This is a genomic window from Agromyces sp. NPDC057865, assembly GCF_042796995.1.
In the GTDB taxonomy this organism is placed as follows: Bacteria; Actinomycetota; Actinomycetes; order Actinomycetales; family Microbacteriaceae; genus Agromyces.
Window position 1 is genome coordinate 726,285 of sequence record NZ_JBHVMJ010000001.1, and the last position, 53,865, is coordinate 780,149.

The 53,865-nt window shown below is 71.9% G+C and carries 62 protein-coding genes and 2 pseudogenes (2 of these 64 running past the window's edge); 27 read left to right on the plus strand and 37 right to left on the minus strand.

Translation table 11 applies throughout. From position 1 onward, the window contains the following. Positions 1–483, plus strand: partial view of a GNAT family N-acetyltransferase gene (locus tag ACFVN5_RS03350; protein ID WP_376953214.1) — the 3' portion only. Its footprint begins 156 nt before the window's first position; the window shows 483 of its 639 coding nt (coding positions 157–639); its start codon lies beyond the left edge, outside the window; it ends in the stop codon at positions 481–483. Positions 484–557: 74 nt separating this feature from the next. On the opposite strand, the gene ACFVN5_RS03355 is transcribed toward ACFVN5_RS03350, so the two are convergent. From ACFVN5_RS03355 to ACFVN5_RS03370, 4 genes are all read right to left on the minus strand, one after another. Beyond that, entirely contained in the window at positions 558–2,039 is a 1,482-nt protein-coding gene (locus ACFVN5_RS03355) for a cation acetate symporter (protein WP_376953216.1), read from the minus strand. Beyond that, the gene (locus ACFVN5_RS03360) at positions 2,036–2,386 is read right to left on the minus strand and encodes a hypothetical protein (protein WP_376953217.1); all 351 of its coding nucleotides are present in this window, start codon (positions 2,384–2,386) and stop codon (positions 2,036–2,038) included. The genes ACFVN5_RS03355 and ACFVN5_RS03360 overlap by 4 nt, the downstream gene beginning before the upstream one ends. 248 nt (positions 2,387–2,634) lie before the next feature. Then, entirely contained in the window at positions 2,635–3,378 is a 744-nt protein-coding gene (locus ACFVN5_RS03365; protein WP_376953218.1) for a LytR/AlgR family response regulator transcription factor, read from the minus strand. Continuing rightward, the gene (locus ACFVN5_RS03370; protein ID WP_376953220.1) at positions 3,375–4,613 is read right to left on the minus strand and encodes a sensor histidine kinase; all 1,239 of its coding nucleotides are present in this window, start codon (positions 4,611–4,613) and stop codon (positions 3,375–3,377) included. The genes ACFVN5_RS03365 and ACFVN5_RS03370 overlap by 4 nt, the downstream gene beginning before the upstream one ends. Before the next feature lie 202 nt (positions 4,614–4,815). Here ACFVN5_RS03370 and ACFVN5_RS03375 point away from each other — a divergent pair, with 202 nt between their 5' ends. Both ACFVN5_RS03375 and ACFVN5_RS03380 read left to right on the plus strand, forming a co-directional pair. Further along, entirely contained in the window at positions 4,816–5,184 is a 369-nt protein-coding gene (locus tag ACFVN5_RS03375) for a DUF485 domain-containing protein (RefSeq protein ID WP_376953221.1), read from the plus strand. Next, on the plus strand, positions 5,184–6,797 hold the full coding sequence (locus tag ACFVN5_RS03380) for a cation acetate symporter (RefSeq protein WP_376953222.1): 1,614 nt from the start codon (positions 5,184–5,186) through the stop codon (positions 6,795–6,797). The genes ACFVN5_RS03375 and ACFVN5_RS03380 overlap by 1 nt, the downstream gene beginning before the upstream one ends. 153 nt (positions 6,798–6,950) lie before the next feature. Here the strand turns inward: ACFVN5_RS03380 and ACFVN5_RS03385 are convergent, their stop codons facing one another. The 3 genes and pseudogenes from ACFVN5_RS03385 to helR form a co-directional block, all read right to left on the minus strand. Continuing rightward, the gene (locus ACFVN5_RS03385) at positions 6,951–7,151 is read right to left on the minus strand and encodes a hypothetical protein (RefSeq protein WP_376953223.1); all 201 of its coding nucleotides are present in this window, start codon (positions 7,149–7,151) and stop codon (positions 6,951–6,953) included. Between the two features lie 78 nt (positions 7,152–7,229). Then, positions 7,230–8,630 (minus strand): dihydrolipoyl dehydrogenase, encoded by a 1,401-nt coding sequence (gene lpdA / locus ACFVN5_RS03390; RefSeq protein WP_376953224.1) that lies wholly within the window; start codon positions 8,628–8,630, stop codon positions 7,230–7,232. Between the two features lie 54 nt (positions 8,631–8,684). Further along, positions 8,685–10,843 (minus strand): annotated as a pseudogene (helR, locus tag ACFVN5_RS03395) (RNA polymerase recycling motor ATPase HelR). Between the two features lie 210 nt (positions 10,844–11,053). On the opposite strand from helR, the gene ACFVN5_RS03400 reads away from it, so the two are divergent. The 13 genes from ACFVN5_RS03400 (at position 11,054) to ACFVN5_RS03460 (ending at position 21,243) form a co-directional block, all read left to right on the plus strand. Beyond that, positions 11,054–12,061: a DMT family transporter gene (locus ACFVN5_RS03400; protein WP_376953226.1), complete on the plus strand. Its 1,008-nt coding sequence runs from the start codon at positions 11,054–11,056 to the stop codon at positions 12,059–12,061. Positions 12,062–12,353: 292 nt separating this feature from the next. After that, positions 12,354–12,713 (plus strand): GntR family transcriptional regulator, encoded by a 360-nt coding sequence (locus ACFVN5_RS03405; RefSeq protein WP_376953228.1) that lies wholly within the window; start codon positions 12,354–12,356, stop codon positions 12,711–12,713. Next, the gene (locus ACFVN5_RS03410; RefSeq protein WP_376953229.1) at positions 12,710–13,618 is read left to right on the plus strand and encodes an ABC transporter ATP-binding protein; all 909 of its coding nucleotides are present in this window, start codon (positions 12,710–12,712) and stop codon (positions 13,616–13,618) included. The genes ACFVN5_RS03405 and ACFVN5_RS03410 overlap by 4 nt, the downstream gene beginning before the upstream one ends. After that, positions 13,615–14,382: a hypothetical protein gene (locus tag ACFVN5_RS03415; protein WP_376953230.1), complete on the plus strand. Its 768-nt coding sequence runs from the start codon at positions 13,615–13,617 to the stop codon at positions 14,380–14,382. The genes ACFVN5_RS03410 and ACFVN5_RS03415 overlap by 4 nt, the downstream gene beginning before the upstream one ends. 145 nt (positions 14,383–14,527) lie before the next feature. Next, positions 14,528–15,220 (plus strand): ABC transporter ATP-binding protein, encoded by a 693-nt coding sequence (locus ACFVN5_RS03420; protein WP_376953231.1) that lies wholly within the window; start codon positions 14,528–14,530, stop codon positions 15,218–15,220. After that, positions 15,217–16,542 carry an FtsX-like permease family protein gene (locus ACFVN5_RS03425; RefSeq protein ID WP_376953232.1) on the plus strand — a complete coding sequence of 442 codons (1,326 nt, stop codon included), beginning with the start codon at positions 15,217–15,219 and terminating at the stop codon, positions 16,540–16,542. Before ACFVN5_RS03420 ends, ACFVN5_RS03425 begins: the two co-directional genes overlap by 4 nt. Positions 16,543–16,605: 63 nt before the next feature. Next, positions 16,606–16,938 carry a chorismate mutase gene (locus ACFVN5_RS03430; RefSeq protein WP_376953234.1) on the plus strand — a complete coding sequence of 111 codons (333 nt, stop codon included), beginning with the start codon at positions 16,606–16,608 and terminating at the stop codon, positions 16,936–16,938. After that, positions 16,935–17,867 carry an SDR family NAD(P)-dependent oxidoreductase gene (locus ACFVN5_RS03435; protein WP_376953235.1) on the plus strand — a complete coding sequence of 311 codons (933 nt, stop codon included), beginning with the start codon at positions 16,935–16,937 and terminating at the stop codon, positions 17,865–17,867. Before ACFVN5_RS03430 ends, ACFVN5_RS03435 begins: the two co-directional genes overlap by 4 nt. Next, positions 17,864–18,055, plus strand: a complete 192-nt coding sequence (locus ACFVN5_RS03440) for a hypothetical protein (protein WP_376953236.1) — start codon at positions 17,864–17,866, stop codon at positions 18,053–18,055. Before ACFVN5_RS03435 ends, ACFVN5_RS03440 begins: the two co-directional genes overlap by 4 nt. 305 nt (positions 18,056–18,360) lie before the next feature. Continuing rightward, positions 18,361–19,518, plus strand: coding sequence for an alcohol dehydrogenase catalytic domain-containing protein (locus ACFVN5_RS03445; protein ID WP_376953237.1), 1,158 nt, complete (start codon positions 18,361–18,363; stop codon positions 19,516–19,518). A gap of 87 nt (positions 19,519–19,605) precedes the next feature. After that, complete coding sequence (locus ACFVN5_RS03450; RefSeq protein ID WP_376953238.1) at positions 19,606–20,025, plus strand: pilus assembly protein CpaE; 420 nt, start codon at positions 19,606–19,608, stop codon at positions 20,023–20,025. Then, entirely contained in the window at positions 20,022–20,576 is a 555-nt protein-coding gene (locus ACFVN5_RS03455; RefSeq protein WP_376953239.1) for a hypothetical protein, read from the plus strand. Before ACFVN5_RS03450 ends, ACFVN5_RS03455 begins: the two co-directional genes overlap by 4 nt. A 1-nt stretch (position 20,577) precedes the next feature. Further along, on the plus strand, positions 20,578–21,243 hold the full coding sequence (locus ACFVN5_RS03460; RefSeq protein ID WP_376953241.1) for a VIT1/CCC1 transporter family protein: 666 nt from the start codon (positions 20,578–20,580) through the stop codon (positions 21,241–21,243). Here the strand turns inward: ACFVN5_RS03460 and ACFVN5_RS03465 are convergent. From ACFVN5_RS03465 to ACFVN5_RS03490, 6 genes are all read right to left on the minus strand, one after another. After that, positions 21,216–21,689: a DUF2809 domain-containing protein gene (locus tag ACFVN5_RS03465; protein WP_376953243.1), complete on the minus strand. Its 474-nt coding sequence runs from the start codon at positions 21,687–21,689 to the stop codon at positions 21,216–21,218. The genes ACFVN5_RS03460 and ACFVN5_RS03465 overlap by 28 nt on opposite strands. Beyond that, positions 21,686–21,928: a hypothetical protein gene (locus ACFVN5_RS03470; protein WP_376953244.1), complete on the minus strand. Its 243-nt coding sequence runs from the start codon at positions 21,926–21,928 to the stop codon at positions 21,686–21,688. Before ACFVN5_RS03470 ends, ACFVN5_RS03465 begins: the two co-directional genes overlap by 4 nt. A gap of 10 nt (positions 21,929–21,938) precedes the next feature. Then, positions 21,939–22,430, minus strand: coding sequence for an NUDIX domain-containing protein (locus ACFVN5_RS03475; protein WP_376953246.1), 492 nt, complete (start codon positions 22,428–22,430; stop codon positions 21,939–21,941). A gap of 33 nt (positions 22,431–22,463) precedes the next feature. After that, a complete protein-coding gene (purL, locus tag ACFVN5_RS03480; protein ID WP_376953248.1) occupies positions 22,464–24,797 on the minus strand; it encodes a phosphoribosylformylglycinamidine synthase subunit PurL in 2,334 nt (777 codons plus the stop codon). Positions 24,798–25,086: 289 nt separating this feature from the next. Continuing rightward, positions 25,087–25,902: a shikimate 5-dehydrogenase gene (locus ACFVN5_RS03485; protein ID WP_376953249.1), complete on the minus strand. Its 816-nt coding sequence runs from the start codon at positions 25,900–25,902 to the stop codon at positions 25,087–25,089. A gap of 64 nt (positions 25,903–25,966) precedes the next feature. Beyond that, positions 25,967–26,428 (minus strand): DUF3817 domain-containing protein, encoded by a 462-nt coding sequence (locus ACFVN5_RS03490; RefSeq protein WP_376953250.1) that lies wholly within the window; start codon positions 26,426–26,428, stop codon positions 25,967–25,969. 144 nt (positions 26,429–26,572) lie between these two features. Here ACFVN5_RS03490 and ACFVN5_RS03495 point away from each other — a divergent pair, with 144 nt between their 5' ends. Then, positions 26,573–27,157 (plus strand): hypothetical protein, encoded by a 585-nt coding sequence (locus ACFVN5_RS03495; RefSeq protein WP_376953251.1) that lies wholly within the window; start codon positions 26,573–26,575, stop codon positions 27,155–27,157. 47 nt (positions 27,158–27,204) lie between these two features. Next, complete coding sequence (locus tag ACFVN5_RS03500; RefSeq protein ID WP_376953252.1) at positions 27,205–27,570, plus strand: DUF1801 domain-containing protein; 366 nt, start codon at positions 27,205–27,207, stop codon at positions 27,568–27,570. A 10-nt stretch (positions 27,571–27,580) separates the two neighbouring features. On the opposite strand, the gene ACFVN5_RS03505 is transcribed toward ACFVN5_RS03500, so the two are convergent. The 5 genes and pseudogenes from ACFVN5_RS03505 to ACFVN5_RS03525 all read right to left on the minus strand — a co-directional run bounded on the left by ACFVN5_RS03505 (position 27,581) and on the right by ACFVN5_RS03525 (position 30,448). Further along, positions 27,581–28,120: a tetratricopeptide repeat protein gene (locus ACFVN5_RS03505; RefSeq protein ID WP_376953254.1), complete on the minus strand. Its 540-nt coding sequence runs from the start codon at positions 28,118–28,120 to the stop codon at positions 27,581–27,583. Between the two features lie 74 nt (positions 28,121–28,194). Beyond that, entirely contained in the window at positions 28,195–28,554 is a 360-nt protein-coding gene (locus tag ACFVN5_RS03510) for a hypothetical protein (protein ID WP_376953255.1), read from the minus strand. A 164-nt stretch (positions 28,555–28,718) separates the two neighbouring features. Next, positions 28,719–29,417, minus strand: a complete 699-nt coding sequence (purQ, locus tag ACFVN5_RS03515) for a phosphoribosylformylglycinamidine synthase subunit PurQ (RefSeq protein WP_376953257.1) — start codon at positions 29,415–29,417, stop codon at positions 28,719–28,721. 113 nt (positions 29,418–29,530) lie between these two features. Further along, positions 29,531–29,764 (minus strand): annotated as a pseudogene (gene purS / locus ACFVN5_RS03520) (phosphoribosylformylglycinamidine synthase subunit PurS); the annotation flags it as partial. 42 nt (positions 29,765–29,806) lie between these two features. Further along, complete coding sequence (locus tag ACFVN5_RS03525) at positions 29,807–30,448, minus strand: TetR/AcrR family transcriptional regulator (protein WP_376953259.1); 642 nt, start codon at positions 30,446–30,448, stop codon at positions 29,807–29,809. Between the two features lie 49 nt (positions 30,449–30,497). On the opposite strand from ACFVN5_RS03525, the gene ACFVN5_RS03530 reads away from it, so the two are divergent. Further along, a complete protein-coding gene (locus tag ACFVN5_RS03530; protein WP_376953260.1) occupies positions 30,498–30,962 on the plus strand; it encodes a DUF2867 domain-containing protein in 465 nt (154 codons plus the stop codon). A 48-nt stretch (positions 30,963–31,010) separates the two neighbouring features. On the opposite strand, the gene ACFVN5_RS03535 is transcribed toward ACFVN5_RS03530, so the two are convergent. Beyond that, a complete protein-coding gene (locus ACFVN5_RS03535) occupies positions 31,011–31,439 on the minus strand; it encodes a hypothetical protein (protein WP_376953261.1) in 429 nt (142 codons plus the stop codon). A 183-nt stretch (positions 31,440–31,622) separates the two neighbouring features. Here ACFVN5_RS03535 and ACFVN5_RS03540 point away from each other — a divergent pair, with 183 nt between their 5' ends. Then, on the plus strand, positions 31,623–32,048 hold the full coding sequence (locus ACFVN5_RS03540; RefSeq protein WP_376953262.1) for a DUF1304 family protein: 426 nt from the start codon (positions 31,623–31,625) through the stop codon (positions 32,046–32,048). A 50-nt stretch (positions 32,049–32,098) separates the two neighbouring features. On the opposite strand, the gene ACFVN5_RS03545 is transcribed toward ACFVN5_RS03540, so the two are convergent. From ACFVN5_RS03545 to kynA, 3 genes are read right to left on the minus strand one after another with little or no spacing between them, the layout of a single operon-like run. Further along, a complete protein-coding gene (locus tag ACFVN5_RS03545) occupies positions 32,099–33,322 on the minus strand; it encodes a kynureninase (RefSeq protein ID WP_376954303.1) in 1,224 nt (407 codons plus the stop codon). Positions 33,323–33,354: 32 nt separating this feature from the next. Further along, positions 33,355–34,374 carry a hypothetical protein gene (locus ACFVN5_RS03550; protein ID WP_376953263.1) on the minus strand — a complete coding sequence of 340 codons (1,020 nt, stop codon included), beginning with the start codon at positions 34,372–34,374 and terminating at the stop codon, positions 33,355–33,357. Between the two features lie 4 nt (positions 34,375–34,378). After that, a complete protein-coding gene (kynA, locus tag ACFVN5_RS03555; RefSeq protein WP_376953265.1) occupies positions 34,379–35,257 on the minus strand; it encodes a tryptophan 2,3-dioxygenase in 879 nt (292 codons plus the stop codon). 184 nt (positions 35,258–35,441) lie between these two features. Here kynA and ACFVN5_RS03560 point away from each other — a divergent pair, with 184 nt between their 5' ends. Continuing rightward, complete coding sequence (locus ACFVN5_RS03560) at positions 35,442–36,101, plus strand: TetR/AcrR family transcriptional regulator (protein ID WP_376953266.1); 660 nt, start codon at positions 35,442–35,444, stop codon at positions 36,099–36,101. A gap of 146 nt (positions 36,102–36,247) precedes the next feature. Here ACFVN5_RS03560 and ACFVN5_RS03565 read toward each other — a convergent pair whose 3' ends face one another. From ACFVN5_RS03565 to purD, 3 genes are all read right to left on the minus strand, one after another. Further along, complete coding sequence (locus ACFVN5_RS03565) at positions 36,248–37,105, minus strand: VOC family protein (protein ID WP_376954304.1); 858 nt, start codon at positions 37,103–37,105, stop codon at positions 36,248–36,250. 125 nt (positions 37,106–37,230) lie between these two features. Next, positions 37,231–38,172: a phosphoribosylaminoimidazolesuccinocarboxamide synthase gene (locus ACFVN5_RS03570; RefSeq protein ID WP_376953268.1), complete on the minus strand. Its 942-nt coding sequence runs from the start codon at positions 38,170–38,172 to the stop codon at positions 37,231–37,233. 37 nt (positions 38,173–38,209) lie between these two features. Next, positions 38,210–39,523 (minus strand): phosphoribosylamine--glycine ligase, encoded by a 1,314-nt coding sequence (gene purD / locus ACFVN5_RS03575; protein ID WP_376953269.1) that lies wholly within the window; start codon positions 39,521–39,523, stop codon positions 38,210–38,212. A 102-nt stretch (positions 39,524–39,625) separates the two neighbouring features. On the opposite strand from purD, the gene ACFVN5_RS03580 reads away from it, so the two are divergent. Next, the gene (locus tag ACFVN5_RS03580; RefSeq protein ID WP_376953271.1) at positions 39,626–40,030 is read left to right on the plus strand and encodes a sterol carrier family protein; all 405 of its coding nucleotides are present in this window, start codon (positions 39,626–39,628) and stop codon (positions 40,028–40,030) included. Positions 40,031–40,110: 80 nt separating this feature from the next. After that, the gene (locus ACFVN5_RS03585) at positions 40,111–40,476 is read left to right on the plus strand and encodes a potassium transporter Trk (protein ID WP_376953273.1); all 366 of its coding nucleotides are present in this window, start codon (positions 40,111–40,113) and stop codon (positions 40,474–40,476) included. An 11-nt stretch (positions 40,477–40,487) separates the two neighbouring features. On the opposite strand, the gene purF is transcribed toward ACFVN5_RS03585, so the two are convergent. The 3 genes from purF to ACFVN5_RS03600 all read right to left on the minus strand — a co-directional run bounded on the left by purF (position 40,488) and on the right by ACFVN5_RS03600 (position 43,319). Continuing rightward, positions 40,488–41,945, minus strand: a complete 1,458-nt coding sequence (purF, locus tag ACFVN5_RS03590) for an amidophosphoribosyltransferase (protein ID WP_376953274.1) — start codon at positions 41,943–41,945, stop codon at positions 40,488–40,490. Between the two features lie 147 nt (positions 41,946–42,092). Continuing rightward, complete coding sequence (locus ACFVN5_RS03595; RefSeq protein WP_376953275.1) at positions 42,093–42,824, minus strand: glutamine amidotransferase; 732 nt, start codon at positions 42,822–42,824, stop codon at positions 42,093–42,095. Between the two features lie 60 nt (positions 42,825–42,884). Further along, positions 42,885–43,319 (minus strand): hotdog fold thioesterase, encoded by a 435-nt coding sequence (locus ACFVN5_RS03600; RefSeq protein WP_376953276.1) that lies wholly within the window; start codon positions 43,317–43,319, stop codon positions 42,885–42,887. Between the two features lie 109 nt (positions 43,320–43,428). Between ACFVN5_RS03600 and ACFVN5_RS03605 the strand changes: the two genes are divergently transcribed. Next, positions 43,429–44,079, plus strand: a complete 651-nt coding sequence (locus tag ACFVN5_RS03605) for a DUF4190 domain-containing protein (protein ID WP_376953278.1) — start codon at positions 43,429–43,431, stop codon at positions 44,077–44,079. A 63-nt stretch (positions 44,080–44,142) separates the two neighbouring features. On the opposite strand, the gene ACFVN5_RS03610 is transcribed toward ACFVN5_RS03605, so the two are convergent. Next, complete coding sequence (locus ACFVN5_RS03610; protein WP_376953279.1) at positions 44,143–44,754, minus strand: zinc-binding alcohol dehydrogenase; 612 nt, start codon at positions 44,752–44,754, stop codon at positions 44,143–44,145. A 48-nt stretch (positions 44,755–44,802) separates the two neighbouring features. Here ACFVN5_RS03610 and purM point away from each other — a divergent pair, with 48 nt between their 5' ends. Further along, positions 44,803–45,912, plus strand: coding sequence for a phosphoribosylformylglycinamidine cyclo-ligase (gene purM, locus ACFVN5_RS03615; protein WP_376953280.1), 1,110 nt, complete (start codon positions 44,803–44,805; stop codon positions 45,910–45,912). 4 nt (positions 45,913–45,916) lie between these two features. After that, positions 45,917–46,675, plus strand: a complete 759-nt coding sequence (locus ACFVN5_RS03620) for an LLM class flavin-dependent oxidoreductase (protein ID WP_376953281.1) — start codon at positions 45,917–45,919, stop codon at positions 46,673–46,675. 123 nt (positions 46,676–46,798) lie between these two features. Here ACFVN5_RS03620 and ACFVN5_RS03625 read toward each other — a convergent pair whose 3' ends face one another. Further along, a complete protein-coding gene (locus ACFVN5_RS03625; protein WP_376953282.1) occupies positions 46,799–46,999 on the minus strand; it encodes a DUF3073 domain-containing protein in 201 nt (66 codons plus the stop codon). 196 nt (positions 47,000–47,195) lie between these two features. Between ACFVN5_RS03625 and ACFVN5_RS03630 the strand changes: the two genes are divergently transcribed. After that, on the plus strand, positions 47,196–48,362 hold the full coding sequence (locus tag ACFVN5_RS03630) for an NAD(P)-binding domain-containing protein (protein ID WP_376954305.1): 1,167 nt from the start codon (positions 47,196–47,198) through the stop codon (positions 48,360–48,362). 126 nt (positions 48,363–48,488) lie between these two features. Here ACFVN5_RS03630 and ACFVN5_RS03635 read toward each other — a convergent pair whose 3' ends face one another. The 7 genes from ACFVN5_RS03635 to ACFVN5_RS03665 all read right to left on the minus strand — a co-directional run. Next, complete coding sequence (locus ACFVN5_RS03635; protein ID WP_376953283.1) at positions 48,489–48,893, minus strand: DUF1801 domain-containing protein; 405 nt, start codon at positions 48,891–48,893, stop codon at positions 48,489–48,491. A gap of 10 nt (positions 48,894–48,903) precedes the next feature. Further along, complete coding sequence (locus ACFVN5_RS03640) at positions 48,904–50,955, minus strand: APC family permease (protein WP_376954306.1); 2,052 nt, start codon at positions 50,953–50,955, stop codon at positions 48,904–48,906. 157 nt (positions 50,956–51,112) lie between these two features. After that, positions 51,113–51,493, minus strand: coding sequence for a fluoride efflux transporter CrcB (gene crcB / locus ACFVN5_RS03645; RefSeq protein WP_376953284.1), 381 nt, complete (start codon positions 51,491–51,493; stop codon positions 51,113–51,115). Continuing rightward, entirely contained in the window at positions 51,490–51,909 is a 420-nt protein-coding gene (locus ACFVN5_RS03650; protein ID WP_376953285.1) for a fluoride efflux transporter FluC, read from the minus strand. Before ACFVN5_RS03650 ends, crcB begins: the two co-directional genes overlap by 4 nt. A 9-nt stretch (positions 51,910–51,918) precedes the next feature. Next, positions 51,919–52,431: a GNAT family N-acetyltransferase gene (locus ACFVN5_RS03655; protein WP_376953286.1), complete on the minus strand. Its 513-nt coding sequence runs from the start codon at positions 52,429–52,431 to the stop codon at positions 51,919–51,921. Between the two features lie 54 nt (positions 52,432–52,485). After that, positions 52,486–53,112 (minus strand): PadR family transcriptional regulator, encoded by a 627-nt coding sequence (locus ACFVN5_RS03660; protein WP_376953287.1) that lies wholly within the window; start codon positions 53,110–53,112, stop codon positions 52,486–52,488. Next, on the minus strand, positions 53,109–53,865 hold the 3' portion of the coding sequence (locus tag ACFVN5_RS03665; RefSeq protein WP_376953289.1) for a DUF4097 family beta strand repeat-containing protein. Its footprint extends 116 nt past the window's final position; 757 of the gene's 873 nt are visible here — the last part of the coding sequence; the start codon falls outside the window, past its right edge; its stop codon occupies positions 53,109–53,111. Before ACFVN5_RS03665 ends, ACFVN5_RS03660 begins: the two co-directional genes overlap by 4 nt.

The window sequence follows — 53,865 nt, forward strand, 5'->3', positions numbered from 1 at the left end:
GACGCCGAGGCGTTCGCCTCGTTCGCGAGCGGATACTACGCGAGTGGCCCGGCGGCGATGCCGTTCACCGTGCGCCTCGAGGGCGGCCCCGATCACGGCGCGATCGTGGGCGCGACGAAACTCGGCGACCTCGACCTCGGCAGCGAGTCGGCGCACATCGGCTGGACCGCCCACGATCCACGCGTCTGGGGTACGGCCGTGAACCCCGAAGCGAAGCTGTTGCTGCTCGGGCTCGCGTTCGACCATGGGTTCGGTCGCGTGAAACTGCAGGCCGACGCGCTGAACGACCGGTCGCGGGCGGCGATCCTCAAGCTCGGCGCGCAGTTCGAGGGCATCGCGCGACGGCACAAGCCGCGCGCCGACGGGTCGTGGCGCGACTCCGCCGTGTACTCCGTGACCATCGATGACTGGCCCGCGGTACGGGCGGGACTCGAGGCACGGCTCGCGGCGTGGGGTGACGAGCCGGTGCGACTCGGCGCCTGAGTCGGCGGCGACGGCGTGGCGCGAGCGCGCGGCATCCGTCGGCGCGCGGCATCCGTCGACTGCGGGCTCGGCGCTCAGCCCTCGCGGCGGTGGTGCCCCGCCGGCTCGGGCACGTGCAGGCGGGTGAGGAACCGGTCGGTGCCGCGCGGGATGCCGCGGCGGTCGCCGCGCGAGACGAGCACCGTCACGAGCACCGCGATCGGCACCGTCCAGGCGGCGGGCTGCTCGAGGAACGGGCGCAGCGCGGGCAGCCACGACGAGACGGCCGCGCCGCCGAGGATCGCGACGCCCGAGAGCACGGCGCCGGTGAGCATGCCGGCGATCGCGCCGCGCGCCGTGAGCCCGCGCCACCAGATGCCGAGCAGGAGCACGGGGCAGAGCGTCGAGGCGGTGAACGCGAAGACGAGGCCCACGCTGCCGGCGAGCCCCGCCGGCTCGGTCGCGAGCGCGACGACGAGCGGTACGAACGTCGACAGCACCGCGGCGATGCGGAAGCCGCGCACGCTGCCGCCGAGCAGGTCCTGGCTGATCACGCCCGCGAGCGACACGACCAGGCCCGACGACGTCGAGAGGAACGCCGCGAACGCGCCCGCGATGACGAGGGCGGTGAGCACGTCGCCGAGCGGCCCCGGGACGAGACGGTCGGGAAGCAGCAGGATGAGCGCGTCCGCGTCGCCCGAGGCGGCGAGGTCGGGGGCGAACGCCCGGCCGAGGAACCCGAACGCGGTGGGGAACAGGTAGAACACCGAGAGCAGCACGAGCACGATGACCGTCGTGCGCCGGGCGGCGACGCCGTCGGGGTTCGTGTAGAAGCGGACGAGCACGTGGGGGAGCCCGAGGGTGCCGAGCAGCAGGGCGACCATGAGCGACACCGTGCGGTACACCTCGAGGTCGCCCGGTCCGGCACTCGGCGGGAAGGCCTCGATCGGCGGCAGCGCGGGCTGCACGTCGCCGACCAGCAGGAGCAGCGCGACGACCGGGACCGCGAGCGCCGTGAGCTTCAGCCAGAACTGGAACGCCTGCACGAACGTGATCGACCGCATGCCGCCCGCCGCGACGACGACGGCGACGATGACCGCGACCGCGAGCGACCCCGCCCACGCGGGCAGGCCCGTCGTGATCCGAACGGTGAGGGCCGCGCCCTGCAGCTGCGGCACGATGTAGAACCAGCCGATGACGATGACGAGCGTGCTCGTGACCCGCCGTGCCCAGACCGACTCCAGTCGCGCCTCGGTGAAGTCGGGGATCGTGTACGCGCCCGAGCGCCGCAGCGGGGCCGCGACGAAGAGCAGCAGCATGAGGTACCCCGCCGTGTAGCCGATCGGGAACCAGAGCGCCGCCGATCCCGTGAGCAGGATGAGCCCGGCGATGCCGAGGAACGACGCCGCCGACAGGTACTCCCCGCCGATCGCCGACGCGTTCCACCACGGGCGCACCGTGCGGCTGGCCACGTAGAAGTCGCTCGTCGTGCGCGACACCCGCAGCCCGTAGAACCCGATGAGTGCCGAGGCGATCGCCACGGCGGCGATCGCGATGTAGCCGATCGCGGCGTTCACTCGTCCTCCGTCAGCGATCGGTAGCGCGCCTCGTTGCGCGAGGCCGCGCGCACGTAGAGGGCGCCGACCGTGATCGCGAGCGGGTAGACGCCCGCGCCGAGCAGCAGCCATGACAGCGGCACGCCGACCACGAACGTCTCGTCGAGCTGCGGCACCAGGGCGATGGCGAGCACGAAGAGCGCGGTGGCGACCGCGAAGCCCACGGCGAACACGATCCCGAGGCGCAGCTGCGACCGGATCAGCGAGCGCACGTACACCCCCGCGATGTCGCTCGTCGGCGCCTCGGCGCCGTGGTGCGGCACGGGTCGAGCGGATGCCGCGTGCGACCCGGCGTGGGGTGCGGTCACGCGGACCCGACCCGGTGCTGCCGCCGGTGATCGAGTAGGGCGCGGCGCAGCCGCACCCGTATCGAGATCCGTGTTCGCGTCTCGATACGCGTCGCCTCCGGCGGCGCTACTCGACGACCGGGAGTACGCGTCTCGATACGCGTCGCCTCCGGCGGCGCTACTCGACGACCGGGGGGTGTCGCCTCCGGCGGCGCTACTCGACGACCGGGGGGTGTCGCCTTCGGCGGCGCTACTCGACGACCGGTCGCTCATGACCGCGGCCGGATCGTCGCCGACTCGAGCCGCTCGCGCAGCGCGGGCAGCAGGCGCCGGCTCACGGGCAGCTCCGCCGCGCCGACCGTGACGCTCGGATGGTCGCCGCCGAGGCGGATGCGCGCGAGGTGCGGGATCGCGACGAGGTACGAACGGTGGATCCGCACGAAAGCGTCCGACCACTGCCGCTCGAGGTCCGACATCGGCACGCGCACGAGGTAGCTCGCCTCCTCGGTGTGCAGGCGCGCGTAATCGCCCTGGGCCTGCACGTAGCGCACCTCGTCGCGGCGGATCATGCGGGTGGTGCCGCCGAGCGTGACGGCGATCATCTCGGGCTGCGCGGATGCCGCGGCATCCGTCGCCGGCGTCGCCTGCGCCTTCATCGCCTCGACGATGCGGGTCACCGAGCGCTGCAGGCGCTCGGTGCGCACGGGCTTCAGCAGGTAGTCGACCGCGGCGAGGTCGAACGCCTCGAGCGCGCCCTCCTCGTCGGCCGTCACGAACACGAGCGCGGGCCGGCGCTCGAAGCGCTGCATGGCCCGGGCGAGGTCGAAGCCGTTGAGCCCGGGCATGTGGATGTCGAGGAACGCGGCGTCGACCGGCTCGCGCGTCAGCAGTCGGATCGCCTCGGCGCCTGACGCCGCCTGGTGGATGATCCCGATGCGCGGGTCCTGCCCGAGCAGGAACGCCAGCTCGTCGATCGCGGGCTGCTCGTCGTCGGCGATGAGCACGGAGATCACGGTTCCAGTCTCCCATCGGGCTCAGAGAGCGGGGGCGCGATGCGGTCGGGGCCGGCGGATGCCGCGACCCGACCGGGCTGCGACTTCGGCACGCGCATCCGCACGAGCGTGCCCGCGCCGACGTTCGTCTCGACGACGAGCCCGTGCTCGTCGCCGTACACCTGCCGGAGGCGGGCGTCGACGTTGCGCAGGCCCACGTGCTGGCCCGGGGCGCCGCCCGCGAGCGCGCGCTCGAGCACTTCGGGGTCGATGCCGACGCCGTCGTCCTCGACGCTGATCTCGGCGAACGCGCCCTGGTCGGACGCCTCGATCGTGATGCGGCCGCCGCCCTCCTTGCCCTCGAGCCCGTGCCGCACCGCGTTCTCGACGAGCGGCTGGATCGACAGGAACGGCACCACGGTCGAGAGCACCTCGGGCGCGATCTGCAGCGTCACCTTCAGGCGGTCGCCGAACCGGGCGCGCTCGAGCTTCAGGTAGCTGTCGATCGAGCGCAGTTCCTCGGCGACCGTGGTGAAGTCGCCGTGCCGTCGGAACGAGTACCGCGTGAAGTCCGCGAACTCGAGCACGAGCTCGCGCGCCTTCGCGGGGTCGGTGTTGATGAAGGACGCGATCGCGTTGAGCGAGTTGTAGATGAAGTGCGGGCTGATCTGCGCCCGCAGCGCGCGCACCTCGGCCTCGGCGAGGGCTGCGCGCGACGCGTCGAGCTCGCCCAGCTCGACCTGGGCCGCGACCCAGTCCGCCACCTCGCCCGTGGCCCGCACGAGCCCGGCGCGGACGCGAGGCGCGAATGCGACGAGCGCCCCGGCGGGCACGCCGCCCGCGAGGATCGGAGCCGCGACGGCATCCGTCTCGCGCTCGCCGAGCCGGATGCGGCGCTGCACCTGCGGACGGCCGGATGCCCGCGCCTCGGCGGCGAGCCTGCCGGCGACGGCGCGCACGGCGTCGTCGCCCTCGATCGTCACGTCGCCCGCCGGACCCACGAGCGCGAGCGTCTCGCAGCCGAGCAGGGCGCGGAGGTGCCGTCCGGCACGCACGGCGTCGCCCTCGGCGATGCCGCCGCGGAGGTGCTTCGCCGCCCGGCTCGCGAGGTGCAGCGTCTGGTACGTCGCCTGCTCGACGTCGGTCCCGAGATCCTTCGACGCGACCACGATGCGCCGGAGCAGGATGACCACGCCGACCGCGAGTGCCCCGGCGACGACGCCGGCGGCAGCGGCGAGCAGCATCGACTCGGGCATGCAGGCCAGCGTAGCCGTCGTTCGTCGTCGCCGATCCGCCGTTCGTCGCACCGTGGACGCCGCTCGGCGACGACGAGCGGCGACCGCCCCAAGCGCTCCGAGGCGAGCGGAAGCATGGTCGCACTGCCGGGTCCTCAGGGACGAACTCGACGCAGCGGCGCGGCCGTCGGCCCCGCCGATCCCCCCTCGAAGGAGAGACGCCATGGGCAACGACGCCCCGAGCGCCACGAGCTCGACCCTCGCAGAGGTCGACTACGGCGCGGTCCAAGCATCACCCGAGTTCCAACGGCTCCGGCGCACGCATCGGAGCTTCGTCTTCCCGGTCCTGGGCGCGTGCCTCGCCTGGTACTTCGCCTACGTGCTGCTCGCGAGCTACGCGCACGACTTCATGTCGACGCGGGTGTTCGGCAGCGTGAACATCGCGATGGTCCTCGGCCTCGCCCAGGTCGTCACGACCTTCGCAGTGACCATGTGGTACGTGCACTACGCCAACAAGCGCCTCGACCCGCTCGCGGAGGAGATCCGCGACGAGATCGAGACCGGCGTCTTCGAGAACGAGGAGGCCCGCTGATGCTGCACCTCGAAGCGGCGAGCACCTCGCCCGGCGAGCCCTGGCTCAACATCGCCATCTTCGGCGCGTTCGTCGCCGTCACGATGGTCATCGTGTTCCGCGCCAGCCGGAACAACAAGACCGCGGCCGACTACTACGCGGCCGGACGCTCGTTCACGGGCGGCCAGAACGGCTCGGCCATCGCGGGCGACTACCTGTCGGCGGCCTCGTTCCTCGGCATCGTCGGCGCCATCGCGATGACGGGCTACGACGGGTTCCTCTACTCGATCGGCTTCCTCGTCGCGTGGCTCGTGGCCCTGCTCCTCGTCGCGGAGCTCCTGCGCAACACCGGCAAGTTCACGATGGCCGACGTGCTCTCGTTCCGCCTCAAGCAGCGTCCGGTGCGCATCGCCGCGGCGACCACGACGCTCGTCGTCTGCTTCTTCTACCTCCTCGCCCAGATGGCGGGCGCCGGCGGCCTCGTGTCGCTGCTGCTCGGCATCGGGGACCAGGTCGGGCAGGCCGTCGTCATCACGGTGGTCGGCGCGCTCATGATCCTCTACGTGCTCATCGGCGGCATGAAGGGCACCACCTGGGTGCAGATCATCAAGGCGGTGCTGCTCATCGTGGGCGCCGGCGTGATGACCGTGTGGGTGCTCGCGCTCAACGGGTTCGACTTCTCGGCGCTGCTCGACAAGGCGGTCGCCGTGGCCGAGAACCCCGCGATCCTCGACCCCGGCCTGAAGTACGGCGTGTCGGATGTCACGAAGGTCGACTTCCTCTCGCTGGGCCTCGCCCTCGTGCTCGGCACGGCGGCCCTCCCGCACGTGCTCATGCGGTTCTACACGGTGCCCACGGCGAAGGAGGCGCGCAAGTCGGTCGTCTGGGCGATCTGGCTCATCGGCATCTTCTACGTGTTCACGCTCGTGCTCGGCTACGGCGCCGCGGCCCTCGTCGGTCCGGCGGTCATCGCGGCGGCGCCCGGCGGACCGAACTCGGCGGCCCCGCTGCTCGCGTTCTCGCTCGGCGGACCGCTGCTGCTCGGGCTCATCTCGGCGATCGCGTTCGCGACGATCCTCGCGGTCGTCGCCGGCCTCACGATCACCGCGGCCGCTTCGTTCGCCCACGACATCTACGCGTCGGTCGTGAAGAAGGGCAAGCCCGAGCCGGGCGCCGAGGTCAAGGTCGCGCGCCGCACCGTGGTCATCATCGGCATCGTCGCGATCATCGGCGGGATCGGGGCGAACGGCCAGAACGTCGCGTTCCTCGTGGCGCTCGCGTTCGCCGTCGCGGCATCCGCCAACCTGCCGACCATCGTGTACTCGCTGTTCTGGAAGCGCTTCACCACGAAGGGCGCCCTGTGGAGCATGTACGGCGGGCTCATCTCGGCGATCGTGCTCATCGTCTTCTCGCCGGTCGTCTCGGGCTCCGAGACGTCGATGCTGAAGACCGAGGCCATCGACTTCGCCTGGTTCCCGCTGTCGAACCCGGGCATCGTCTCGATCCCGCTGGCCTTCCTCCTGGGCTGGATCGTGAGCGTGCTCGACAAGACGGTCGAGGACCCGAAGAAGCAGTCCGAGATGGAGGTGCGCTCGCTCACCGGCATCGGCGCCGAGAAGGCGGTGAGCCACTAGGGGTTCCGGCGGTGGTCGGGGGACCGGCCGCCGGACAGCCATCGACGCGGCGGGAATGCCTGCCCATGCCGTGTGGATAGCAGTGAGGGGGGCGGATGCCGCGAGCATCCGCCCCCCTCACCATGCGCCGAGGCGTGGGGCTCCGGCCGGGCGCTACTCGGTCGTGCGACGGCGGCGCCGCGCGATGCCCCACGCGAGCAGGGCGACGCCGACGAGCGCGATGATCGGCCCGAGGATCGCCCAGAGAGCCACTCCGCTCATGACGGAGCCCGGCAGCACGCCGAACCCCTGCAGCGCCCAGACGCCGCCGACCACGATCATCAGGGCGCCGAGGCCGATCAGGAACCCGTTCATCCGTACCTGCTTCCTTCACTCGATGGTGCGTCTCGATACGCGTCGCCTGCGGCGGCGCTACTCGACGACCGAGGGTCGCTACATGTTGATCATGTGGCCGGTGAGCCCGTGGAACGCCTCCTGCACCGCCTCCGACAGCGTCGGGTGCGTGTGCACGTTGCGCGCGAGCTCGAGCGCGCCCAGATCCCACTTCTGGGCCAGTGTGAGCTCGGGCAGCAGCTCCGAGACATCCGGGCCGATGAGGTGGCCGCCGAGGAGCTCGAGGTACTGCTTGTCTGCGACCAGCTTCACGAAGCCCACCGGGTCGCCGAGGCCGTTCGCCTTGCCGTTCGCGGTGAACGGGAACTTCGCGACGACCACGTCGTAGCCCTCGTCGCGGGCCTGCTGCTCGGTGAGGCCGAAGCTGGCGACCTGCGGCGAGCAGAACGTCGCGCGCGGCATCATCCGGTAGTCGCCGAGCTCGAGGGTCTCGGCGTCGCCGATGGTCTCGGCCGCGACGACGCCCTGCGCCTCGGCGACGTGGGCGAGCATGAGCTTGGCCGTGACGTCGCCGATCGCGTAGATGTGCGGCACGTTGGTGCGCATCCGCTCGTCGATGGCGATCGCGCCGCGCTCGGTGAGCTGGACGCCCGCGTTCTCGAGCCCGAAGCCCTCGACGTTCGGCGCGAAGCCGACGGAGATGAGCGCCTTGTCGACCTCGAGCGAGCCGGGCTGCCCGTCTGCACCGGTGTACGACACGGTGACGGATGCCCCGTTGTCGACGACCGTCTCGACCTTCGTCGAGGCGAGGATCGGGACGCCGAGGTTGCGGTACTGCCGCGTGATCTCCTTCGAGACCTCGACGTCCTCGTTGGGGAGGGCGCGATCGAGGAACTCGATGACGGTGACCTCGACGCCGTAGTTGCGCAGTACGTAGGCGAACTCCATGCCGATGGCGCCGGCGCCGACGATCGCGATCGAGCGCGGCAGGTCGCGCGTGAGGATCTGCGTCTCGTAGGTGACGACGTTCTGCGAGAGCTGCACGCCCGGCAGGAGCCGCACCTGCGAGCCCGTCGCGATGATCGCGTTGCGGAAGGTGATCGTCTCGACCGTGCCGTCGGCCTTCCGCACGTCGAGCGTGTTCGCGTCGCGGAAGCTGCCGCGGCCGTCGAACTCCGTGATCCCGTTCTTCTTCATGAGGAAGTGCACGCCCTTGACGTGCTTCTCCGACACCTGGCGGCTGCGGTCGAACGCGACTCCGAAGTCGAACTGCACGTCGCCCGAGATGCCGAAGGTCGCGGCCTGGTCGTGGAAGATGTGCGCGAGCTCGGCGTTGCGCAGGAGCGCCTTCGAGGGGATGCAGCCCACGTTGAGGCAGACACCGCCCCAGTACCGCTCCTCGACGACGGCCACCTTCAGGCCGAGCTGGGCGGCGCGGATCGCGGCAACGTAGCCGCCCGGACCCGCGCCGAGGACGACGACATCGAACTGTTCGGTCATGCGGGCCAGCCTAGGACCGTCGGCGGCGCCCCGTCATGTGCTCCTCAGGAGTCGTCAGGTGGTCGTCAGGATGACGAGGCGCTGCGTCGCCCGCGTCATCGCGACGTAGCGGTCGACCGCGCCCTCGATGCCCGTGCCGAATCCGTCGGGATCGACGAGCACGACGAGGTCGAACTCGAGCCCCTTCGCGAGCTCGGGCGTCAGCGATCGCACGCGCGATGTCGTCGGGAACCGGCCGCCCTCGATCGCCCGCGTGCTGATGACGCAGACGACCCCCTCCGCGTGCTCCGCGAGCCAGCCGTCGATGATCGCGCCGAGCTCCGACACGTCGCCGTGCGCGACGGGCACGCCGGTGCTCCGGATCGACGTGGGCACGTTGGCGTCGGGGAGCATGGCCCGGATCACCGGCTCGGCCTCCGCCATGACCTCGGTCGGCGTGCGGTAGTTGATGCTCAGCGTCGCGAGGTCGATGCGGTCGAGCCCGATCCGCTCGAGCCGCTCCCGCCACGACTCGGTGAACCCGTGCCGGGCCTGGGCGCGGTCGCCCACGATCGTGAGGCTGCGCGACGGGGAGCGAGCGAGCAGCATCTGCCACTCGGCATCCGTCAGCTCCTGCGCCTCGTCGACGATGACGTGGGCGAACGGACCGGCGAGCTGGTCGGGATCGGCGGCCGGCAGCGCGGCCTCGTCGACGAGCGAGTTGCGCACGTCCTGCCCGCGCAGCATCGACATGACCGCCATCTCCGAGTCGTCGGCCGCGATGAGGTGCTCGAGCACCATCTCGCGCTGCTCGCGTTCGTCGGCGAGTGCCGCTTCGCGCCGTCGACGGCCGCGGGATGCCTCGGCGTCCCCGATCCGGCGTCGGGCGGCGTCGAGGAACGGCAGGTCCGACACCGTCCACGCCCGGGCGTCCGCTCGCTGCAGGGCCGCGACGTCGTCGGGAGCGAGCCACGGTGCGCATCGGCGCAGGTACGCGGGCACCGACCAGAGGTCGGCGACGACGCCCGCCGGGTCGAGCACCGGCCAGGCCCGCCGGAACGTGCCGCTCAGCTCCTCGCTCTGCGCCAGCGAACGGCGCAGCAGGTGCGGCGACACGTCGTCGTGCTTGTCGCAGAGGATCCGCAGCAGGTCCTCCCAGACCTCGTCGCGCGCCTCGTTGTGCGGCGTGCCGGGCTCGGGGGCGTCGAACGCCTCCGCCCAGTCGTCGGCGTCGACCTCCACGTCGACCCACGGCGTGTCGATCGTGAGCTCGCCCGTCGGCGGCCGCTCGTAGTGCGCGACCGCCGCCCCGACCGCCTGCACGAGGCGGGCCGAGGACTTCAGGACGCTGCGCGGACATCGGCTTCGGGCAGCGCACGCGCGCCTTCCGGCACGAGGTCGCGCAGCGTGCACGTCTGCACGCCCTCCTCCCCGAGCCCCGGGAGCTCGTCGGCCACGTAGTCGAGGTAGGGCTGGTGGGGGCCGACGACGAGCACGCCGCCGCGGCGGCGGCCGAGGCGCGGATCGGCGTAGAGGAGGTACGCGGCGCGGTGCAGCGCGACGACCGTCTTGCCCGTGCCGGGCCCACCGTCGACGACGAGCGCGCCGCGGGAGCCGGCGCGGATGATCGCGTCCTGGTCGGCCTGGATGGTGGCGAGCACGTCGCGCATGCGGTCGGACCGGCTGCTGCCGAGGCTCGCGATGAACGCGGACTGGTCGTCGAGGGCGGCGTTGTGCTCGAGTCCCTCGGCCGTGAACACCTCGTCCCAGTAGTCGCTGATCCGCCCGCGGGTCCACCGGTATCGCCGCCGGCTCACGAGTCCCATCGGGTCGCCGTGCGTGGCCCCGAAGAACGGCTCGGCGGCGGGGGAGCGCCAGTCGACGAGGAGGCGACGGCCCGTGTCGTCGGCGAGGCCGATGCGCCCGATGTAGACGGGCTCGGCGTCGTCGGCGTGCACGATCCGCCCGAGGCAGAGGTCGAGCCCGAAGCGGCGGAGGAGCCGCAGGCGTCCCGTGAGCCGGTGCACCTCGAGGTCGCGGTCGAGTGCCGCCTGTCCCTCGCCGTCGCCTTCGCGCCGCACCGCGTCGAGGCGATCGGAGACGTCGGCGATCGCTCGCTCGAGTCGCTCGGCGATGGCGGCGAAGTGCGCCTCGTCGGCGTCGACGAGTGCGGGGTCGGCCTTCTGGGCGAGTCGTTCGGGCAGGTCGAACACGCTGGTGGTCAGGGGATTCACGACGTGGGCTCCGATCCGGGGTTCGGCAGACCGACCATCATCCCTCACGACCGGGGCCTTGCGGCAAGGCCCCGTCCCGGCCGTAAACTGGAAGTGGAGAGGCCGCCAGAGCCTCTCCGTTCTCGTGTCGGCTGCCGTTCTTCAGCGGATTCCGGACACGCACCCCCGGAACGGTGACGGCGACACCCGGCTCGGACGTAACCTCGACCGGTGAGCGAACGCACCACCACCGCAGCAGCCCCGACCGCGGCATCCGTGAGCCGACCGGGGGCCGCCTCGGCGTGGCTGCAGTTCCTCGCGATGGGCGTGACGTGGGGTGCGAGCTTCCTGTTCATGAAGGTCGCGCTCGAGGGCGTCTCGTTCGGGCAGGTCGCCTGGTCGCGCACCGTGCTCGGTGCGATCGCGCTCGGCCTCATCGTGCTCGTCACGCGGCCGCGCATGCCCGCCGTCGACGGGACGCCGGGCCCGGTGCTGCCGCGCGAGCCCGTCGTGTGGGCGCACTTCCTCGTCGTCTCGGCGACGACCTGCGTCATCCCGTACCTGTGCTTCGCGTGGGCCGAGCAGTACGTGTCGTCGAGCCTCGCGTCGATCTACAACGCGACCACGCCGATCATGACCGCGCTCATGGCGACGCTCGTCTTCCGCGTCGAGCGCCTGTCGGGCAGTCGCTGGTTCGGCGTCGGGCTCGGGATCATCGGCGTGCTCGTCGTGATCGGGCCGTGGCAGCTCGCCGGCTTCACCGGCAGCCTGGCCGGACAGCTCGCGTGCCTCGTCGCGACGCTCTGCTACGGGTTCACGTTCGGGTACCAGCGCCGGTTCCTGAGCCAGCGGCCGATCGCGCCCGCGACGTTCGCCTTCCTCTCGATCGGCGTCTCGGCGGTCGTCATGCTCGTGCTCACGCCGTGGCTCGCGCTCGAGCCGGTCGACCTCGACTGGGCCATCGTCGGGTCCCTCCTCGCGCTCGGCGTGCTCGGCACCGGCCTCGCCTACATCTGGAACATCAACGTCCTGCGCGCCTGGGGGCCCACCAACGTCTCGACGGTGACGTACGTCACGCCCGTCGTGGGCGTCGCGCTCGGCATCCTGCTGCTCGGCGAGCAGCTCTCGTGGCACGAGCCCGTCGGGGGCGCCCTGGTGCTCGTAGGCATCCTGTTCGCGCAGGGGCGCCTGCGGCTCGGGCGGCGTCGCGCCGCGGCATCCGCTGCGCCGGCTGCCTGAACCGAGCGGATGCCGCGCCGGCCACGTCGGATCTCGATACGCGCCGCGCTTCGCGCGGCGCTCCTCGATCACCGGGGTGGGTCGTGCTTCGCGCGGCGCTCCTCGATCACCGGGGTGGGTCGCGCTTCATGCGGCGCTACTCGATCACCGGGGTGGGTCGCGCTTCGTGCGGCTCCTCGATCACCGCGGGTCTTGACATCGGCGCGCGTGGATGGTTGGTTAGTTACACAAGTAATGAACCAACCAAGGTTCAGCACCACGCCAAGTACCACCACGCACCAGATGGGCCGGAATGGACGAATCGCGACCGATCTTCATCCAGATCGCCGAGCAGGTCGAGAACGACATCATCGACGGGTCGCTGCCCGAGGGCAGCCAGATCCCCTCGACGAACGAGTTCGCGGCCTTCCTCCGGGTCAACCCGGCCACCGCATTGAAAGGGGTGAATCGCCTTGTCGACGACGGAATCGTGGAGAAGCGACGGGGGATCGGCATGTTCGTGACCGCCGGCGCCCGCGAGCGGCTGATGGAGCGTCGCCGGGCCGAATTCGCCGCCCAGTACATCCGACCCCTCATCGTCGAGGCCGAGAAGCTCGGCATCGACATCGACGAGCTCGCGGGACTCCTCCGCGCGGAAAGGATCCAGTCATGACCCGCACCGTGGTCCGCGCCAGCGGACTCACCAAGCGCTACGGCTCGTTCACGGCGGTCGACGGCGTGGACTTCACGCTCGAGGAGAACCGCATCTACGGTCTCCTCGGCCGGAACGGCGCCGGCAAGACCACCGTGATGCAAATGCTGACCGGCCAGATCTTCCCGAACGGCGGCGAACTGGAGGTGTTCGGGCGGACGCCGGCCGAGCACGCCGACGTGCTGCGGCGTCTCTGCTTCATCGCGGAAGCCCAGCGGTACCCCGACAGCTTCCGCGCATCGCACGTGCTGAAGGCAGCGCCGTGGTTCTTCGAGAATTGGGATGCCCAGTTCGCCGAGCGGCTCGTGCACGACTTCCGACTCCCGCTCGATCGCTACATCAAGAAGCTCTCGCGCGGCCAACTCTCTGCGGTGGGCGTGATCGTCGGTCTCGCCTCGCGCGCGCCGCTGACGTTCTTCGACGAGCCCTACCTCGGCCTGGACGCCGTCGCACGGCAGATCTTCTACGACCGGCTCCTCGAGGACTACGCCGAGCACCCGCGCACGATCCTGCTCTCGACGCACCTGATCGACGAGGTGGCGAACCTCCTCGAGCACCTCATCGTCATCGACCAGGGACGCATCCTGCTCGACCGCGATGCCGATGAGGTGCGCGGTTCGGCCACGACGGTGGCGGGCGGGCGGGCGGCGGTCGAGTCGTTCGTCGCCGACCGGGCGGTGATCGGGCGCGAAGGCATCGGCGGCTTGGCGTCCGTCACCATCGACGGCCGACTCGACCAGGCCGACCGCATCCGGGCCGCCGAGCTCGGACTCGAGCTCGCACCAGTCTCCCTCCAGCAGCTCATCGTCCACATGACCGGAGCGGACCTCCGCACCGACTCGTCCGAACAGGAGGTCGCAGCATGACCGCCGTGATCGAACAGCCGATCGTCAGCACGGAGCCGCGCTCGCGATTCAACGAGGTCTGGCGCGTCGTCCGCCTCCATGCGGTGACACCGTCGGTGTTCTTCGGCATTCCGTGGATCATCCTCGGCGGCGCGTGGCTGGTGATGGTCGTCATCGGGCTCATCGCCGGGAGCGCGGGCGCCGACACCGACAAGATGGCCGAGGGCATGCGCTACAGCTGGGCCGTCCTGTCGCCCCAGTGGTATCTCGTCGTCGTCGGCGTGCAGGCCATCGGCCTGACGCTGTCGTTCGCGCTCGGATTCGGTGCGACTCGACGGGACTTCTGGCTCGGCACGAGCCTGATGTTCGGGATCGTCTCGGTGCTGAACGCCATCGCGATCGCGACCCTCGTGCAGCTTGAGAAGGCGACGAACGGCTGGTGGCTGAACATCTCCATGTTCGATGCCCTGTGGTACGGGCAGAACGGTTGGCTGGTCGACTTCTACACGACGCTCGCGCTCCAGCTCTTCGTGCTCTTCATCGGGGCGAGCGTCACGACCGTGTACCTGCGGTGGCGGATGCGCGGGATGCTGATCCTCGCCTTCGGCGCGATCGCGCTGATCCTCGCCGGGGTCGCCATCGCGACCTTCACCCAGAGCTGGCCGGCGATCTTCGAGTGGTTCGGAGGCATCGGCATCGTCGGCGTGTTCTCGATCGTCCTCGGGCTCGCCGCGGCGTTCGCCGTCGGCGGCTACCTCGTGATCCGGCGGGCCACGCCGCGCTGACCGGCGGCGTACTAGGTCGCGGCGCGGCATCCGGGTGGGGGCTCGGATGCCGCGCCGCACGTCATTCCGGAGGATGACGGATGCTGCCCGAGATCAGCCTCGGGCCCGACGCGTCGAGCGGCACCGCCCCGGCAGGCTCGATGGCATGAGTACCTACGTGATCGAGGCAGCAGGCCTCAGCAGGTCGTTCGGGTCGACGCGCGCACTCGCGGGCGTCGACCTGTCGGTGCGCACGGGCGAGTCGCTCGCCATCATGGGCGCGTCGGGTTCGGGCAAGACGACGCTGCTGCACTGCCTCGCGGGGATCACCCGTCCGGATGCCGGGACCGTCGGCTTCCGGACCGGCACCGGACGGGTGGAGATCACGGGGCTCAGCGAGCGCGAACGTTCCCGGCTGCGACGGGAGGCGTTCGGGTTCGTCTTCCAGCAGGGGCTCCTCATCCCGGAGCTCACCGCGGTCGAGAACGTCGCGCTCGCACTCATGCTCAACGGGATGCCGCGCGCCCGCGCCGAGGAGTACGGACGGGGCTGGCTCGCCGCCCTCGGCCTCGCCGGCATGGAGGACCGTCGCATCGGCCAGCTCTCGGGCGGGCAGGCGCAGCGCGTCGCCATCGCCCGGGCGCAGGTGACGGGCGCCGCCGTGGTGTTCGCCGACGAGCCGACGGGCGCGCTCGACTCGGCCACCTCGGCCGATGTGATGCTGGCGCTGCTCGACTCGACGACCGGCCAGGGGCGCACGCTCGTGCTCGTGACGCACGACGCCGAGGTGGCGGCGCGCTGCTCGCGGATCGTCGACATGCGCGACGGCCGGATCGTCGGCGAGCGGGTTCCCGCGTGATCGCCCGCATCGCGCTGCTGCTGGCGCGTCCGGGATCGGCGGGCGCAGCGGCATCCGTGCTGCCCGTCACCGCGTTCGCCATCGTGACCGCACTGCTGCTCATGGTGCTCGGGGGAGCGCAGACCTTCTGGACCTGGCAGGACGACGGCGGGGTGCTCTACCAGGCGCTCGCCGTGATCGCCCTCGCGCTGCTCGTGGTGCCGCTCGTGTCGCTCGGGGGAGCGGCCGCGCGGCTCAGCGCCCGGCGCCGCGACGACCGGCTCGCGACGCTCCGGCTGCTCGGGGCGACGCCGGCGACCGTGTCGGCGCTCGCCGTGCTGGAGTCCGTGGTGCTCGCGCTCGTGGGTGCCGTGCTCGGCGTCGCGGTGTACCTCGCGGGCGTGCCGCTGCTCGGGCTCATCCACTTCCGCGGCCAGCCGCTCGGGGCATCCGGTGTGCTGCTGCCGTGGTGGGCGCTCGTGGCCGTGCCGCTCGCGATCGGTACGCTCGCCGCGGTGAGCGCCGTGCTCGGGCTCCGGCAGGTCGTCATCTCGCCGCTCGGGGTGCGCACCCGGCAGGAGGCGCCGCGCATGCACTGGCTGCGCCTCGTGGTGGGACTCGGCGTCGTCGCGCTCGCGTTCGGCCTCATGGCGGTGCTGCAGGTGGCGCCGTCCGTGCTCGTCATCCTCGGGATGCTCGCGCTGGCATTCGGCGGATCGATCGCCGTGCTCAACCTCATGGGACCCTGGATCATCCGGCTCGTCGCGAAGGGACAGGCGCGGCGTGCGAAGACGCCGGCACGGCTCCTCGCGGCCCGCTCGGTGCTCGAGTCGCCGAAGGCCGCGTGGCGGCAGGTCGGCGGCGTCGCGATGACGAGCTTCATGGCCGTCTTCGCAGGGACCGGGGTCGCCGTGCTCGAGGTCTTGGGCACATCGCCCGACGCGGAGTCGGACCTGCTGCTCGCCGACATCCGCACCGGCATCCTCATCACCGTGGTGGGCTCGTTCCTCATGGTCGCCTGCTCGGTGGGCGTCAACCAGGCGGCCGGCATCCTCGACCGCGGCGACCTCTACCGCAGCCTCGGCATGCTCGGCATGCCGACGGGCACCATGGATGCCGCGCGCCGCCGTGCCGTGATGTCGCCGCTGCGCATCACCGCGATCGGCTCAGCCGTGACGGCCGCGATCGTGATGCTGCCGCTCACCGGGGTGTCGCTCATCGTCGCGCCCGCGTCGCTGCTCGTGATCGCGGCGGTGCTCGCGGCCGGGATCGGCATCGTGTGGCTCGGGCTCGTCGCGACGCGGCCCGTGCTCGATCGGGCCGCCCTCGTAACCGCGGGTTGAGCGGGTTTCGAGACGGCGCTTCGCGCCTCCTCAACCCGCGGGCTGCGCGGGTAGGGTCGAAGCATGACTGACGGGTCCATCGACGAACGGGATGCGGCGATGAGCGAGCTGCTCGGCATCCGCTCGAGCATCGACAACATCGACGCGGCCCTCATCCACCTGCTCGCCGAGCGGTTCAAGTTCACCCAGCAGGTCGGCCGGCTGAAGGCCGAGCACGGACTCCCGCCGAGCGACCCCGAGCGCGAGAAGCGGCAGATCGCCCGCCTGCGCGCGCTCGCCGTCGACGCGCACCTCGATCCGGCCTTCGCCGAGAAGTGGTTCAACTTCGTGGTCGCCGAGGTCATCCAGCACCACGAGGAGCTCGCCGGCAACGGCGCATCCGGCGACGGCCTGTGAGCCGGTACCCGCTCCCCCTGCCCCAGCAGACCGGCCGGCGTTACCTGGTCACGGGTGCGAACCGGGGGCTCGGATTCTTCACCGCCGCACGGCTCGCGGCCGCCGGCGCGCACGTCGTCCTCGGCGGGCGCAGCAGCGAGCGACTGGATGCCGCGTCGGCGGCCATCCTCGGCGCCCGGCCCGCGGCATCCGTCGAGACCCTCGTCATCGACACGTCGTCGCTCACCTCGGTCGACGCCGGCGCCGACCGGCTGCTCGCGGAGGGACCGCTCGACGGCGTCGTCGCCAATGCCGGCATGGTGCACACGCCGCAGGAACGGCAGGTGTCGGTTGACGGCGACGAGCTGGTGCTCGCGACGAACGTGCTCGGCCACTTCACGCTGCTCGGTCGACTGCTCCCGCACCTCGCGACGGATGCCCGCGTCGTCTGGCTCGGCTCGCTGTCGACGATGCTCTCGACGTTCCGGGTCGACGACCTGCAGCTCGAGCGCGGCTACGACAGCTGGCGCGCCTACGCCCAGTCGAAGATCGCGGCGCAGTCGGTGGGGTTCGAGCTCGATCGGCGGCTGCGCGCGGCGAGCCTGCCGGTTGCGAGCGTGGTGGCGCATCCGGGCTACTCCGTCTCGGGCCGCACGCCGACGGTGCCGGGCGTCAACGAGCCGACCCGCGGCACCCGCTTCGCCGATTCACTCCAAACGCCCTGGGCGCAGGGCAAGCACCGCGGCGCCGAGGTGCCGCTGCACGCGCTGACCGCCGCCGACGTCGAGGGCGGCCAGTTCTGGGGACCGAAGTACCTCACGCATGGGATCCCCGCCCTGCAGCGGCCGACGCGGGTGTCCTCCGACCCGGCGATCGGCGCGAGGGTGTGGGCGTTCGCGGAGCAGGCGACGGGTCGCCCGTTCCGGGTGCCGACGGGTGCCGCCTCATGACGCTCGAGCCCCAGAAGCGCCGTCGCCTCTCGCCGCGCACGCGGCTCGTGCTCGCGCGCATCGTCGTCGTGGTCGGCGCCGGCCTCGGGCTCTTCGCGCTGCTCACCGCGCGCTGGGGACTGCTCTTCGCGGCCATCGTCGTCATCGGGCTCGGTGCCGCGATGGGGCCCGCCCGTATCCGCGACTGACCACCCGCACGATGGCCGCCCGACGGCCGCCCGACGGCCCGCACCGCCGCGACTCGTTCACCTGCGCGCAACCCCCGCTTCGAGTGTCGTTGGCGACCGCTGCCTAGCGTCGGGGAAAGGTATCGCGGGCGGTCGCACCGCGTGGCGGAGCGGCCCCGATGACGGGTCGTCGTGAGGAGGGCCCTGCATGTCCAGGCACAGCACCATCGTGGACCTGTTCGACGTCATCGACGACGCCGACGAGCACGACATCGACCTGCTCGTCGATGCGCTCGGCATCGGCGCCGGTCGCTAGGCCCCCGGGAGTGCACACCGTCCAGCGCGTCGGCGCCCTCGACGTCATCGTGAAGCCCTCGCCCGTCGCCATGGTCTGGAACGAGCCCGGCCGGCCGCACGACGCCATCGCGGCGCCCGGGGTGCGACTCTCGCCCGGCGAGGCGCTCGTCGAGGTGGAGCTCGCCACGGTCTGCGAGTCCGACGTGCGCATGGTGCGTGGCGAGCGGCCGGTCACGACCCCGCTCGTGCTCGGCCACGAACAGGTCGGCCGCGTGGTCGCGATCGGCGAGGGGGCCATGCGCTCCGACGGCGTCCCGCTCGAGCTCGGCGACCGGGTCGTGTGGTCGGTCACCGTCAGCTGCGGCGAGTGCGACCGCTGCCTGCGGGGCCTCCCGCAGCGGTGCCGCTCCCTCGCGAAGTACGGCCACGAGCGCGTGCATCGGGGCTGGGAGCTCTCGGGGGGATTCGCGACGCACGTCCAGCTCCGCGCCGGCACCGAGGTCGTGCGCGTCAGCGAGGAGGTGCCGAGCCGGGTGCTGGCGCCGGCCTCGTGCGCGACGGCGACGGCCCTCGCCGCGCTCGACGCGGCATCCGCTCGGGTGGATCTCGCAGGCGCTGGGGTGCTCGTGACGGGCGCCGGCCTCGTCGGCATCACGACGGCGGCGATGGCGCTCGAGGCGGGCGCGCAGGTGGTCGTGTCCGACCCGGATGCCGCCCGGCGGGCGTTCGCGCGGGGGTTCGGCGCGCTGACGGCGGACCCGGCCGCACGTCCGCCGTCGCCAGAACGGCTGGCCACCGCGCTCGCGACCCTCGAGGCGCGCGGCGTCCCCGAGGTGCTCGTCGCCGTCGAGACGACCGGGGTCCCGAAGTCCGTGCACACCGCGGTCGGCGCGCTCGGCGTCGGCGGCATGGCCGTGCTCGTCGGCAACGTCCCGCCCGGGTCCGAGGTCTGCCTCGACCCCGCGTCGCTCACGAGCCGGCTCGTGACGATCTCTGCGGTGCACGACTACACGGGCGCGCAGCTGCGACGGGCGGTCGCGTTCCTCGAGCGCGCGTGGCGGAACGTGCCATTCGACGAGCTCGTGGGCGCGACGCATCCGCTCGCCGAGGTCGACGACGCCATCGCGGAGGCGGCGACCGGGGAGTTCGTGCGCGTCGGCGTGGCGCCCGGCCGGCGCCCGATCTGAGCCCGCCTACCGAGCCGGAGGCCGGAGGCTGGAGGCCGGGGCCGTGTCCGGCGTGACGCAGCGGCCCGAGCACGGCAGCATGGGGGGATGATCTCGAGGGAGCTGGCGCGCGAGCTGCGCGACGCGGGGCTGGCGTGGCATCCCGAGTCGGGCGACCGGTTCCAGCTCGACCTGCCCGAGCACGTGGAGCCCGACGTCGAGGCCGACGTCTTCACGGTGAGCGAGATGACCATCGAGGCGCGCCGCTATCCGACGGGCACGATCCTCGCGTTCAACGGCACCACCGAGTGGGCGCTCGACTCGGTCGCGCTCGTCGACGCGGTGTGGCTGCCGCGCGAGGACCAGCTGCGCGAGCTCCTGCGCGCCACGTTCCGCTCGCTCACCCGCCTCGACGACACGTTCGCGGTCGACGTCGAGCTCGGCGGCGAGCCGCGCCGCTTCGAGCACCCCGAGGTCGCCGAGGCCTACGGCATGGCCCTGCTCGAGCTCATCGGCAGGTCGCGATGACGGATGCCGCGGGCCCACCGGGTCCGGCACCGGATGCCGCGCCGGCCCTCGCCCGCGCCCGCGAGCTGCTGGTCGGAGCCGCGGCGACACTGCGCGACGGCGGAGCCCGCCGCGAGACGCTCGCCGAGCTCGCACCCGCCCGCCGCGTGCTGGGGATGCCGCGCCCTGCCCGGATGACGCCGATCGGTCCCGTGTGGCGGCTGGGCGTGCTCCTGCTCGACGAGTCCGGTCGCGCGTACGCCACCGGACACGTGGTGCGCGCGGAGCGTGCCGCCCGCAAGAGCGTCACCGCGGAGGCGGTCGCGCAGCAGCGGGCGTGGCGGGCCGCGGCGGTGAAGGGCGGGATACCCGAGGGTGAGACCGTGGACTTCGATGCTCCGGCCGTGGACCTCGACGAGCTCGGCCGGCTCGGGGCATCCGGCCCGCTCGTGCTGCTCGACGACGTCGTGCGCGTGCGCTGGAGCCCGGCGCAGCCCGATGCGCTCACGCCCCTCGACGCCTACCTGCGCGACCGGGTCGACCTGCTCGTGCACCCGCCCGAGGGGACCTGAGATGGGCTGGTACCGATCGCCCGGGTTCCGGGGGCTGGCCATCGCGGCGAGCGACGGTATCATCGGCACCGCCGGCGTGCTGCAGGGCTTCGCCGGCGCCGGCGCCTCGAGCTCGACGCTGCTCGTCGCCTCGATCTCGGCCCTCGTCGCCGGGTCCGCCGCGGGTTTCGGGTCGAAGTACGCCGAGCTCGCGGCCGATCGCGACGCCGAGCGGGCCGTGATCGCCGACGAGGAGCGCGACCTGCACGAGGACTCCTCCGACGAGCTCGCCGAGCTGACCGCGCACTTCGAGGAACGCGGTGTCGAGCGGGACCTCGCCCGGGCGACCGCGGAGCAGATGTTCGCGCACGACGCGCTCGCCGCCCAGCTCGAGACCGAGCACGGCATCACCGCGCGGACGGGAGCGGCCGGCCCCTACCTGGGCGCGCTCGCCACCGCGCTCGCGTTCGCCGTCGGCTCGGCGCTGCCGCTCGCCATCCTGCTCGCCTACCCGGCGGCCTGGGAGACCTGGGCCGTCTTCATCGCCGTGCTGATCTCGTTGGCGATCACGAGCGTGCTGATCGCGATCTCGGCCCGGACGTCGGTGCCCCGGGCGCTGGCGCGCACCCTCACGCTGGGCGCGGCGACCATGGCCCTCAGCTACCTCGCGGGCGTGCTCGTCTTCTGAGTCACCGAGCCGTCGCCGCCCTCCGGCGCGCTCCCCCTGCGCCGGATCACGGCGACGATCGGCACCAGCAGCACGGCCCCGACGAGATACGCCACCAGGTCCATCGGGTCGAACGAGCTGCCGAACACGAGGCGGGCGAGCGGCACGACGTCGACGATCGCTGCAGGGATTCCGGTGAGCTGCAGCAGCTCGATCACCGTCGCGAAGGCGACGGCGATCAGGGCGACCGCCGGCCCGGTGAGCGACGGACGGATCAGCAGCGCCAGCAGGCCCGCGAACACGACGTAGAGCGCGCTGCCGAGCAGGTCGATCACGAGCGACCGGTCGAGCAGCTGCAGCCCCAGTCCGAGTGCGAGGCAGGCGACGGCACCGATGACGGCGCGCACCCGCACGGCGCGCGACGACGCGATCGCGGACGCGGGCGCCGCCGGGCGGGACGGACTCACCGGTCGTCGCCGTCGGTGCGCGACGGGCGCACCTCCGACTCCTGGATCGACTCGATGACCGAGTCCTGGAGGCCCTTCTGGCCCGTGTGCAGCTCCTGGTAGGTCTCGCCGGCGCCCATGATCGGCCCGAACGCGGAGCGCAGACGCTGCCCGCGCGGCGCCTGCACCGCGCGGATCGTCATGCCGACGACGAGGGCGAGCACGAAGAGGAGCGAGAGTGCGGTGATCACGGCTTCCATGACACGATCCTCAGAACCCGTACGCCGTGATCACGGGAAGCTTGCCGGCGACCATGCCGTCGAGCACGAAGCGCTCGTGGTGCACGACGTTCGCCGGCAGGTCGTCGAGGTCGAACCAGCGGATCTCCTCGGCCTTCGGCTCGAGCAGGCGCGGCTCGCCGGTCCACTGACGGCAGGCGAAGAAGAAGTCGACGCGCTGGTCGATGGCGGCCGGCGATCCGGTGCGGTGCATGGTGGTGAGCGGCGTGAGCGCTCGGGGCTCGATGGCGACGCCGATCTCCTCGGCCGCCTCGCGGATCAGTCCGTCGAACACCGACTCGCTCGCCTCGACGTGGCCAGCCGCCGAGGCGCCCCACCAGCCGTCGTAGTATCCCGTGCCCGCCCGGAGCTGCAGCAGCACGCGTCCGCCGTCGAGCAGGAACACGTAGGCCGCCGGGATCACCGTGAAGCGACCGTGCTCCGCGGCGTAGCCCGCCGTGTAGTGCTGTCGCTCGTCGCTCATCGCCGGATCCGCGCGCCTGTCAGTGCCGCCGGGTCAGTACCCGACGACCGGGCCGAACGCGTCGGCGAGCGGGGCGCGGTTGACGCGGCGCAGCTCCTCGACCGGCACAGTGAACAGGCCCTGCACCTCGAGGGCGCCCGACGCGGCATCCGTCACGCCGATGCGACGCACCGGGTAGCCCCGGCCCTCGCAGAGGCCGCGGAACTTCACGTCGTCCTCGCGGGGCACGGTCACGATCACGCGACCGGTCGACTCGGAGAAGAGCGCCGTCGCGGCGTCGATGCCGGCGTCCTGGAGCACCTCGTCGAGGACGACGCGCGCGCCGACGCCGAAGCGGCCGACCGCCTCGGACAGGGCGACCGCGAGGCCGCCATCGCTGAGGTCGTGCGCCGAGTCGATGAGGCCCTCGAGCGCGGCCGCGTTGAGCAGCTCGGCCAGGTCCTTCTCACGACCGAGGTCGACGGCCGGCGGGCGACCGCCGAGGTGGTCGTGCACGACGCCCGCCCAGGCGGAGCCGTCGAGCTCGGCCGACGTGTCACCGAGCAGGTAGATGTTGTGGCCGTCGTCCTGCCAGCCCGAGGGGATGCGGCGGGCGACGTCGTCGATCACGCCGAGCACGGCGATCACGGGCGTCGGGTGGATCGGCACGTCGCCGGTCTGGTTGTAGAACGACACGTTGCCGCCCGTGACGGGGATGCCGAGCTCGAGGCATCCGTCGCTGAGGCCCTCGACGGTCTCGGAGAACTGCCACATGACCTCGGGGTTCTCGGGGGAGCCGAAGTTCAGGCAGTCGCTGACGCCCATGGGCTTCGCGCCGGTCACGGCGACGTTGCGGTACGCCTCGGCGAGGGCGAGCTTCGCGCCCTGGCGCGGGTCGAGCTGCGAGTAGCGGCCGTTCGCGTCGGTCGCGACCGAGACGCCCAGGCCCGACTCCTCGTCGACGCGCACCATGCCGGCGTCGTCGGGGTGGCTGAGCGCGGTGTTGCCGAGCACGTACTTGTCGTACTGGTTCGTGACCCACGCGGCATCCGCCTGGTTGGCCGAGCCGACCAGCGCCATGAACTGGGCGCGCAGGGCGTCGCCCGACGTCGGTCGAGGCAGGCCGGATGCCCCGTCGGCCTGCAGCGCGTCGAGGTACGACGGGTAAGCGACCGGGCGCTCGTACACTGGGCCGTCGACCGCGACCGTGCGCGGGTCGACGTTCACGATCTCCTCGCCGCGCCACGTGATCGAGAGGCGGCCGGTCTCGGTGACCTCGCCGAGCACGCTCGTCTCGACGTCCCACTTCTCGACGACCTCGAGGAAGCCCTCGAGCTTCTCGGGCTTCACGATCGCCATCATCCGCTCCTGGCTCTCGCTCATGAGGATCTCCTCGGGCGTGAGCGTGGGGTCGCGCAGCAGCACCTCGTCGAGCACGATCGACATGCCGCCGTCGCCGTTGGAGGCGAGCTCGGAGGTCGCGCACGAGATGCCGGCGGCACCCAGGTCCTGGATGCCCTCGACGAGGTCGCCCGCGAACAGCTCGAGGCAGCACTCGATGAGCACCTTCTCGGCGAACGGGTCGCCGACCTGCACCGCGGGGCGCTTGGTGGGGCCGCCCTCGGCGAACGTGTCGGACGCGAGGATCGACGCGCCGCCGATGCCGTCGCCGCCCGTGCGGGCGCCGAAGAGCACGACCTTGTTGCCGGCGCCCTTCGCGTTGGCGAGGTGCAGGTCCTCGTGGCGGAGCACGCCCACCGCGAGTGCGTTCACGAGGGGGTTGGCCTGGTAGGTCGGGTCGAACCACGTCTCGCCGCCGATGTTCGGCAGGCCGAGGCAGTTGCCGTAGAAGCTGATGCCCGCGACGACGCCGTGCACCACGCGCGCCGTGTCGGGGTGGTCGATGGCGCCGAAGCGCAGCGCGTCCATGACGGCGACCGGACGTGCGCCCATCGAGATGATGTCGCGCACGATGCCGCCGACCCCGGTCGCAGCGCCCTGGAACGGCTCGATGTACGACGGGTGGTTGTGCGACTCGATCTTGAAGGTGACGGCCCAGCCCTCGCCGATGTCGAGCACGCCGGCGTTCTCGCCCATGCCCACCATCAGGTGCTGCTTCATGTCGGGCGTGACCTTCTTGCCGAACTGGCGCAGGTAGATCTTCGACGACTTGTAGGAGCAGTGCTCGCTCCACATGACCGAGTACATCGCGAGCTCAGCGCTCGTGGGACGGCGGCCGAGGATGTTGCGGATGCGCTCGTACTCGTCGGGCTTCAGGCCGAGCGCCGCGTACGGCTGCTCCTTCTCCGGGGTGGTCGCTGCGACCTCCACGGTGTCGAGCACCGGAGTCGTCGGGGCAGCGGTCGTGGCGGCGGTTTCGGTGGTCACGGGTGGCGAGCTCCAGGGAACAGCGGCGAGCGGATGCCGCGGGCGGATGCCGGACCCAACGAGTCTACCCGGCGTGCTCACGTGAGCACGCCGGGCGGACCGAGCGCTCCCGAGCACCCCCGGGCCGCCGACTGCCGCGATAACGCCCGGCCTCTCAGCCAGCCCGGGCCGCGGCGCGGTCTGCGTTTCTCAGGAGATCTGCGCGGCTCGGCGGCCGAGGTCGGGCGAATCTCCTGAGAAGCGTGCGGTTGCGACCCCGTGGTCCTGAGAAAAGCGTTCGTGCGGCGGGTCACTCCTCCCGCGAGAACGCCGCCGCGCGCTCCACCTGGTCGCGTGTCAGCGCGACGCCCGTGTAGCGCTCGAACTGCCGCGCGGCCTGCAGCGCGATGACCTCCGCGCCCGTGATCACGGGCTTCCCGGCTGCGCGGGCGGCGAGGATCAGCGGGGTCTCGGCGGGGAACGCGACCACGTCGAAGACGGTGTTCGCGCGTTCGATGAACTCGGGCGCGAACGCGAGTGCCGCGGCATCGGCCCCATGCATGCCCAGGGGAGTGACGTTCACGATGATGTCGAAGTCGGGCTCGGGATCGTCGGCGACCCAGTGGTAGCGGTACTTCTCGGCCAGCGCGCCGCCCGCGTCGGCGTTGCGCGCCACGATGCTGAGGTCGGTGAAGCCCGCGCCGCGGAACGCCGCCACGACGGCCTTCGCCATGCCGCCCGAGCCGCGCACCAGCACCCGCTGCGCCGGATCCAGCTCGTGCTCGGCGATGAGCTGCGCGATCGCCTCGTAGTCGGTGTTCGACGCCGACAGCACGCCGCCGTCGTTCACGATCGTGTTCACCGACTCGATCGCCGCGGCCGAGGGCTCGACGATGTCGACGAGCGGGATGACCGCCTCCTTGAACGGCATCGACACGGAGCATCCGCGGATGCCGAGCGCGCGGATGCCGCGGACGGCCCCCTCGATGTCGTCGGTCGTGAACGCCTTGTAGATGAAGTTCAGGCCGAGCTCGTCGTAGAGGACGTTGTGGAAGCGGGTGCCGAGGTTCGACGGGCGGCCGGCGAGCGAGATGCACACCGACATGTCCTTGTTGAGGATGGGCATGCGGTCCATTCTCGCGCCCCGCGCGAACGGCGGCCACGCCCGCTCGCGAGCCGGCGGGCGACGCCTACGCCTCGCGGCCTCCGGGCGGGCCGATGACCAGCAGCGCGGAGAACACGACGGCGATGCCGATGACCGCCGCGACGGTGAGCAGCACCGGGCGGGCGAGGAACCAGCGCAGCATCCCGTTCACCCAGGAGGCGTCGGCCGGGTGCTCGCCCGCCTCGCGGCGCCACTCGCCCTCGAGGCGGCCGCGGCGCATGAGCCAGACCTCGAACGGGATGGTGGCGTACGGCACGATCGCGGTGAGCACCGCGAACGCGATGAGGCCGAGGTGCCAGCGCTGGTTCACGCCGACGAGCACGGCGGCGAACGCGTACGCGAGGAAGACGAAGCCGTGGATCGAGCCGCCGACGAGCACGGCCGCGTCGACGCCGGCGGCGTACTTCAGGATCATGGCGACGATGAGGATCGTCCAGGTGACGGCTTCGGCGAAGGCGAGTGCGCGGAAGAGGCGCTTGGGTGACACATGGGCTCCAGGGTTCGGGGTCCTTCCATGGTGCCAAGGCCGGCTGCACGTGGCATCCGTCGAAGGATGGAACCGGTCCGTCAGATTCGGCGAGCGCTCCGGTCCCCTGCGGCGTTACGATGTCCGCGAATCGGGGAGGCCGACATGACGAGCAGCAGCGACGAGCAGCACGCGGCGCGCGTCCCCGACGAGGAGCGCACGCCCCGTCACGCTGCGCAGGCGGCGTCCGAGACCGTGGTGAAGCGAGCCACCCTCATGCTGCGGGCGTATCGATCGGAGTCCGCCATCTACGGCGTGGTGCTCGTGAGCTCGCTCATCGCGATCGGCTGGCGCGAGGACACCGACCTCCAGGTGCTGGTCTTCACGCTGGGTGCGGTCGTCGTCTTCTGGCTCGCCCACGTCTACGCGGGAACGATCGCGCGCGAGGAGTCGGAGGGGCCGCGGCTCCGCGGGATCCTGCTCGCCGCGCGCTCCTCGGCCGCGCACACGGCGGGGATGCTGCTGGCGATGGTGCTGCCCACGATCTTCCTCGGCCTCGCCGCCCTGAACCTGCTCGACGAGTACCTCGCGTACTACCTCGCCCTCTGGGTGGGGGTCGCCGTGCTCGCCGTGATCGGCTGGTTCGCCGCCCGGCGCCGCGGTGGGCACTGGGGCTGGTGGCTCCTGAGCGCCGTGGTGACGGCCACCCTCGGGCTGATCGTGATCTGGCTCGGCTCGCTCGTCCACTGAGCTCCGCAGCGGATGCCGCGGCGCCGCCCCGAGGAAGGGAGACACCCATGGCGAAGCACGATCCCGACGTGGACGCCTGGTTCGACCGCTACGACAACCCGCAGCGCGAGCTCGTGCTCGCCGTGCGCGAGGCGATCCTCGATGCCGACGACCGCGTGAACGAGGTCATCAAGTGGCAGGCGCCGACGTTCACCTACAAGGGCAACATCGCGTCGTTCTACCCGAAGACGAGGACCCACGCGAGCCTGATGTTCCATCGCGGCGCGGCGCTCCCCGATCCTGACGGGCTGCTCGAAGGTGAAGGCGACGTGTCCCGCATCGCGCGCTTCCTCGACGCCGACGACCTCGTGGCGAAGCGGAATGCGCTGCAGACGCTGATCCGGGCGTGGATCGCGCAGCAGGACGGCGGCTGACCGCCGCTCCTCAGCGCCCGCGCTGCTGGTCGAGCCCGATCAGGAAGCCGGCGTTGCCGCGCAGCGCCGCCTCGTAGCGGAGCACGTCGGGCGTTCGGATCTCCGCCGCGACGAGGGCGAGCAGCTCGCCGACCGCGCCGTCGCTGCGACCGGCCGCGTGCAGCGCGAGCGCGTGGAACGCCCTCACCGAAGGCGACTCGGGCCACCCCGCCAGCGCGCGGTCGAGCGCGGCCACCGAGTCCTCGTGGCGTCCGAGGAGGCGCAGGGTGCTGCCGTACTGCAGGAGGCACTTGCGCAGCGCGTCGCCCGACAGGCCGGCGGCCATCGCGGCCTCGTAGTAGCCGAGCGCTTCCTGCTCCTGTCCGTCGGTGTCGTACGAGCCGCCGACCTCGTAGAGCACCTCGGGCTGGTTCGGATGCTCCGCGAGCAGCGCGAGGAACGCGTCGATGGTCGGCTGCATGTGCTCGCGGTCGCGCTTGCCGAAGAGGTCGGCGATCGTGTCGGCGAGCTCGGGCGTGAGCGGCTCGGGGGATGCGTCGGCGGGGGTCATCCCCTCATCCTGCCCCGGCCCGTGGTCACCTGCGCCGAACTCATCGCCGGGATTCCCCCGCGCGACTCGGCCGATCACGATCCGTCGTCGTCGAGGTCACCGCCGGGGAACTGCGGGATCTGGCCGTCTCCGGGGCGCACGCCGTCGGGGAAGCCCGGACCGTTCACGCTCATGCCGGGCCCGCCGAGCCGGTTGAAGAAGGCCGTCGCGTTCCCGGCGACGAACCCGCTGGCGAACGAGAGCACTGCGATGAGCACGGCCGACACGGCCAGCACCCAGGCGCGGCGGTACCACGGGGTCTTCTCCGCAGGGGGCGCGGGCGCGGCGCCGGGCGATGAGGCGACGGATGCCGCGGCGTAGGGCTGGGGCGCCGTGTACGGCTGCGGCGTCGCGCCGGCAGGTCCGGTCGGGTACTGGGGTGCGGTGGCGGTCATGAGGTCCTCCGGCGAGGCGGGGCGGATCCCCGCGGCTCCCCGAAGCATCCGGCCCGTCGCTATGCGCCGCCCATCAACCGGCAATGGAGGGCCCACGAATGCACGCGCCGCGAATGGCGCCGTCACCGATCACGGCGCCGCACCGCGGCATCCGCTGGCCGGGCTTATGCCTCGACGAGCGCGCGCTGCACGACCGAGGTGAAGAACCCGAGTCCGTCGACGCCGGACCGCATCGCGGCGGGGGTGTCGGGGCCGAAGCCGGGCTCGACCGCGTGCTCGGGGTGCGGCATGAGGCCGACCACGTTGCCGCGGGCGTTCGTGATGCCGGCGATGTCGCGCAGCGAGCCGTTGGGGTTCACGTCGACGTAGCGGAACACCACGCGGCCCTCGCCCTCGAGGCGGTCGAGCGTCTCGTGGTCGGCGATGAAGCCGCCCTCGCCGTTCTTCAGCGGGATCGTGATCTCCTGGCCGGCCTCGAAGCCGCTGGTCCAGTCGGTCGACGCGTTCTCGACGCGCAGCACCTGGTCGCGGCAGATGAACGAGCCGTGGTCGTTGCGGATGAGGCCGCCCTCGAGCAGGTGCGCCTCAGTGAGCATCTGGAAGCCGTTGCAGATGCCGAGCACGGGCAGGCCCTTGTTCGCGGCATCCACGACCTCGGTCATGATCGGGCTGAGCGACGCGATGGCGCCGCAGCGCAGGTAGTCGCCGTAGCTGAAGCCGCCGGGCAGGATCAGCGCGTCGACGCCCTCGAGGTCGTGCGAGCCGTGCCAGAGGGCCACGGGCTCGGCGCCGGCGAGACGCACGGCGCGCTGGGCGTCGCGGTCGTCGAGCGAGCCGGGGAAGGTGATGACGCCGATGCGCATGGGGGCCGGCCTCAGTGGGTCTCGCCCGCGGGCGCGACGTAGCCGGTGTCGGCGTGCTCGGATGCCGCGTGCGCGGCCTCCTCGGCGAGCTCGACGTTGGACTGCTCGTAGTGGATGCCGACGACGTCCTCGATGACCGAGTTCGAGAGGATCTCCTCGGCGATCTGCTGGACCTGCGCCTTGAGCGCGTCGTCGACGGGCCCGTCGACGGTCAGTTCGAAGCGCTTGCCGATGCGCACACCGGTGAATCCGGTGCGGCCCGTGCGGGCGAGGGCGCCGGCGACGGCCTTCCCCTGGGGATCGAGCAGCTCGGCCTTGGGCATCACGTCGACGACGATGGTGGGCACCGCGGTTCTCCGTCCGGTGTCGAGGGTGTGGATGCCTCGATTCTATCGGGCGTCGGGCGACGTGCCGTCCGGCTGCACGCCGGCGCCCTCGGGCTCGGCCTCATCCGCATGGCGTGCTGCATGCCTGCCGTGGACGCCGCTGAGGCTCATGCCGAGGACGGTGGCGGTGAGCTCGTGCGTGTCGACTGCCGGCCCCGCCCTCCATCCGCCGGCGGCGAGCTGCTGGAAGCCGATGACCGCCGCGACGACGGCGGCGCCGCGGCGGCGCGCCTCGTCGTCGTCGACGCCGGCGTCGTGCAGCAGTGCGGCGACGTAGGCGACGCGCCGCTCGGTGACGCGGGCGACGACGGCGTCGACCGACTCGGGCGCCGCGTCGAGGTAGAGCGTGCGCTCGCCGCCGCGCTCGCCCATGCGGTCGACGATGACGTCGTAGAGGGCGGCGAGCCGCTCCTCGGGCGTGCCCGCGCGTTCCACGAGGTCGATGACGAAGTCCGTCTCGCTGCGCTCCCACCGCTCCATGACCGCGTTCACGAGGGCGGCCCGATCGGCGAAGTGCCAGTAGAACGAGCCCTTGGTGGCGCCGAGGTCGCGCGCCACGGCCTCGACCCGCACCGCGGCGAGGCCGCCCTCGTTGAAGCGACGGTACGCCGCGCCCACCCAGTCGTCGGCCGAGAAGCTTGCCATGACTGTACGGTACCGTATAGTCTTCCATACGCCCCCGTATGGAGGAACGATGTCCACTCCCGTCTTCTGGTCGATGGCGTTCGACGAGATCGCCGATCCCGACTACGCCGACGTCGCGGTCGGCGTGCTGCCCGCGCACGCGACGGCCGACCCGGCGGCGTGGGCGCGCGCCCTGTTCTCGCTGCGCTCGCTGCCGACGTGGCTCGTCCTGCTCGTGCGCCTGCGCCAGCTGCTCGGCCCGCTCGTGGGCGTGCCCAGGGCGCCGCGCGACCGCTTCGCCGTGCGCTGCGTCTCGGGCGACGAGGTCCTGATCGCCGTCGATCAGCGGCTGCTCGACGTGCGGGTCGGCGTCGGCGTCGACGAACGGCACGGCATCGTGCGGGTGGTCACGGCCGTGCGGCTCAAGGGTCGGCTCGGCCAGGCGTGGTTCCTGCCGGTGCGGGTCGTGCACCCGCACCTCGTGCAGGCGATGATCGCGCGCTCGCGGCGCCGGCTGTCGGGGGTCACCGCGTGAGTCGGCCCGGTCGGCGCCACACGCTCGACCGGGCCGGCGACACTCGGCTCAGCGCTTGAAGATGCCCCGCAGCACGAGCACGACGCCCGCGACGATCGCGGCGCCCACTGCGATCACGGCCACCGGGTTCTCGCGGTAGCGCGCCTGCACGTAGGTGACGCCGTCGTCGGCGGCGGTCTTCGCGTTCGCGTAGGCCTCCTTGGCTTGGGCGGTGACGGCATCGGCGGCATCGGATGCCGCGGCCTTCACGTCGTCGATCACGTCGCCGACGACCGCGGCCACGTGCTCCTTCGCGTCGTTCCCACCGTCGAAGAGCTCGTCGGCGGCGCCGCGGACGGACGCGCTCGCGTCGCGGACGGCGTCGCCGGCCTCGTCGAGCAGCTCGTCGCCGGCATCGCCGACGGCATCCGTCACCTTGTCTGCGGCCTGGCGTGCGGCCTGGGTCGCGTCGGCGATGTTGCGGTCGGTGTCGGTCATGGTTGCACCCTCCTCGTCGTTGCGATCCGGTCATGGTACGCGCGCTGGTCGGGAGCCGTCCGAAGCGGCCGCGGGGCTTGCCAACGCGCCGACGGGGCTGCTAGGTCGAGGTCGGGGTATCCGCGCCCTCATGGTGTGGCGGGCCCCGATGCGGATGCCGCCGGCGCCGACGAGGATACGCCCATGAATCCCGTCGCACAGGTGCTCGCCGCCCTCGAGGCGCTGACGCTCATCGCCGTCGGCATGCTCGAGTCGTTCTTCTTCCGCAGCCCCGAGCTGTACCCGATCTTCCTCATCGATCCCGACGAGTACGACGCCGTCGCACTGTGGACCCGCAACGTGGGCGTCTACAACATGCTCATGGGTCTGGCCGTCGTGGTCGGCCTCGTGCTCGTGCACCGGGCGCAGGTCGCCGCAGGCCGCGCGATCATCCTCACGATCTCCGGCATGCACGTCGTGCTGGGCATCTCGCTCGTCGTCACCGCGCCCGAGCTCTGGCTCTCGGCGGTCTTCGAGTTCGGCCTCGCACTCGCGGTGATCCTCGCGATCGTGCTCGGCGACCGCCGGGCGGCCGCACGCACGCCGTCGGACGCCATGACGGCGGCCTGAGGCATCCGCCCCCTGCGACCGCCCTTCGCCGGGCGGCCCGCTACGCCGCCCTACGCCAGCCCGGCCCGCTCGAGGAGCACGCTCTTCAGCTGGTCGCGCGTGGCCGCGAGGCCGCGGTGCACCTCCTCGAAGCTCGTCGACAGCGGCGAGAGGCCGAGCCGCAGGCCGCCGGGGTCGCGGTAGTCGGGGATCACGTCCTGCTGCCAGAGCCGGGCCGTGACCTCGCGCATCGCCGGATGCTCGAGCGTCACGTGCCCGCCGCGCTCCTCGGACTCGGTCGGCGACGCGAGCGTGACGCCGAGCGGAGCGAGCCACTCGTCGGCGACCGTGATCGCGTACGACGTGAGCGCGACCGACTTCGCCCGGATCGCGGCGATGCCGGCCTCCTCGATCATGGCGAGCGTCTCCTCCATCGCGAGCATGCCCACGATGGGCGGCGTGCCGCTGATGAAGCGACGGATGCCGCGGGCCGGGCGGTACTCGGGGCCCATCGCGAACACGTCCGCGGTCCCCATCCACCCCTGGATGGGCTGGGCGAGCACGTCCTGGAGGTCGTCGCGCACGTAGGCGAACGCGGGGGAGCCCGGACCGCCGTTGAGGTACTTGTACGTGCAGCCGACGGCGAGGTCGAACCCCCAGTGGTCGGCCCGCACCGGCACCGACCCGGCCGAGTGGCAGAGGTCCCAGAGCACGAGTGCGCCGGCGTCGTGCGCGATGCGCGTGAGCTCCTCGGCGTCGGCGAGGTAGGCCGACCGGTAGGCGACGTGCGAGAGCACGACGAGTGCGGTGTCGGGTCCGACGACCTCGGCGAGGTGCTCGGGCGTCACGCCCGACGAGGTGTCGACCTCGATCCAGCGCAGGCGCAGGCCGCGTTCGCGCGCGATGCCGTCGAGCACGTAGCGGTCGGTGGGGAAGTTGTCGCTGTCGACCACGATCTCGCGTCGACCGGGGTCGCGTGCGAGCTGCGCGTCGACGGCCGCGCGCGCGAGCTTGTAGAGCAGCACGGTCGTGGAGTCGCCGATGACGGTCTGCCCGGCCTTCGCCTCGATCACCGCGCGCCCGATGCGGTCGCCGATCTCGAACGGCAGCTGCATCCACGCCTCGTCCCACCCGCGGATGAGCCGCCCGCCCCAGTCCTCGCGCAGGAACCGGTCCATGCGGTCGATCGCAGCGATCGGCGGCCGCCCGAGCGAGTTCCCGTCGAAGTAGACGAGGTCGCTCTCCGCGCCTACGAAGCGCTTGCGGTAGTGTGCGAGCCCGTCGGCGCGGTCCATGCGCCGGGCGTAGGCGAGATGCGGGTCGAGGGTCACAGGGCCTCCAGGTCTTCCATGGGCACGAGGCACGCGGTCGCGAGCCACGCGGGCACCTCGTCGAGGGTGTCGGGCACGGGGCCGGGCACGAAGGTGGCGATGCCCTCGGCGCGGGCCGGGCGGGGCCACGGGTCGGTGATCGCGGCGAGGAGGGCGGGGGCGTCGAGGCCCGCGCCGGCCATGAGTGCGAGCTCGTCGGCGTTCACGCCCAGCGGCTGGTCGCCGTTGCCGAGGTCGGTGCCGTAGAGCACGCGGCCGCCGGCGTCGAGGAAGCGCCGCAGGTTGCCGGCGGCGCGCTCGGAGTCGGGCGTGACGGTGCCGTAGCCGGTGACGAAGAGGGTCGAGATCCAGCGCTGCCCGATCGCGACGGCCCGCTCGAGCAGGGCGTCGTCGACGTGCTCGGTGAACGGCGTGTGGGCGAGCGCGTCGATGCCGGCCTCCACGGCGAGCCGCGTCATCCCGTCGCCCTCGACGTGCGCGACCACGGGCAGGCCCCGCTCGTGCGCGGCCCGCACGATCGCGGCGAGCGTCGTCGGGTCGAACACGGGCCCGACATCGGCGTTGAGCGCGACCTTGATGACGGATGCCCCGAACGCCTGCTGTTCGCTGACCGCGGTCTCGGCGGCACTCGGCAGCGCCGATCGTCCGGCGCGGTGGTCGGCCTCGACCTCGCGTGCGCAGCCGGGCGCCGCCCACGGACGACCGATCGGGTAGCCGCCGGGCGCGGTCAGGAACGTGCCGGCGAAGTCGGCGCGCGGCAGTCCGTCGCGGTGGCGGCGGGCCGCCACGAGATCGAGCGGCGCCCCCAGGTCGAGGATGCCGGCGATCGCGGTGTCGGCGAGCGCGTCGGCGCCGACGAGCATGAGGTGCACGTGGTGGTCGACGAGCGGCGGCAGCATGGTGCCCGTCTCACCGGCGTGGTCGCCGTTGAGCGAGCGGCGCACGGGCACGGCCAGCGGGCCGAGGTCGAGCGCGACGACGGGGGCGACGAACGGGTCCGCGGGGGCGTCGGTCATCGGCTCAGCCCGGGATCTCGGTGCGCACGGCGTAGAGCTCGGGGAAGAACGTGAGCGCGAGCGCGCGCCTGAGGAACGGGGCGCCGCTCGACCCGCCCGTGCCGGTCTTGGAGCCGATGATGCGCTCGACGGTCTTCAGGTGGCGGAAGCGCCAGAGCTGGAAGTTGTCCTCGAGGTCGACGAGCTCCTCGCACGTCTCGTACGCCGCCCAGTGCTCGTCGGGGTTCGCGTAGATCTGCGCGAACACGGGCACGAGGTCGGCGTGGAACGTCCACGCGAGGGTGACGTCGCGCTCGAGCACGTCGGCGGGGATCGGGTAGCCCGCCCGGGCGAGCAGTCGCAGGAACTCGTCGTAGAGGCTGGGCGATTCGAGGGCCCGGCGGAGGATCGCGGTCGCCGCGGCATCCGACTCGAAGACCTGCATCATCTTCGCGTTCTTGTTGCCGAGGACGAACTCGACGGCGCGGTACTGGTAGGACTGGAAGCCGCTCGCATTGCCGAGCACGCCGCGGAACTGCCCGTACTCGGTGGGCGTGAGGGTCGCGAGCACCGACCACTGCTCGGTGAGCGTCTTCTGGATGTGCTTGACGCGCGCGATGCACTTCAACGCGGGTGCGAGCTCGTCGACGCGCAGCAGCTCGCACGCCGTCTCGAGCTCGTGCAGCACCAACTTCAGCCACAGCTCCGTGGTCTGGTGCTGGATGATGAACAGCAGCTCGTCGTGGTGCTCGGGCTGCGATATCGGCCGCTGCGCGGCGAGGAGGGTCGACAGGTCGAGGTAGCCGCCGTAGCTCATGCGGTCGCTGAAATCGGTGACGACGGATGCCTCGATGCGGCGCGTGTTGGCCGCGACGGGCTGCTCGTCTTCGAGGGGTTCGGGCACCCCATCAGCCTAGCCCGCGACGCTTCGTGCGGATCGGGCGCGGCGGGCGCCCCCACCCGGTCAGACCGGCCTGCTGCCCGCCGCGCCGCCTCCCTCTCCCCCAAGAGGGCCGTCCGCCACCGCTCCGATCGAAGCGGAGGCGACTCTCCGAATGATACCCGACAACCGGGCGTACAGTGAACTCGTGAACCCCACTGCGTCGCCGCGCCGCGATGCACGACGCAACCACGAGCGGCTCCTCGTCGAGGCGAGGGTGCTCTTCGGGGAGCGCGGCATCGACGCCCCGCTCGACGAGCTGGCCACGCGGGCGGGCGTCGGCGCGGGCACGGTGTACCGCCACTTCCCGACGCGCGACGCGCTCATCCGCGAGCTCTACGACACCGCCGTCGGCGACCTGCACGACTTCGCGCCCGAGATCGTCGGCGCCGAGACCGGATGGCGCGCGATCGAGCTCTGGCTGGAGCGGCTGGGGGCCTGGGTCGCCGAGTCGCCGTACCTGCCCGCGGTGATGCGGCGGGTCGCGGAGCTCGACCCCGACTACAAGCCGGGTGCCGAGTTCGCCGACACGATGGACGGCATCGTGGCGCGGGCGAAGGCCGAGGGCGCGCTGCGCGAGGACGTCACGGCCGTGGACCTCGGCGTGCTCGTCGACATGCTCGGCTCGATCGGGCAGTACGGCGGCGCCTACCTGCCCTACTGGCGGCGCCAGCTCACGGTCGTGCTCGACGGCCTGCGCGCCCGGCCCGACCTCACGCCGCTGCCGGGCGCCGGGCAATCGTTCGACGCGTTCCACGACATGTCGCACGCGAAGGGGCCGAAGTCGGCCCCCTCGGTGATCGAGTAGCGCCCGGCGGAGCCGGACGCGTATCGAGATCCATGTTCCGCTCGAGCAACATGCGTCTCGATACGCGTCGCCTCCGGCGGCGCTACTCGACGACCGGCGCGTACGCGTCGCCTGCGGCGGCGCTACTCGACGACCGGGCGGCGGCGCTACTCGACGACCGGGCGGCGCTCGGCGCGCACCTCGACGAGGTTCTCCCACGGGTCGTCGAACGCGAGCGTGCGACCGTCGTCGCGCGTCGTGACGTCGTAGTGCGACATCCGCTCGCCGAGCTCGCCGAGGTCGTCGGCCGTCGGCACGACGATCTCGACCTTGCCGAGACCGAGCGCGAGGCCGCGTCGGCCGGCGCCGGCGCTGTTCCACGTGTTCATCGCCATGTGGTGGTGGTAGCCGCCCGCTGAGACGAAGAGCGCGCCGGGCCAGCCGTCGGCGGTCGTCTCGAAGCCGAGGCGGTGCACGTAGAACTCCCGCGCGCTGTCGATGTCGCCGACGGAGAGGTGCACGTGGCCCACCACGGCGTCGCCGAGCCCGAGGCCGGATGCCGCGGCATCCGCCCCTGCCTGGCCGAGGTGCTCGCGCAGGTAGGTGTTCGGGTCGAGGAAGATCGTGGCCATCTCGATCCGTCCGTGCGTCCAGCTCCAGGTGGAGCGGTCGCGGTCGAAGTAGAGCTCGACGCCGTTGCCCTCGGGGTCGGTGAAGTAGAACGCCTCGCTCACGAGGTGGTCGGAGCTGCCCGTGAAGGTGCCGGGGTACTTGGACGCGACGGAGTAGGTGGCGGTCGCGAGCGCCTCGCGCGAGTCGAACAGGATCGCGGTGTGGAAGAGCCCGGCGCTGCGCGGCGACGCGTGCTTGAGCTCGGGGGCGTGCGCGAGGATCACGATCGGCGTGGCGCCGCGTCCGAGTACGGCGACGGGGCCGTCGTGGCTCAGCAGCTGGAGGGTGACGCCGTCGCGGTAGTAGCGGATCATGGCGTCGAGGTCGGCGACCCGCAGCGTCACCGCGCCCATGCCGGTGTCGGCGGCGAGGAGTCCGCCCGACGGAAGGTCATTGGTTGTAGTCACAACTAATGATAACGCGGGACGCCCGAGTGCGCATTCCCGATGGCGTCAGCGTCTCGGGGCCGAGCTCCGCGTCAGAGCCCCAGCGTCAGTCGGTCGAGCAGCGCCCGGTAGCGCTCGGCGGTCTGCTCGACGATCTCGTGCGGCAGCGTCGGCGGGGCCTCGAACGCCGCCTGGTCCCAGTTCGCGGCGAGCCAGTCGCGCACGATCTGCTTGTCGAAGCTCGCCATGCGCGACTCGGGCGTCGTGCCCGTGCGGTACGCGTCGGCATCCCAGTAGCGGCTCGAGTCGCTCGTGAGCACCTCGTCGGCGAGCGTCACGATGCCCGTGTCGCGGTCGGCGCCGAACTCGAACTTCGTGTCAGCGAGGATGAGCCCGCGCCGCTCGGCGATGATCGAGGCGTGCGCGAACGTCTCGAGCGAGATCGCGCGGAGCTGCTCGGCGACGGTCTCGCCGACGAGCTCGACGGTGCGCTCGTACGTGATGTTCTCGTCGTGCTCCCCCATGGGCGCCTTCCACGCGGGCGTGTAGATCGGCTCTGGGAATCGGTCGCCGTTCTGCAGGCCCTCGGGCAGCGGCACGCCGCCGATGGCGCCGGTGGCCTGGTACTCCTTCCAGCCGCCGCCCGTGAGGTAGCCGCGCACGACGCACTCGATGGGGAACATGTCGAGCGTGCGGGCCAGGGTGGCGCGGTCGGCGACCTCGGCGGGGATGGCAGGCAGGTGCAGGCGGTCGTCCTCGGCGTAGGCGAGGTGGTTGGGCACGTCGGGCAGCTGGTCGAACCACCAGCGCGTGAGCGCCGTGAGCATCGCGCCCTTGCCGGGGATCGCGGGCTCGAGCGCCCGGTCGTACGCGCTCACGCGATCGCTCGCGACCACGAGCACGATGCGCGAGAGCTGGAGCGGGTCGCCCGTCCAGGTGTCGTCGTCGTCCAGCGCCTCGCTCGGCACGTACAGGTCGCGCACCTTGCCCGAGTAGACGTGGGTCCAGCCGGGCAGGTCAGCCGTTCCGCTCATGTGTCCGTGCTCCTCACTCCGCGACGATGCGCGGCGGTCACTCCGCGACGCGCGCGGCGATGTCGGTGCGGTACTGCCCGCCCTCGAGGCGCAGGCGGCCGAGCGCGTCGTAGGCGCGGCTGCGGGCCTCGGCGAAGTCCGAGCCCACCGCGACGACGTTGAGCACGCGGCCGCCGGTGGCGATGAGCGGGGGCTCGCCGCCGTCGGCCGCGGTGGCGCCGATGGCCGTTGCGGCGTGCGCCACGTGAACGCCGGGCACGGATGCCGCGTCGTCGAGCCCCTCGATCTCGCGACCGGTCACGGGGGCTTCGGGATACCCCTCGCTCGCGAGCACGACCGTCACCGCGGCATCCGCCCGGAACTCGGGACGCGGCAGCGCACCCAGGCCGGCCGTGGCGGCGGCGAACAGCAGGCCCGACAGCGGCGTCGCGAGGCGCGGCAGCACGGCCTGCGTCTCAGGGTCGCCGAACCGGGCGTTGAACTCGATGACGCGGATGCCCTTCGGCGTGAGGATGAGGCCGGCGTAGAGCAGCCCGATGAACGGGGTCTGCTCCTCGGCGAGCTGCCGCACGGTCGGCAGGGCGATGGTCTCGATGACCTCGTCGACGAACGCCTGCTCGCTGCCGAAGTCGTCGGCGAGCCAGGGCAGCGGCGAGTACGCGCCCATGCCGCCGGTGTTCGGCCCGGCGTCTCCGTCGTGCAGGCGCTTGTAGTCCTGGGCGGGCGAGAGCGGCAGCACGTTGGTGCCGTCGGACAGCAGGAAGAGCGAGACCTCCTGGCCGTCGAGGAACTCCTCGACGAGCACGGGGCCCTGCTGCAGGTAGTGGGTGGCGTGCGCGAGCGCGGCGTCGCGATCGGTCGTCACGAGCACGCCCTTGCCTGCGGCGAGGCCGTCGGCCTTCACGACGTAGGGGTCGCCGAACTCGTCGAGCGTCGCCTCGACCTCGGCGAGGGTCTCGGCGAGCGTGGCCCGGCCGGTCGGCACGCCGGCGGCCTCCATGATCCGCTTCGCGAACGTCTTCGACCCCTCGAGCGCCGCGGCCGCCTTGCCGGGACCGAACACGGCGATGCCGCGGGTCCGCAGGGCGTCGGCGACGCCAGCGACCAGCGGCGCCTCGGGGCCGATGACGACGAGCTCGATGTCGTTGTCGATCGCGTAGTCGGCGACCACGACGGGGTCGGTCGGGTCGAGCGCGATCGTGGTCACGGTGCCGCGGGCCGCAGAGGTCGCGGATGCGGCGATTCCGGCGTTGCCGGGAGCTGCGATGATCTCGTGGCCGGCCTCCTCGTCGAGGAGCGCGAGGATGATGGCGTGCTCGCGCGCGCCCGAGCCGAGGACGAGGATTCTCACCGGTTCAGGCTACCGGATCGGGGTGCGCGCGCCCGGGGCCGGGACCCCGTGTGACGGCCCCCCGCACACCCCTGTGTCACCGGCGTGCGGGAGGATGGAGGCATGGCACGCGCACGCATCGACGACGAGCTCGGACGCGCGGCGTTCGCCACCGTGCGAGCGATCGCGGCGGAGCACGCGGCGGCCGGCGATCGGCTCGGGCTCGCGGCATCCGTCGACCGCACGACCCTCGCGTTCGCGGTGCGCTACTCGCTGCAGCTGCTCGCCGAGCAGGCGCCGGGCGGCACGGTCGAGGTGCGGGTGCCGCCCTACGCCGCGGTGCAGTGCGTGGAGGGTCCGAAGCACACGCGCGGCACGCCGCCGAACGTCATCGAGACGGATGCCGGGACCTGGATCGCGCTCGCCGCGGGCGACCTGTCGTGGCAGGACGCCCGCGACGCCGGGCGGGTGCACGCGTCGGGGCAGCGGGCCGACCTTGCGGACGTCCTGCCGGTCATCCCGGGCTGACGGGTCGATGGCAGGGCCTGCGGCACGGACTCCGACGGCGCCCGGCGATGACACCCTGCGCCGGATGGGACAATGGACGGGTGAGCAACACCGATGACTTCCCCCGCCCCGAGGGCGACGGCGGCGAGCCGCTCGAGACCGACGTGACGGACGACGTCGTCACGGTGCGCCGCGCGCCGCGCTACGGCCGCTTCATCACGCTCGGCGCGCTCGTCGGCGCGGTCGTCGCGCTGATCCTCACGTTCGCGTTCTCGGGCGAGCCCGCGCAGCCCGATCTCCAGCCCGGCTTCGACAAGGGCCAGGTCTTCGGCTTCCTGCTGCTGCTCTGCGGCGTGATCGGCGCCGCGCTCGGCGCGGTGGTCGCGCTCATCATCGACCGCGCCTCGGCCAAGCGCGCGCGGGCCGTCGACGTCGTGCACGAGTCGACGCACCGCATCGACGACTAGCGTCGATCAACTCAGCTGAGCTGCGTCTTCTCGACCCACTCGAGGTACTCCTCGGTGACCGTGCCGGTCACGTAGTCGCCGGTGAAGCACGACAGGTCGAGCCGGTCGATCGACGTGCCCTGCGTGATCGCCGCCTGGAGGTCGTCGACCTCCTGGTAGATCATGTGGTCGGCGCCGAGCTCGCCCGCGATCTCGGGGATCTTGCGGCCGTGCGCGATGAGCTCCTGACGGCTCGGCATGTTGATGCCGTAGACGTGCGGGAACCGCACCGGGGGAGCGGCCGACGTGAACGTCACCTTGTTGGCGCCGGCGGCGCGCGCCATCTCGACGATCTGCTGCGATGTCGTGCCGCGCACGATCGAGTCGTCGACGATGAGCACGTTCTTGCCCTTGAACTCGGTGCCCATGGCGTTGAGCTTCTGGCGCACCGAGCGCTTGCGCTGCGCCTGCCCCGGCATGATGAACGTGCGGCCGACGTAGCGGTTCTTGTAGAAGCCCTCGCGGTACTCGATGCCGAGCTTCTGCGCGACCTGCATGGCCGCGGGGCGCGACGAGTCGGGGATGGGCATGACGACGTCGACGTCGCCCTTGTCCATGTGGGTGGCGATCGTGTCGGCGAGCCGGTCGCCCATGCGCAGGCGCGCCTCGTAGACCGAGATGCCGTTCATGACCGAGTCGGGACGGGCGAGGTAGACGTACTCGAACGAGCACGGCACGAGCCGCGGGTCGCGGGCGCACTGCCGCGAGGACATCTCGCCGTCGAGGGTGATGAAGATCGCCTCGCCGGGCTCGACGTCGCGCACGACCTCGTAGTCGCCGTTCTCGAGCACGAGCGACTCGGATGCCACGATCCACTCGGTCTTGCCTGCCTCGGTGGTGCGCTTGCCGAGGATGAGCGGGCGGATGCCGAACGGGTCGCGGAACGCGAGGAGTCCGTGGCCGGCGATCATCGCGATGACCGCGTACGATCCCTCGACGCGCTCGTGCACCTGCGACACCGCGCGGAACACCTGGTCGGGGTCGAGCTCGAGGCCCTTGATCTGCGACTGCAGCTCGGTGGCGAGCACGTTCAGCAGCATCTCGGTGTCGCTCGTGGAGTTCACGTGCCGACGGTCGATCGAGAAGAGGTCGCTCGAGAGCTCGCGCGTGTTCGTGAGGTTGCCGTTGTGCACGAGGATGATGCCGTACGGCGCGTTCACGTAGAACGGCTGCGCCTCCTCCTCGCGCTCGGCGGCGCCCTTCGTGGTGTAGCGCACGTGGCCCAGGCCGATGTTGCCGAGCAGCGAGCGCATGTCGCGCGTGCGGAACGCCTCGCGCACCTGCCCGCGCGCCTTCGTCATGTGGAAGACGGGGCCGTCGGCGGTCGCGATGCCGGTGGAGTCCTGGCCACGGTGCTGCAGCAGGAGGAGGCTGTCGTAGATCTGCTGGTTGACGGGCTCGGTGGAGACGATGCCGACGATGCCGCACATGCGAGCGATGGCTCCTCGGGGGTGGGGGTGAAGCGTCCGAGCTGGACGTTCCATCCTCCCACACGCGCGCGTGTGAGCCGGCTGAACGGATGCCGCTGCTCACGTGAGCAGCGGCATGCAGCACGGCGCGGCATCCGACGGCGATGCCTATCGCGCGTGCAGCTCGACGAAGTTGCGCAGCATCCGGCTCGGATGCTCGACCGGCCCCAGCTTCGACCGGGCGATGGTGGCGTCGACCTCGTCGTCGGCGAAGTAGCCGTAGCCGCCGTAGGCGTGGATGCGCAGGATGATCCCCTCGAGGTCGAGCTCGGGGTGGAACTGCGTCGCGTAGACGTTCCGCCCGACCCGGAACATCTGCACGGGACAGGTCGGCGAGGAGGCGAGCAGTGCCGCCGAGGACGGCAGGTCCTTGATGGCCTCCTTGTGCCCGACGAACGCGTTGAACAGGCGCGGCATCCCGGCCAGCACCGGGTCGGATGCCCCGGCGTCGGTCAGCGTCACGGGCACGACGCCGATCGGCTCGGTGTAGGTGCGATCGATCGATCCGCCCTGGTGGAGGCCGAGCGGGCCGACGCCGTAGCAGGCGCCGAGGAACGGGAAGTCCCGGGCCACCACCTCGTCGAGCAGGGCGGCGAACTCCGCCTCGACGCGGTGCTGCACCGCCGTCTTCTGCTCGGGCGGGTCGGACGCGTTGAACGGACCGCCGCCGACGAAGATCCCCGACAGCGCGTCGAGGTCGAGGTGCGGCATCGGCTCCGCCTCGAGCCGCACCCGGATGAGGTCGCGCTCGTCGAGCCCGGAGTAGCGCAGGAAGAGCGCGTACTCCGCGTCGGCGGGCAGGTCCTCCGCGCGCGTGGCAAGGAGGACGAATGGCTTCACGGGACCACGATATTCTCGCGGCCCCGCCGCTGTCAGTACCAGGCTGTCTGGACCCGGCCGTCAGTACTCCGACGGCCGCGCGAGCACCGCCATGGTGCACCGCGAGACGCACACGAGGCGCCCCTGCTCGTCGGTGATGCGGATGTCCCACACCTGCGTCGTGCGTCCGCGCGAGATCGGCCGCGCCTCGCCGAGGACCCAGCCCTCGGCGATCGGCCGCACGTGGTTCGCGTTGATCTCCATGCCCACGCAGTAGAACGCCTCGGGGTCGACCGTGAACGTCGAGCCCCAGCTCGCGAGCGTCTCGGCGAAGGCGACGGATGCCCCGCCGTGCAGCACCCCGCCCGGCTGGCGCGTGCGCCCGTCGACCGGCATCCGGCCCTTCAGCGAGTCCTCGGTCAGCTCGGTCAGCTCGATGCCGAGGGTGTCGAGGAGGGTGCCCTCGCGGCGCGAGGTCGCCCAGTCGAGTGAGGGCTCGCCGAACCAGATGCTCATGGGGTCGAGTCTGGCATGCGTGCCGCTCGACGCCGCCACCCGGCGGTGGCTATGATCCGAGCCGAGCGCCACTCGGATCCGGGAGGCTCCGGACCCGAGATGAGGATCGATGTCCCACGACGCCGCCACGACCGATGCGCCAGCGACCCCGGCCGTCGCCGGGAGTGAGGCCGTCTCCGCGGCGCTCGACGAGCTCGCGGCCATCCTCGACCGCAACGGTCGCCCGGGTCGCGCGGCGCAGCTCCGGGCGGATGCCCGCCGCGTCGCCGTCGAGCACGAAGCCGCCTTCGATGACGTGCGTCGGCTCTTCACCGACGAGCCCCGGCTCCTCGGCGTCGAGCTCGCGGACCCCGCCGACCGGCGCGCGTACGAGGATGCGGCGCTCCGCCTGCACGATCACCTCGCCGCTGCGACCGCGCCGGCGGCACCCGCTCCACCCGGTGAGGTGCCTGGCCGGACGCTCGGCATCGTCGGCTTCGTCCTCTCCCTCGTCGGCGGGCTCAGCCTGGTGGGGCTCATCCTCAGCTGGGTCGCCCTGGCGCAGTCCCGACGAGCCGGACACCGGAACCGCCTCGCGGTGGCCGGCGTCGTGATCGGCGGGGCCGGCGTCCTGCTGGCGATCGTCGTCCTGGCCGTGTCGATCCCGACCCTGGCGGGCGTGGTCGAGACGTGTCGCGAGCTCGGACCGGGTGTGCACGAGGTCGGGAACGCGACGTACACGTGCACGCCGACGTCGGCGCACGTGACGGTCCACTCCTGACGCCGGTGCCCCGCGTCTCGATACGCGTCGCCTTCGGCGGCGCTCCTCGACGAGCGGCGTGGGCTACGCGAGCTCGGCGATGATCGGGTGGATGGCGTCGTCGAACGCCGAGGCATCCGATCGCAGCGTGTCGGTGACCGCCACGGTCATGGCGCCGATCCACCACACGCCCTGCGCGGCGAGCGGCACGACCTCGACGTTGAGCTCGAACGAGTGCGCTCGGCGGCCCACCTCGCGTTCATGCTCGGCGATGGTGCCGGCGTAGGCGCGGTAGGAGTCGCCGCGGCGCGATGCCGACGCCGTGCGGTAGTTCTGGTGCGCCCAGTCCGCCCACGCACGTGCGGCCTCGGCGTGCGGCACGATCGCGGCGGCGAGGATCTCCGCCTCGGAGACCGGGAGGGCGACCTCGGTGCCGTACGCGTCGACGAGCTCGAGCGGCACGGGCGATGGATGCACCTCGGGCTCGACCGTCATGGCCCACCACGCGCGCCACTGGCGCTCGAGCAGGTCGTGATCGTCCATCTCGAGTCGTGCGCCGACCGGGCCGACGTCACGAAGCCGGGGGAGCTCGACGGGCGAGGCGATGCCGAGCACCTCTCGGAGGTACAGGGCGAGCAGGACCGCGCGAGACGCGTTCTCGCGAATCACCCACGATGGCGTGCCCCCCGCGCTCATGGGGGCATTGTACGCCGGGCACCTCCGGCTGGCGGGTAGCCTTGACGGGTGACCGACGCGAATTCCTCCTATGCCGCCGCCGGTGTCGACACCCGGGCCGGCGACCTGGCCGTCGAACTCATGAAGGAGGCCGTCGCCGCGACCCACGGGCCCGGCGTCCTCGGCGGCGTCGGGGGCTTCGCCGGTCTCTTCGACCTCTCATTCGCCAAGGACTACGCGCGGCCGCTGCTCGCCACGTCGACCGACGGCGTCGGCACGAAGATCGCGATCGCGCAGGCCCTCGACCGGCACGACACGATCGGCCAGGACCTCGTCGGGATGGTCGTCGACGACATCGTCGTCGTGGGCGCGAAGCCCCTCTTCATGACCGACTACATCGCCTGCGGCAAGGTGGTGCCCGAGCGCATCGCCGCGATCGTCACGGGCATCGCGCGCGCCTGCGCCGAGACAGGCACCGCGCTCGTCGGCGGTGAGACCGCGGAGCACCCCGGCCTCATGGGCGTCGACGACTACGACGTGGCCGGCGCCGCCGTGGGCGTCGTCGAGGCCGACCGCCTGCTCGGCGCCGAGCGCGTACGCGACGGCGACGTCGTCATCGCGATCGCGTCGAGCGGCCTGCACTCCAACGGGTTCTCGCTGGTGCGGCACATCCTCGCGAACGCGGGCCTGACCTACACGGATGCCGCGCCAGACCTCGGCACCACGTGGGGCGAGGCGCTGCTCGAGCCGACCCGGCTCTACACCGGCCCGCTCGTGCAGCTCCTCGAGGACGAGCGGCTCGGGGCATCCGTGCACTCGCTCTCGCATGTCACCGGCGGCGGTATCGCGGCGAACCTCGCGCGCGTGCTGCCGCGCGGCTCGTGGGTCGAGCTCGACCGGTCGACGTGGTCGCCCGCCGCGGTCTTCCGGGTGCTCAACGACCTCGCCGGCACCACGCTCGAGTCGACCGAGGGCACCTGGAACCTCGGCATCGGCTTCTTCGCGGTCGTGGCGGCGGATGCCGCGTCCGACGTCGTGGCCGCCCTCGGCGCGCTCGGCCTGCCCGCGTGGCCTGCCGGCACGGTCACGATCGGTGCTCGCGACCTCGACGGGTTCGAACAGGGCGCCAAGGGCGTCGACGGCGGCGCCGTGCGCCTCGTGGGCGCCTACGCGGACTGACGTTATGCGTGGGGCGGTCTCGATCGGCATCACCGGGCGCACGGATGCCGCGACGGTCCGCACGCTCGCGGCGCTCGTCGAGCGGCTGGGCTTCCACGCCCTGTGGATCAACGACATCCCCGGCGGCGACTCGCTCGCGGGGCTCCGCATCGCGGCGGCGGCGACCACCACGCTCGGGCTCGCGACCGGCGTGATCCCGCTCGACCGCCGTCCGGTCGCAACGCTCGACCTCGCGGGGCTTCCCACCGAGCGCACGGTCCTCGGCATCGGCTCGGGCGGGGCGCGGCATCCGCTCGGGCTCGTGCGCGACGGCATCGCGGCGCTGCGGCAGGCGACGGATGCCGCGGTCGTCGTCGGCGCGCTTGGACCCCGCATGCGACGGCTCGCCGCCGAGCAAGCCGACGGCGTGCTCCTGAACTGGCTCACGCCGTCGGTTGCGGCCGAGGCGACCGCGGAGCTGCGTCGCGACGCGGGCGACCGTGCGGCCCGCAGCATCCTGTACGTGCGCACCATCGCCGACGACGCGGCCCGGCCGGCGCTCGAGGCGGAGGCCCGGCGCTACGAGACGGTTCCCTCGTACGCCGCGAACTTCGAGCGCGCCGGGATCCGCGCGATCGACGCGACGATCGACGACGCGGCCGCGCTCGCGGCGTTCGACGTCGTCGACGAGATCGTGCTGCGCGCGATCACGCCCGACGGCACGCTCGCCGAGCTCGAGCGGTTCGCCGAGACGACAGCACGCTGGCGCGCCGAATCGGCGTGACGACACCGCGGGGGCAGGTCGTCATGATACGTGCGCAGGCAACCCGCGGGAACGCCTCAGGAGACGAGTCGCCGGCTCAGCGGCGGCAGGTGTTCCGCGGGGATGCTGCGACGTCGATCGCGCTCAGGCGCGTTGCTCGTCGCCCGTGACGTAGGTGTCGTCGTCGTCGGAATACTCCGACCATTTCGACATCTCGTCATCGTGCTCGTCATGGTGCGAACTGGTGAGCTCGCGCTCAAGCGCCGAATAGTCGGTGTTCGGGCTGAAGTACTTCAGCTCCCGAGCGACCTTGGTGTGCTTGGCTTTCTGACGGCCGCGCCCCATGCGTGACCCCCTTACGACGTCTGGCCGGGTGGGATGGTCGTCACCCGGCGCTCTCTGATAGATGAAATTCGTCCGACCGCCAGTTTAGCACCGCGGATCGGGCACGGCCTGCGCCGTGCACAACCTTCCGAGCACCCCTCGGACGGGGCGGAACGACGTGCGCGAGCACACAGGATCCCGTGCTGAGATGGTCTCCGTGATGTCGGACCCGGAACGCGTGAAGGTCGTGGTGATCGGCGCCGGGCAGGCCGGCCTCTCCGTCGCCTACTACCTGCGTCGGTTCGAGCTCGTCGCCGACGAGGACTTCGTCATGCTCGACCGCGCGCCCGGGCCCGGCGGGGCGTGGCAGCACCGGTGGTCGTCCCTCCGACTGGGCACCGCGCACCGCGTGAACGACCTGCCCGGCATGGCCGAACTCGGCCTGAGCTTCGACACCGCCGACCGCACGCTGCCCGCCAAGGACGTCGTCGCCGACTACTACGGGCGGTTCGAGCAGCACTTCGACCTGCGCGTGCGGCGCCCGATGAACGTGCGCTCGGTGGTCAACGAGGGCGCCGACCTACTGGTGACCTCCGAGGACCTCGCGCCCCAGCCGATCGAGGAGCTGAAGTCGCGGGGCTTCTTCGGCCGCCGCCGCCGCACGTCCGAGGATTCCGGGGTCCCGCGTCACGGGATCGCGACCCAGTTCCTCGTGAACGCGACCGGTACCTGGGGCTCGCCGTTCGTGCCGTACTACCCCGGCATGTCCGACTTCGCCGGCCGGCACCTGCACACGTCCGACTTCGTCGACGCCGAGGACTTCCGCGACCAGCACGTCGTCGTGGTCGGCGGCGGCACGTCGGCCATCGGCTTCATGCTCGAGCTCGAGGGCGTGGCGGCCGGCCTCACCTGGGTGTCGCGGCGACCGATCGACTGGCTCGACCGCCAGGAGCTCGACCTGGAGGGCGCGTCGGCCGCGGTCGCCCTGCAGGACGAGGCCGCGCGCTCCGGGCGCGCCCTGCCCTCGGTCGTGAGCGGCACGGGCGTGCCGAAGAGCCGCCGCATCGCGGCGGGCATCGACCGTGGCCTGCTCGTCGCCCGCCCGATGTTCCATCGCATCGAGCCCGACCGCGTCGTCTGGGACGGCGACGCGGGCGGCATGGCTCGCGCCGACGCGATCATCTGGGCGACGGGCTTCCGTCCCGAGCTGCGCCACCTGTCGGCGCTCCGGCTGCGCGAGCGCGCCGGCGGCGTCACCGTGGGGCAGGGCGCGTCGTGGAACGACCCGCGCATCTTCCTCGCGGGCTACGGTCCCCAGGCGTCGACCATCGGTGCGAACCGCGCGGGCCGCATGATCGCCCGCCAGATCATGGCGATGCTCTAACCCGGTCGTCGAGCAGCGCCGCCGGAGGCGACGCGTATCGAGACGCGAACACGTGGGGTCTCGATACGCGTGCCGCTGCGCGGCGCGCTACTCGACCACCGGGGTGCGGCGGCGCTGCGCGGCGCGCTACTCGACCACCGGACGGGTCAACGCCTCGTACGACGAGCGAACGACTCGCTCGAGCGCGTCGAGGTCGACCTGCTCGAGGTCCTTCACGTAGAGGCATCCGACGCCCGTGGTGTGCGGGCCCAGGTGCTCGAGCTCGTCGGCGTGCGCGGCGACGCCGTCGTTGAGGTAGATCGTCGTCGCGGGCTTGCGAGGTGCGAACCCTGCGCCGGGGGCGTCGCCCTGGCGACCGCTCTCGTAGTGGTAGTGGTACGTGCCGAACCCGACGATGCCCGAGTAGGCGATGCGGGCGGGCTGGCCCGTGGCGCGCGACATGAGCTCGACGAGCGTCTCGGCGTCGCGACGCCGCACCGGGTTCTCGACGGAGTCGATGAGCTTGCGGACCTCGGGGTCGACGTCGGCCATGCCGCGGAGTCTACCGGCGCGGCTGCGCGGCCGGCTTCTCGGTCGCCGCTCGCCTCGGGATCGGCCGCACCGGCTCGCCGCGACGGTCCTGGCCGGGCAGCGGTCGCGAGCGGCGACCGTAGATCAGGTCCGACGAGTCGAGCAGCCACGGCACCAGCGCGACCGTCACGCCGTGCACGAGCAGCAGCTTCTGGCGGATGCGACGGGCCTTGTGATTGTGCAGGATGTTCTCCCACCAGTGGCCCACGATGTACTGCGGCATGTAGACCGTGATCACCTCGGAGCCGTGCTCCTCACGACGGTTCTTGATGTACTGGATGAGCGGGTAGCTGAGGTCGCGGTACGGCGACGACAGGATCCGCAGTTTCACGTGGATGTTCTGCTTGACCCAGTCCTTCTTCAGGCGCTTGGTCGCGTCGTCGTCGATGGAGACGTGCACGGCCTCGAGGGAGTCGTGCCGCGCCGCGATCGCGTAGTCGAGCGCCTTCAGCGTCGGCTTCTGCATGCGGCCGACCAGCACGATCGCGTGGTCGCCGGTGGCGCCGAACGTCGTCGTGGGATCGACCTCGATCTCCCGCTCGACGTCGCGGTAGTAGCGGTGCACGCCCATCATGAGGAAGAACAGGATGGGCATCATCACGAACACGATCCACGCGCCATGCGTGAACTTCGTGACCGTGACGACGATGAGCACGACCGCGGTCATGGCCGCGCCGATCGCGTTGATGACGAGCGCGCGCATGATCGCGCCCTGCGAGAGCGGCTGGGCGCCGTCGCCGTGCGCAGGCGCCTTCTTCGACGGGCCCTTGGCCGGATGCCGCCGCCGCGACAGCTCGCGCAGCCAGTGCCGCACCATCCCCGTCTGGCCGATCGTGAACGACACGAACACGCCGATGATGTAGAGCTGGATCAACACCGTGAGGTTCGCCTGGAAGATCACGAGGATCGCGATGGCCACGAGCGCGAGGATGATCACGCCGTTCGAGTAGATGAGGCGGTCGCCGCGCGTCGAGAGCGACTTCGGCGCGTAGCCGTCGCGCGCGAGCACCGAGCCGAGCAGCGGGAATCCGTTGAACGCGGTGTTCGCCGCGAGCAGCAGCACGAGGGCCGTCGCCGCCTGGATGACGTAGAACGGGAACGAGTCGCCGCCGAACGTCGCCGCGGCGACCTGCGCCATCAGGCTCGGCTGCGGCTGGGTGGCGCACTCGGTCCAGCCGATGAGATGGCATGGATCCTCGGCGTAGTGCACATTCGAGATGAGCGCCATCGCGGTGAGGCCCGCGAAGAGGATGATCGCGATGCCGCCCATCGCGACGAGGGTCGCCTGCGCGTTGCGGACCTTGGGAAGGCGGAACGCGGGCACGCCGTTCGAGATCGCCTCGACGCCGGTGAGCGCGGAGCATCCGCTCGCGAAGGACCGCAGCAGCAGCAGGATGACCGCCGCCTGCGTGAGGGACTCGGCCTGGACGCCATAGGCGGCGGACTCCGCCACGGGCGGGTCGCCGAGCGCGGTGCGCGTGAGGCCCACCACGATCATGATGAAGACGCTGCCGATGAACAGGTACGTCGGGATCGCGAACGCCTTCGACGACTCGCTCACGCCCCGCAGGTTCACGGCGGCGAGGATGATGACGAACACGATCGCGAGCTCGACGCGGAACGGGTTCAGCTCGGGGATCGCCGAGATGATGTTGTCGACGCCCGACGCGACCGACACGACGACCGTCATGACGTAGTCGACGAGCAGGGCGGATGCCACGACGAGGCCGGCCTTCTCGCCGAGGTTGCGGTGCGCCACCTCGTAGTCGCCGCCGCCCGACGGGTAGGCCCGGATGAGCTGCCGGTAGCTCGCCACGACCGTGATGAGCAGCACCACGACCGCGAGGGCGACCCACGGCGTGAACGACAGGAACGCGAGCCCGCCCACGAGCAGGATCATGACGAGCTCCTGCGGCGCGTACGCCACGGAGGAGAGCGGGTCGCTCGCGAAGATCGGGAGTGCCAGCGACTTCGGGAGCAGCTGGCCCTCGAGCCGCTCGGTCGGCAGCGGTTCGCCGATGATCCAGTGCTTCGCCGACTTGAGTTCGGCGGGTGCGGCCGTGGCTCCGGCCGGCTTGGGTTCAGCGGGTGTGCCCGCCTCGTTCGTCACGGCGGATGACACTACACCTGCGCAGGCGCAAGTCAAGTCGGTGGACCGGGAGACCCGCCGCTACATCGTTTCAGCGCGTGATCAGGTACATGCCCGCCGCCGCCGCGAGCCCCAGCACGAGGGTCACGACCACGTTGAGGATCGCAGCGCGCCAGCGGCCGCCGTCGAGCAGCTCGACCGTCTCGACCGTCCACGTGCTGAACGTCGTGAGGCCGCCGCAGAAGCCCGTGACGAGGATCAGGCGCAGGTCGCCGTCGAGTGCCGTGCGCTCGGCGAGCCCGATGAGGGCGCCGGCGACGCCCGAGCCGACGACGTTCACGATGAGGATGCCGCCGGGCAGGTGTCCGGGGCGCACCGGGAGCGCACGCGACAGCGCGTATCGCAGGAGGGCGCCGCCGGCCCCCGCGAGGAGCACGGCGACCACGACCACCGGGGTCAGGCCGCCCGTCACAGGGTCTCTCCGGCATCCGTGATCTCGGTGGGCATCGGACGGTGGGCGATGAGCGACCCGATGCGCAGGCCTGCGGCCGCGAGCGCGAGTCCGCCCACGACCGAGACGAGGAGGTAGAGCGCCGCGAGCCACGCCTCGCCCGCTCCGGTCAGCACGATGAGCGAGGCCATGACCGCCGAGAGCGTCGTGAACGAGCCGATGACGCCCGATCCGAGGCCGGCCTTGAACCAGGTCGGGGTGGTCGGCCGCGTCCAGAGCCCGCCCACGAGCCAGCCGAGCACGAACGCGCCGACGAGGTTCACGAGGAGGGTCTCGATCGGGAAGTCGCCGTCGCCGTGGGGGAACGCCAGGTCGCATGCGAGCCGCAGGCCGGTGCCGATGAGGCCGCCGACGGCGACGGCGAGGTAGGCGAGCACCCCTGCAGGCTACGCCCGGGCGGGGGCGAGCTCGACGACCCAGTCGTTCAGGCGATGCACGTTGCCGGGCGTGAGCTCGAAATCGGCCTCGCGGACGAGCGCGAAGCCCGCCTTGCGGCAGACCGCGTTCGACGCGGGGTTGTCGACCCGCGGATAGGCGTGCACGGGCAGGGTGTCGCCGTTGGCGCGCGCCCAGTCGAGCATGGCGATCACCGCGGCCGGCGCGATGCCCTGGCCGCGGTAGGCCTCCTCGACCGACCAGCCGGCCTCGAGCACGTGCTCGCCGTCGTCGTCGCGATCCCAGTAGCCCACGATGCCGACGCCCTCGGGGTGGCCGGGGATCGCGATGCGGAACTGGTGGGCGGTGCCCTCGCGCTGCAGCCGGAGGTAACGCTCGTGCCGCGCGATCACGTGCTCGTCGTCTTCGGGGCCGCCGAGCTGGTCCATGAGCTCGTGTGTGTTGGCCCGGCGCAGCAGGTCGAGGTCACCCGGTGACCAGGGGTGGAGCGTGACATCCGTCATGCCCCCATCACAGCACCGGCCCCCGACACGGCGCGAGGCCGTGCGGGGGCGGTGTCAGCGATCGACCAGCGAGGCCAGCACGTCGGCGCGAACCTGTGCGAGCCGGGCCTTGAGCAGTCCCACCGAGTCGGCGGTCACGGCGCCGCGATGGGCGTGCGTGCGCAGGTCGGTGCGGAGCTGCTGCCGGAACTCGTTGAGCACCAGGTCGGCCTCGTGCACGGCACGGCTCGTGTCGCTGCCGTAGCCCGGCACGTTCGACGCGGCGCTCGCCGAGGTGCTCGTCGCGGCCCGCTTGGCCTCGCGCGCGGCGCTCGCGAGCTCGGCGCGCAGCGAGCGCATGGCGTCGTTCACCTCGGCGCGGACGCCGTCGGCGAGGCGTCGCACCGAGTCGGTCAGGTCGTCCTCGATGGCGTCGAGGTCGTTGCGGCGGGAGTCGACCTCGGCCCGACCGGCGGCCGTGATCTCGTAGACGGTCTTGCGGCCGTCGGCGGTCTTCGTGACCAGTCCCTCCTCCTCGAGCTTCGCGAGGCGGGGATAGATCGTGCCGGCGCTCGGGCTGTAGGTGCCGCCGAACCGGTCGGAGAGGGCCTGGATGAGCTCGTAGCCGTGACGGGGCTGCTCCTCCAGCAGTGCGAGCAGGTAGAGGCGCAGGTTGCCGTGGGCGAAGACCGGCGGGGTCATGCCGACGCCTCGCCGTCGCCCGCGGTCGTGCCGGCCGCGGCGCTCGCCGCACCCGCCGTCGCCGGCGCCTCGCGACGCATGATCGAGATGCTGCCCGACACGCTGTTCGCGCCGAGGTCGAGCCACTTGCCGGCGAGCTCGCCGACCGTGCGCTCGAAGCCCTTGCCGAGCATGCCCTTCACGGTCATGTCGTCGAGGAGCACCGTGCCGCCGACGGTGTTGATGCGGTAACGCGCGCCCGAGCCGGGCTCGAAGCGCACCGTGAGGTCGCCCGACACGGTGTTGCTGTCGATGCGGCTCGGCGTGCTGAACGCGTCGACGATCATGTTGCCGGCGACCGTGTCGGCGTTGAACGAGACGATGTCGCCGGTCGCGACCACGTCGCCCGACACGGTGTGCGCGGTGATGCGGCCCGTGTGGTTGCCGGCCGAGAGCTCGCCCGACACGCTCGAGAGCTCGATGTCGCCCTCGTGGCTGTCGACGACCACGTCGCCCGAGACGGTGCTGAACCGGGCGTCGCCCGCGAAGCCCGACACGAGCGCGTCGCCCGAGACCACGCCGAGCTTCAGCGCGACGCTGCGCGGCGCGAGGATCGACACCTCGGCCTTGGCGCTGCCCACGAAGCCCTTGAACGCCTCGAGGAAGTTGTCCCACCGCAGTTGCGGGTGGTCGATCTCGAGGGAGTCGCCGTCGATCGAGACCATGAGGTCCTTGCCGGTGACGCCCGAGACCTCGATGCGTGCGCCGGGCTCG

Bases quoted from the DNA above. Each gene is read 5' to 3' on its own strand.
- purF (WP_376953274.1), bottom strand. From the start codon at position 41,945: ATGTGCGGCATCGTCGGCATCGTCTCCACCGAGCCCGTCAACCAGCAG.
- ACFVN5_RS03410 (WP_376953229.1), top strand. From the start codon at position 12,710: ATGACCCGCACCGTGGTCCGCGCCAGCGGACTCACCAAGCGCTACGGC.
- ACFVN5_RS03415 (WP_376953230.1), top strand. From the start codon at position 13,615: ATGACCGCCGTGATCGAACAGCCGATCGTCAGCACGGAGCCGCGCTCG.
- ACFVN5_RS03475 (WP_376953246.1), bottom strand. From the start codon at position 22,430: ATGAGCGACGAGCGACAGCACTACACGGCGGGCTACGCCGCGGAGCAC.
- ACFVN5_RS03540 (WP_376953262.1), top strand. From the start codon at position 31,623: ATGAATCCCGTCGCACAGGTGCTCGCCGCCCTCGAGGCGCTGACGCTC.
- ACFVN5_RS03510 (WP_376953255.1), bottom strand. From the start codon at position 28,554: ATGACCGCCACCGCACCCCAGTACCCGACCGGACCTGCCGGCGCGACG.
- ACFVN5_RS03450 (WP_376953238.1), top strand. From the start codon at position 19,606: ATGATCTCGAGGGAGCTGGCGCGCGAGCTGCGCGACGCGGGGCTGGCG.
- ACFVN5_RS03610 (WP_376953279.1), bottom strand. From the start codon at position 44,754: ATGAGCGCGGGGGGCACGCCATCGTGGGTGATTCGCGAGAACGCGTCT.
- ACFVN5_RS03605 (WP_376953278.1), top strand. From the start codon at position 43,429: ATGTCCCACGACGCCGCCACGACCGATGCGCCAGCGACCCCGGCCGTC.
- ACFVN5_RS03385 (WP_376953223.1), bottom strand. From the start codon at position 7,151: ATGAACGGGTTCCTGATCGGCCTCGGCGCCCTGATGATCGTGGTCGGC.
- ACFVN5_RS03660 (WP_376953287.1), bottom strand. From the start codon at position 53,112: ATGACCCCGCCGGTCTTCGCCCACGGCAACCTGCGCCTCTACCTGCTC.
- ACFVN5_RS03625 (WP_376953282.1), bottom strand. From the start codon at position 46,999: ATGGGGCGCGGCCGTCAGAAAGCCAAGCACACCAAGGTCGCTCGGGAG.
- ACFVN5_RS03500 (WP_376953252.1), top strand. From the start codon at position 27,205: ATGGCGAAGCACGATCCCGACGTGGACGCCTGGTTCGACCGCTACGAC.
- ACFVN5_RS03455 (WP_376953239.1), top strand. From the start codon at position 20,022: ATGACGGATGCCGCGGGCCCACCGGGTCCGGCACCGGATGCCGCGCCG.
- ACFVN5_RS03550 (WP_376953263.1), bottom strand. From the start codon at position 34,374: ATGACCGACGCCCCCGCGGACCCGTTCGTCGCCCCCGTCGTCGCGCTC.
- ACFVN5_RS03635 (WP_376953283.1), bottom strand. From the start codon at position 48,893: ATGGCCGACGTCGACCCCGAGGTCCGCAAGCTCATCGACTCCGTCGAG.
- ACFVN5_RS03375 (WP_376953221.1), top strand. From the start codon at position 4,816: ATGGGCAACGACGCCCCGAGCGCCACGAGCTCGACCCTCGCAGAGGTC.
- purQ (WP_376953257.1), bottom strand. From the start codon at position 29,417: ATGCGCATCGGCGTCATCACCTTCCCCGGCTCGCTCGACGACCGCGAC.
- ACFVN5_RS03505 (WP_376953254.1), bottom strand. From the start codon at position 28,120: ATGACCCCCGCCGACGCATCCCCCGAGCCGCTCACGCCCGAGCTCGCC.
- ACFVN5_RS03530 (WP_376953260.1), top strand. From the start codon at position 30,498: ATGTCCACTCCCGTCTTCTGGTCGATGGCGTTCGACGAGATCGCCGAT.
- ACFVN5_RS03565 (WP_376954304.1), bottom strand. From the start codon at position 37,105: ATGGGCGCGGTGACGCTGCGGGTCGCCGACCTCGACGCCATGATCCGC.
- ACFVN5_RS03620 (WP_376953281.1), top strand. From the start codon at position 45,917: ATGCGTGGGGCGGTCTCGATCGGCATCACCGGGCGCACGGATGCCGCG.
- ACFVN5_RS03440 (WP_376953236.1), top strand. From the start codon at position 17,864: ATGACGCTCGAGCCCCAGAAGCGCCGTCGCCTCTCGCCGCGCACGCGG.
- ACFVN5_RS03580 (WP_376953271.1), top strand. From the start codon at position 39,626: ATGGCACGCGCACGCATCGACGACGAGCTCGGACGCGCGGCGTTCGCC.
- ACFVN5_RS03405 (WP_376953228.1), top strand. From the start codon at position 12,354: ATGGACGAATCGCGACCGATCTTCATCCAGATCGCCGAGCAGGTCGAG.
- ACFVN5_RS03655 (WP_376953286.1), bottom strand. From the start codon at position 52,431: ATGACGGATGTCACGCTCCACCCCTGGTCACCGGGTGACCTCGACCTG.
- ACFVN5_RS03485 (WP_376953249.1), bottom strand. From the start codon at position 25,902: ATGCCCATCCTCAACAAGGACATGTCGGTGTGCATCTCGCTCGCCGGC.
- ACFVN5_RS03495 (WP_376953251.1), top strand. From the start codon at position 26,573: ATGACGAGCAGCAGCGACGAGCAGCACGCGGCGCGCGTCCCCGACGAG.
- ACFVN5_RS03545 (WP_376954303.1), bottom strand. From the start codon at position 33,322: ATGGACCGCGCCGACGGGCTCGCACACTACCGCAAGCGCTTCGTAGGC.
- ACFVN5_RS03525 (WP_376953259.1), bottom strand. From the start codon at position 30,448: ATGGCAAGCTTCTCGGCCGACGACTGGGTGGGCGCGGCGTACCGTCGC.
- lpdA (WP_376953224.1), bottom strand. From the start codon at position 8,630: ATGACCGAACAGTTCGATGTCGTCGTCCTCGGCGCGGGTCCGGGCGGC.
- ACFVN5_RS03460 (WP_376953241.1), top strand. From the start codon at position 20,578: ATGGGCTGGTACCGATCGCCCGGGTTCCGGGGGCTGGCCATCGCGGCG.
- ACFVN5_RS03470 (WP_376953244.1), bottom strand. From the start codon at position 21,928: ATGGAAGCCGTGATCACCGCACTCTCGCTCCTCTTCGTGCTCGCCCTC.
- ACFVN5_RS03535 (WP_376953261.1), bottom strand. From the start codon at position 31,439: ATGACCGACACCGACCGCAACATCGCCGACGCGACCCAGGCCGCACGC.
- ACFVN5_RS03370 (WP_376953220.1), bottom strand. From the start codon at position 4,613: ATGCCCGAGTCGATGCTGCTCGCCGCTGCCGCCGGCGTCGTCGCCGGG.
- ACFVN5_RS03570 (WP_376953268.1), bottom strand. From the start codon at position 38,172: ATGAGCGGAACGGCTGACCTGCCCGGCTGGACCCACGTCTACTCGGGC.
- ACFVN5_RS03600 (WP_376953276.1), bottom strand. From the start codon at position 43,319: ATGAGCATCTGGTTCGGCGAGCCCTCACTCGACTGGGCGACCTCGCGC.
- ACFVN5_RS03430 (WP_376953234.1), top strand. From the start codon at position 16,606: ATGACTGACGGGTCCATCGACGAACGGGATGCGGCGATGAGCGAGCTG.
- ACFVN5_RS03420 (WP_376953231.1), top strand. From the start codon at position 14,528: ATGAGTACCTACGTGATCGAGGCAGCAGGCCTCAGCAGGTCGTTCGGG.
- ACFVN5_RS03380 (WP_376953222.1), top strand. From the start codon at position 5,184: ATGCTGCACCTCGAAGCGGCGAGCACCTCGCCCGGCGAGCCCTGGCTC.